Raw genomic sequence first — 55,574 nt, 5'->3', positions numbered from 1 at the left:
TCGGCAATGACGTCTGGCAAAGACCGGCGGCGGGTGGCCTGCTCGAAGTCGGCGTATTTGATCTTCACCGTCGCGGTGCGGCCGAAGGCCTGGGCCTTCTCGCACCAGGCGAACACCTTGTCGGCGAGGGCGGCGATCTCGGCTTCGATGCGCTCGGTATCGAGAAGATCGGTCTCGAAGGTGGTCTCCGAGCCGGACGATTTACGGGCTCGATCGGGATTAACCGGCCGCTCGTCGATCCCGCGGGCGATGCCGTAGAACCACGCGCCGCTGCTATGGAAGTGATGGACCAGGAATTCCAGGCTCTGGCGATACAGGTCCTCACCGGTCTCGATCCCCAGCGCTTTCATCTTGCGTTCGGTGACCTCGCCCACGCCGTAGAACCGGCCGATCGGCAAGGTGGCGACAAAGGCCTCACCCTGGCCCGGCGCCACCAGGAACTGGCCGTTGGGCTTGTTCTGGTCACTGGCCATCTTGGCCAGGAACTTGTTGTAGGAAATGCCCGCCGAAGCCGTCAGGCCGGTCTGCGACAAGATACGCGCGCGGATCTGGCGGGCCGTTTCCGTGGCGCTGCCGACGCTGGCCTTATCGGTGGTGACGTCGAGATAGGCCTCATCCAGCGACAGCGGCTCGATGAGGTCGGTGAAATCGGCGAAGATCTCGTGGATCTGCCGAGAGACCGCCCGATAGACCTCAAAGCGAGGCGGGACGAAGGTGAGCTGCGGGCACTTTCGCAACGCCGTCGTCGAGGGCATCGCTGAGCGGACGCCAAACTGGCGCGCCTCGTAGCTGGCGGCGGCGACGACTCCATGTCCCCAGCTATTTAGCAGTCTGTGAACAGAACGGGAACTCTACGCTTGCCGCGAACTCGGATCGGGCCGACAAAGCCCTGACTGCGGCGAGCCGCCGCAGGGGCGCGTGTGGCAAGTCGCGCCATGTTGGGCGCGAGCGGGAGGAAGTTCAGTGTCGCGTATCGAGGGTGAGTTTTTGACCCTGGCCCTGGAGGTGGGTCTCGCCGAGACCATCGCCCAAACGCTGCGCGAGATCGATCAGGCGATCGCCGAGCTTCCGCCGACCGAACCCGCAACGCGTTACCGCAAGCGCTTGGAGGATCAGCGCATCAGTCTGCGGAATCCGACCTTGCGAACAACCGCAGCGCTGGTGGTCGCGATGTGCGTGAAGGACCCGTCCCTAACGCCGAGAATTCGCAAGGCCTTCGCGCAGTTGGTCGAGCGTCATCACGACCTGATCTGGCTCTACCCCCAGCTTCCGTCCGATCCCAAGCCTGCCCAGCTTCGGCGCGCGAGCTAGCCCGGCCCGGCGTGGAGGCTCGTCGCCCGCCCAGCATGGCGCGCATGGAGGAGGGAGAGGGTTTCAGGCGCCGGTCAATCCGGCGCGACGCTTGAACGCCCGCCCGGACAGCGGCTGTTCCCAATCGGAATAGGTTATCGCAGTTGGCTGTTCTCGCCGCCGCGCCGGTTGGCGCCGCCGATGACGATGCGCTTGTCACGCCCGACCTGGCGCGCCAGGCCGATGCGAACGCCGGGAAGGGCCCGTCGCCGCGCCTCGGGAATAAGGCCCGCCGGGGCCGGGGCGCTGCCTGAGCCGCCTTGGTCCTGGACGCGAATGTGTGGCGGTGTTCACACCCCAAGCAGCGGAGACAGCAGCCGCATCGCGCCGCGCCACCGAGCGCCATGTTCAACGGCGATCAGGCACGCGCACGGGCCCTCGTCGGTGACGCGAAGGGCATGGTCGGCGCCCTTGTCGCCGCCGACGAAGTCGCCGGTTTGATGCAGGCTCCCGTCCACGACCGAGCCCATCAGCACTTGGAAATATTCCTGGCCAAGATGACGGTGGGCCGGGATCGCGGTCCCGGCCGGCGCCCGAAGGATATAGGCGCGCCAGGTGTCGCGGCGCGCGCGACGGACGGGCGCAACCCAGTAGTCGGCGCTGATAAAGCGACGGGCGTGCAGGCCCTGGCGGATAATCGCAGCGGGCAGGGGCGTGTCGCCGAGACTGGGTTTGCTGGGCGTGGGGGCGTCCAGCGCGGCGAGCGCCCGGTCCAGGGCTTCGGCGCGCAGGGGCGCGTCTGGAAGATCCGCCAACGCGCGGCCATGCACGGCCTCGAGCCGCGCTCCCTTGGCCGTGCAGGCAGGACAGCCTTCGATGTGGCTTTCGACGAGCAGGGCCGGCGCGAGAGGAAGTGTCCCTGCCGCGAAGCGCTCGATCAGTTCGGGGGAGGGATGACTCTGCAAAGCTTACTCACTGAGCGTCACCCTCAAGCGCGCCGCCGCTCGGCGCAGCCGCGACTTCACCGTCCCCAAGGGAAGATTCAGTCGCCGGGCAATCTCAGAATGGGGACTGTCGGCGTAATAGGCCAGCCTGACGACGGCAATTTGATCGTCAGGGAGCGCGTTCAGCGCGCCGTGCAGGCGTCGCGCGTCGTCGGCGCTAAGGATCTGCTCTTCAGGATCGACCGGCGGCGAGGACGGCTGGACCTCAAGGCCAGATTGCCGCGCGGCCTTGCGATACCGGTCGATCCGCAGGTTGCGGGCGATCGCGTATATCCAGCCCCAGGGCTCGCACTTGGCCGGATCGAACTGTTCGGCGCAGCGCCAGACCCGAAGGAGGGTTTCCTGGCTGAGGTCCTCGGCCTCACCGTCCTCGAAGCCATTGCGCAGGAAATAGCTCTTCAGCTTGGGCGCGAACCGTCGAAACAGCTTGGCGAAGGCCGAACGATCGCCGGTCTCGGCGATGCTGGCGATCCAGTGGCTCGGATCATCCGCGCAGGACGCGGTTGGGATGCGGTTTGGGAGCGGCATGGATCCGAGCGGCAAGGCGTCTTGGCGACGCACTGGATCATCAACCCATCACGGAGAACTCCGTTCGATTTGTGCGGAGAAATATCTTCATTTGATGTGATCCAAATTGAGTATTGCGGCGTACACAGCAAAGTATAAGTCTATTTTGGAGTGTCGAATTAACGACGTTAAGTTATTGCCGGTTAAAATAAATCAGTAGAATGATGACATATTACTGAATTGGCAGAAACCTTTATGAGGGCGCTGAGTTTGTTTGCTGTCGGCGCAAGTCGACCCCGCCCTATTCAATCCAGGAGAAATCTCAGTGCGTAATTACCTTCTGACCGGCGCGGCCGCGCTGACCTTGATCGCCGCGCCCGCCTTCGCTCAAATCAGCAGCGGCAATGGCTCGAACCTGCTGGGCCGCGGCGGCTCCAGCACCGCCCAGCAAAACAGCTCGACCAACAACTCGCAAAGCTCCAAGTCGAGCGACGCCTGGAAGAACAACGTCCAGAACCGCGAGACCAACAAGACCGGCGACAGCTGGCGCGACAGCAACACCAATCTCCGCGACACCACGCTCGGCGGCATTCACGCCGATCCGCAGATCGGCACGTACAAGGACACCTCGAGCACCAACGGATCGACCAGCAACAACGCCGGCGGCAACTCGGGCGCCAACTCGGCGTCGAACAACAGCTCCGACGCCTCGTCGAGCGGCCTGCACATCGGCGTGCCGATCAGCACCGACAGCACCACGATCGGCGGCGTCCAGCGCCAGAGCGCCAGCGGCGAAAGCCACAACAATTCGACCAAGTCGTCGAGCGACCGCAGCGCGGGCCGGTCTTCGATGACCAACCGCTCCAACAGCGGCAGCCAGCAAAACTCGTCGTCCTCGACGCCGCGTTAAGCCACGGCAGGGGCGCGGCCACGCCGCGCCCTTCCTTCCCGCAAGACCCTCTTATTTCTCTCCGCAGACTTCGACAGGCCGCTCGGAAACGAGCGGCTTTTCTTTTGCGGTGATCGGGGCGGCGCCGCCGGCATGAAAAAGCGCCCGGCCAGGGGCCAGGCGCTCGATCGCTGCGTCAGGGCCAGAGCCTACCAGACGGTCTTGAGCGACACCACGCCGCGCCAGGGACGACCATCGAGGAAGGCGATGTCGTTGGACAGCGCCTTGGCGGCCTCGACCTGAACGATGGCCTTGTCGCGCACCCGCACGCGCACGCCCGCGCCGGCCGAGCGCAGGTCGGCATGCGATCCGGCATAGCCCAAGCGGCCCTTGTACCAAACCTTGCCGCCATCGACGAACGTGTAGGCTTCAGAGCCGGCGAACCCCTTGGGCGGCTTGGCCGGGACGAAGGCCAGTTCGGCCGATCCCGCTACGCCCTTGTCGCCGGCGATTACCGACGCCTCATAACCGCGGCCAAACTCATCGCCGCCGATGGCGAACTGCTCGGTGCCGGGCAGGCGGTTTCCGGTGGTCTGGCCGGCTGCATTGAGGCGCAGGGCGCCTTGTTTGCCCAGGCTGAAGGCCGCGCCGCCCCGGACGTTGAGCTTACGGAAATCCAGCTTCGCCAGCAGCGGGTCGGTCTGCGCGCCAAGGCCGTCGATACCCTGGCTGACCGTGGCGCTGACGTACCAGAGACGCCGGTCAGTCTGGGCGCTGGTCGACAGCGCCAGACGCGCCGCGCGCGTCTTGTCGTTGGCGAAGGTGTAGCCCAGGAACGCGTTGTCGCTGTCGATCCCGTCCATGGAGATGTTGACGTAGGTGTCGCGCTCATAGCCGCGACGCAGGGGATAGGACAACTGGACGCCCCCGGACTTGGCGTGGCCCACGAGCCCGCCGACCTTGGGCCGCGTCTTCAGGTAGCCGGCGTTGACGCCCAGGGTCAGGCCATCGTCACCGAGCGGCGTGGTGTGTGAAAGCGAATAGGACTGGAAACGGTCGATGTCGGTCGGGACGGCCACCGAGAACCGTGTCTGGTCGCCAGACCGCACCAGGCTGTTGAGATAGAGGTCGGCCTGGACCTGGGTTCTGCCCAGGTAGGCCGTCCCCCGATTGTTGACCGACAGGGCCACTTGAACGGGCTTGGGCGTCAGCTTCAACTTCAACCGCACGCCGTCATCGCCGACGCCGTTCTCCAGCGCGATCTCGTTGCTCATCCCCGGCAGGTCGCGGATCAGCGAGATGTAGCGTTCGAGCGTGGCGCGGCGAAGCGGCCGATCGGCCTTGAGGCGGGCCAGGTAGCGGTCGGCCTGCGCGCGGCTCTTGGCGTTGGGCGCCTCGACCACCGTCTCGGCGATGTAGCCCTCCAGGGCGCGCAGGCGAAGGACGCCGTCCGTGAACACCTGGTCTGGCGCGACGACCGTGTAGATCGCATAGCCGCGCTGCTCGTAGGCGGCGGCCAGGGCGTTGGTGATCTTGACCAGGTCGCGCGTGTCGACGGTCTTGCCAACGAACGGCCGCCAGGCCGCTTCGATGACGGCGGGCGGCAAGGTCGAGGCCTCCAGCCGCACCTCACGCAGGACGAAGGGCGCCACGGGTGTCGAGCGGACGCGGCCGCGCGGGACCTTGGGCCCCGGCGTTGGCCGGGCGCGGGTCACGCGCGGGTTCTGGTCAGGCCGGTTTTGCGGGACCACGCGGGTCGTGCTGGTCTGGGCATGGACCGTCAGCGGCAGGGCGAGCATCGCCACCGTGGCCATCAGCAGGGAAGAGGCGCGCATGTCGTCTTTCTCAGTTGCCCAGGAGGCCCGGCAGAACCGGCGGCTTGGGGGCGGTGGGCAGCAGGGGCAGCAGGGTCTGCAGCGGCGTCGTGCCCGGCACGCCGAGCACCGGCGGCAGCAGGGGCGCGCCGCCGACCGGCGCTGTGATCGGGCCGTTTGGCGTGGTGGCCCCGACCGTGGCGTTGATCAGTGACTGGGTGGCGGCCGTGGCCGGATTCGCCACCGTGCCCACGCTCGCCGAAAGGTTTGGCGTAACGCCCAGGACATTTGGGCCGACGGCGCTCGCGCCGAGCAAGGCCGCGCGTGAACCATTCAAGGCCAGCAGCGGCCCGCCCAAGGCCGCGTTGACGTTGGCGGAGGCCAGGCCGGTCGTCAGCCCGACCGAGGTGTTCGCACCGTTCAAGAGGCCGACATTGATATCGACATCGGCGCTCGCCGCGCCGGTGCTCAACAGCGGCCGCGGGCCTGATCCGCCGGCGTTCAAGGTCGGCGGCGCCAGGTTGCGCCCGCCGGTCAGAAGCACATTGCCGCTGGCGGTCAGCAGACCCGGGGCGTCGCGCTCGAAAGCGGTGTCGGCGTAAAAGCCATCGTCTTCGGCTAAGGCTTCGCCATTGTCCGAAGCGCCTCCAGAACCGGCCACGAAACTGCCCTGGCCTGTGGCGCACGCGCCCAGGCAAAGCATGGACAGAAGGCACGCCGCCAGCGACGTGCGACGACTGACAAGAACGCCCATTTTCCAGCCTTGAACGGAGTTTATCGAGTAGGGGTAATGGCGGCTGCGATAGGCAGTTCCGCGCCCAAAAATCTTTGCGACAGGGGTGATCCAACCCCTCTAGACGATCGTATGCGCCCTCGCTCCAAGGCCTTGAGCGCACACGGCGGCCAGGCGGCGACGTCGGTCGGCGCGGCGATCCGGCGCTGGATGACCCCGCACCCGGCGAGCCCGCCTTAAGTCGCCCTTGCCCCGCGTCGCAGGTTTCGGCGCCGGGACGTGCAGACGATGGCGCGTGGAACGTCGTCGCGCGCTCATCGTTGAAGGGCCACCCCATTTGACGGAGACGCCGACCGATGGTCCGACCCACCCTGCTGGCCGCCGCCGCGCTTGCGGCCCTATCCCTCGCCGCCTGCCAGAAGAAAGACGCCGCGCCCGCGCCTGCTGATCCGGGAACGTCCAACGCCGCCGTCAACGCCGCCCAGGATGCGGCCTCGACGGCCGTCGGCTCTGCCGCGGCCGTGACCGGGCCTGCCTCGACTGACGCTTTTGTCGCCAACGCCGCCATCAGCGACATGTACGAGATCCAGGCCGGGCAGATCGCCCAGGTCAAGGGCCAGTCGGCGGCCGTCAAGGCGTTTGGCAAGCAGATGGTCACCGACCACACCGCGCTGTCCAACGCCATGAAGCCGCTGGTGATCGCCGCGGGCAAGACCGCGCCCAGCGGTCTCGACGAGCGTCGCAAGGGCCTGATCGACAACCTCAACGCCGCCGCTCCAGCCGACTTCGACAAGGTCTACGTCACCCAGCAGCAAGCCGCCCACAACGAGGCCCTGACCCTGATGCAGGGCTATGCCGACAACGGCGACGATGCAGGCCTGAAGGCTGGCGCGGCCAAGGCCCTGCCCAAGATCAAGGCCCACCTCGAACACGTCCAGGGCCTGGCTTCGGACGCTCACTAGTCTTCTTTAGAAAGGGAGCGCCCAATGGGTCTTTTCTCCAAGATCGTCGACAAGATCTTCCACCACGACAAGGCCGCGCCCGCGGCCCCAGCCCCGGTTGGCGCGGCGCCGTCCGCGCCGCAAGCGAGCGCTCCAGCGCCGCAGGCCGCCGCGCCGACCCCGGCCCCCGCGCCGGTCGACGTCGAAGCTGTCCTGGTCTCGATGGCCGAGATCGACGGTGGAGGCGGCAATTGGCGCACCTCGATCGTTGATCTCCTGAAACTCCTGAAACTCGACTCGAGCCTGGAGGCGCGCAAGGAGCTCGCCGATGAACTGGGCGTCCATGCCGGCGAGCCTGGCAGCGCCGAACAGAACATCGCCCTGCACCAGGCGGTAATGAAGAAACTGGCCGACAATGGCGGGCAGGTGCCCGACAGCCTTTACCGCTAGGTCGGCGGCGCGCTGGCCCAGGCCCTGGGCCAGCGCAGGCCGGGCTGCGGCAGGCGCAGCGCCGGGCCGGTTCGGCGACGGCAGGGGGGCGTCATGGCGGACACCATGGGCGCCGGGCCCGGACTATCTGAAACTGGAAAGGATCCCCGGCGCTTCGTCGGCGATCTCGCGCGCGAGAAAGCCCAGCGTGCCGATGGTGGCGGCCAGGCGAGCGCCGGCCTCGCCGTGGACGAAGACGCCCCAGGCCGCCGCCTCGAACGGCGCCACGCCGCGCGCCAGCAGCCCGGCGATCAATCCGCCCAGAACATCGCCCGATCCTGAGACACCGAGCCCCGGACCGCCGCCCGCATAGCGGCCGGCGCGGCCGTCGGGATGCAGGACGTGGGTGATCGCGCCCTTCATTACGACAACGGCCTGGAAGCGGCCCGCCGCCTGCCGGCCGGCCGCCAGCGGATCCTCATCGATCTTGTCCTTCTCCCAGCCCAGGAGCTTGGCCATCTCCCCGGCGTTGGGCGTGAGGATCCGGCCAGGGTGGGGAGGCGCCTGCGCGATTGCGTCGAGAGCGCCCGCGTCGACGACGACCGCCCGGCTGCTCGCGTTCTCCAGCAGCGTCTTCGCCATGCCCGCGCGGTCGTCCATCATGCCCGGACCGATCAGCAGGGCGTCGCAACGGGAGGCGTTCTTGATCACGACATCGACGGCTTCATTGCTTGCGTGTCCGGCCGCGTCCCTGGGCAAGGCCAGCACGCGCGCCTCCGGCAGCGCGACGCTCACCGCCGCGACGGCGAGCTCGGCGACGGCGACCTGCAGCTTTCCAGCGCCCGCCCGCAAGGCGGCGACGCCAGCCAGCATCGCGGCGCCAGCCAGTTCGGTCTCACCGCCGATCACCAGGACCTGCCCGCGCTCTGCCTTACCGCCATCACCCGGCCGGGGAAGGCCATGGGCGCGCATCCAGGCCGCATCGAGCGTTTCGGACGCGCTCATCGCGCCGCCACGTTGGCGTCGGGCTCGGCGGTCACAGGCGCGGCCTGCGCCTCGAGCGGCGCGGTGAAATTGTACTGCGTGAGCACAAGTTCGCCTTCAGGGCCCTTGGCAGGATCGAAGCGGTATTCGGTGACCCCGCAGTTGGCGATGTCGGCCTCTCGGTCGATGGCCAGGATCTGCGCTTCGGTCAGTCCCTCGAGCAGGTAGCGCAGGCAAAGCACGACGACCTGGTGGGCGACGATCAGGACCCGGTCTCCGCGGTGATGCAGGCTCAGCGTATCGACCACGCTGCGCAGGCGCAGGATGACGTCGCACCAGCTCTCGCCGCCTGGCGGGCGGTGATAGAACTTGCCCAGAAGGCGGCGAAATTCTGATTGTTCGGGAAACTGCGTTTCGATGCCCCGATGGGTCAGGCGGTCGAGGATGCCGAACTCCTTCTCGCGCAGCCGCTCGTCGATGCAGAACTTGCGGGTAGGCTCGGCTAGCCCCGCAGCGTCGCGGATGGCCTCGCTCGTCTGGATGGCGCGCAGGTAGGGCGAGCTCATCAGGACGCAGGGGCGCTCCTGGGCGGGCTGGCTGGCGAACCATCGCCCTAGGGCGGCGGCTTGCTCATGGCCCAAGTCGCTGAGCGCCACGTCCATGTCACGGTCGGCGATGTCGATGCGGCTCATCCCGGCCGCATCGGCCGCGTCGCGGGCGACATTGCCCGCGCTTTGGCCGTGACGGACGATCCACAATCGGCTTGGCCAGCGCTGTTCCATGCCTGGATCAACTCGCGATCGCCCCACTTAGTTCTGCGTCTTGCGTCCCGGCGGCTCGGAACCAACCCCAGACAGCATCCGCTTGATGGAGGTCCGCTGCGTAGCGTTCCGGCGGACGGGAGCCGGCCCGCCGCCGTCCTCTATCGAGCGCGGGCCGGCGACGTCTCGCGCCCGTTCAGGGACCACCATGGCCAAGAGATCGTCCCGCCCCCAGCCGGCGACGCCGAGCCTGTTCGACGATGATCCCGGGTTCGTGGCGAGCAGCGCCAGCCCGGACGACATCGCCGCCCGCCGCGAACGCTTCTGCCGCCACGCCGCCGCGGCCAGTCGCGTTGCCACCTACGAGTTTCATTTCCCGCCCGGCGCGTTGGCGCGCACGCTCAATGATCCGGCCGTCTTGCGCAGTGCGCGTGACCAGCTGCACGTCGTTGTCTCGATGACCGGCGGAGCGCTGGGTAAGTTCCCTAGCGGGCTCAGCGCCCGCGTGCCGACTGCCGCCGCCGTTCGCTTTGAGGCCCTGGCGCGGCTGGTGATCGAGGATTTCCTTGTCGGCTACGACAGAGGCGACGCCGCTAGCCCGCCCTCGGATAGATAGCGACTTCGGACGGCCCGGGCTGCCCGGTGAGCTCGGGCGAGTCCATCAATTGAAGGGCGCGTTGGTCCCGAAGTCTTCCCATGGAACCGCGCGGCGGGTTGGGTGGCTATGTCAGGCGAATGGAGCCGCCGATGCCCGACGACAAAACCGACCGTGGGCCCCCGGACCGCAGCCGCGTCAGCCTCAGCCAGGACGACGAGGTGCGCTTCTGGACCGCTGAACTCGGCGTAACGCGCGAAATCCTCGGGGAAGCGGTCGCCGCAGCGGGCCCCAGCATCGAGAAGGTTCGGCAGTATCTGGCGAGCGGAAGCTAGGGATGGCCCTGGCTCACCCCCGCTCGCGACGCCACCAAGGGCGCACAGGCGCGGGCGCGGGCCATGCCCTGCACGGGCCACTTGCCCAAACTGACAGCCGGTGACCGCGCCATTCGTATCGGGTGCGCACGACCACGCTCGTCGTCCTCGTCTCTAACGCCATCGGAATCCATCCATGCTCCGGACGACCCTTGCGCCCGACCGCCAAGCCAAGATGGAAGAGGAGGCCCAGCGACGTTCTTCGTCGCGCCTGGACCTATCTTCGGCGGCGACAGCACGCGATCACGGCCCAGCGCGACCCATATGGCCCTCTCACGGTCGGTGAGCTGATCCTGCAGCTTCCTCGCTTCGATCCCGACATGCGAGTCGTCATGCCTGGAGAAGTGCAGGTCTGGACGGAAGTCCATGAGGCCCACCTGGACATATTCGCGCCGGAAAGGACGAGTCCCCAGACCCTTGAGATCGCCGACGACGGCGACCCAGACGCCATCTTGATGGTCCGGCTATTTGGGTCTCCAGACCACGACTGATTTTGGCCGGGCCAGAGGCGAGCCTGCCGGCGCGATGGCCATTTGCGCGCTCGCCGGATCAAGGCGCGGCAAGGTGAGAGGCTTAACCGTCACGACGGCAAATCACGCAGACTGCGCGAGCGCTCGACTCGGCTTTGCCAATGTCGCGTTCCGGAGGTACGCCAACGCCAGCAATTGGCGCCATCCAGCCGACCACCAGACCTTGGAGTCGGCAGGGGGAGGGTGGTTGTCGGACCTTGGCGGCCTTTTCGGAGCAGTTATGCTGCCGGCCATGATGAAAGTCGCGCCAGCCTATCTCGACAGCATATTCGAAGCCGCAGACTACGATGGCCTTGCCTGGATCTCATCAATGATCTGTGCGGCAGACAGCTTCCAGCCCAGGCATGCGACCTATGGCATTTCGCAGCCTCTCTTTGTGCTTGTCGAAGGGCTCTTGTGGTTCGCTCAAGGCGCTCGCTCTGGCGTTTGCACATATTTTGAAGCGACGCCCGTGCAGCGTCGGCAAGCCATGTTGCACGCCCTTGACCATGAGGCGGCGCCGGATGGCTTTTTGGCCAACTACAGGTTCGGGGCAGAAGCGTGCGAGGATCCCGCGCAAGCGTCGAGCCTCAACAACTGGATCGACCGAAACGACGACGCCAACACCAAATATCTGTGGGGCCTGGCGCGGTTGCACCGGTCCGAGATTGAAGCTCTTGTCGCTGAGAGCTGACCTTCGAACTGTCCGTCTTGGGACGTGAACGGTCATGGCGCCGGCGCTGGAACAAGCCCGACCGACGTCGGCACTTCGGGCTGGCGCCAACGACCGTTCCCGGCCCTGTGCCGTCCTTGGGAGAGCCCACTATTCAGGCGACCCAGAGGCACACCAAGACAGCTACGGCGATGACTTCTGTGGGCATGCCACCGCCGTCAGCAGAGGTTCGCCAATCTGACTAGACTTGCTGAGCGTGACCCGGTCACGTTCGATGATCGCCTCCAGCCAGTCCAACGATGAGCCCCACGGCGCCAGGCCGCGAGCGTCGGCGGCGGCGCGGCCATAGGGCCGCGCCGCCGCATAGGCCGTGAGCTTCCAGTCGTCCTCAGTGAGATCGGGCGAGAGCGCTAGGCGGGTCATCCAGTCGCGGTCCAGGTCGTCGCCATACTGGGCGAACGTCGCCACGACTAGTTTGCGGCGTTCGGGACTCTGGCAGATCACCTTAGCCAGCAGGGCGTCGCGGACCTCACCGAAGCCCAGCACCGCGACCTGTACGGGCAGCGCAGCCGGATCGGTGTCGGTGTCCGGCTCGGCCTTGGCCCAGGCCGCGCGCTTGGCTTCATCGGTCAGCTCCCCCTTGGCCCAATCCATCACCGCCTGATCATGGTTCGCCGCCAGAATACGGGTGCGCTCGGGACTTACGCGGTAGTCGATCGAAGGAATCGCCGCGACTGCATTGCTGTAGGCGCCGCCGTAGCCGACATCGCCACGACCGCGCATGAATCGGATCAGGTCAAGCGCCAGAAGGGGCCAAGCGGCCGCGACATAGGGATCGGAGCGCCAACGGGCGGTGGAGTCGTCCTCGCTGTAATCGGGCCCCTGCTGGACCGCGCCGATGGTCGTCAGGAGCTCGCCAGCGTCCTCGGGCGTGGCGCGCGCCAGCGCCGCCAAGGCTCGAGTCTCAATCAGGCCGTAAGCTCGGCGGTATTGACCGTTGTTAGCCATGAACATGATGGCCGCCTCCAGATCGGCGATTGTGATCGACGGCCGCTGCAGCAACTCGTCGAACACCGGCGCGGCGGCGGCATGCTGTTCGCTGGCGAGCACTGTGAGCAGCAGGTCGCGATACTTCCGGGCCCGCTCCGCTCTAAACGGGGCCGGCGCGAGTAGGCTGGCGAAGGCGGCGTCGGGCGTCTTGAAGTCGCGCTCATCCATCACGTAGCGGGGCGTGCGGCCCGCTTCGACGGCGCGATAGGCCTCCACGAGGTCGGAAGTGGGTTTGGTCGGTGAGACCGCCACCAGATAGCGCATGGCATCGATGGCCTCAGCGTCGCGGACGGCGGAGCGAGGCTGGGCCATCAGGGTCTTCAGCCGCTGCATCATCGCCGCGGACCACCGCTCTGGTGGTCGGCTGGTCTGGATGGAGAGATAAGCGCGCACGGTCTTCATCCAGGCCGAGGCCTCGCCCGCATAGTCTTCGGCCACGGGTGTGAACGGCGGGTCCGCGACGCGATAGGCCCCGTCCGAGCCCCGATCCAGGAAGAGCACGTAGCGCGAGCCGGCGGTGAAGGTTTGACGGATGCATGCGCCCGTCATGCTATCGGGGTGCGGTTCGCCAACGGCTTTGGGGTCGCTGGGCGCGACTTTACCGATGACGCCCCAGGGTTCAATCCGGTGGGGCAGGGGTCCCTTGATCGAAAAATCCGCCTGGAACGTCGCGGCTCGGCCGCGACCATAATCCAGCGGCCCGCCAGAGCCGGCGCGGGCCACCACGACCGCGTCGGCGATCTGCAACAGTTCGAAGCTGGTCGGACGGATGTAGCCTGAGACCGGGGAACAGGCCCAGGCCGCGGCCGGCGCGCCAAGGACCATGACGAGGCAAGGCCGGCGAGCGGAGTGGAAAGCTTGGCGATGTTCATGAGCCAGATTGGGCGGATCCAGCGCGAGCGATCAAGCGCCCCCGTATAGCGAGAAAGAGCCTTCGAATTTCGGCAGACTCAAGAGCGAAGGGAGCTCAATTGGCAGCGGAGACCACCATCTTAAGCTCATGGTGGGAGCTATCCAGCTAAAGAACTCCAATTTCCAAACTACCTCTAGTTACGCAGATCAATCTTTAGTAGCAATTCAATATCGGTGTTGCCTGTTGAGTTGACGACAATGAGTTTGAGATGGGCGTCGAGCCTTCTTTCGCCCGCGCTTCGCCGGGTCGCGTCGGGGGCCTATCTTGATTTGTTGGGACTGCCTGATCGGGTCAGAAAACCGGACCGCTGGCAGGAGCCTTGGCAGATCGTCCACAATGTCGGCGGCGGGGACTTCTCGGCGGCTGGCCGTCAGAACCTCGAACTTTTGATCGAGCACGCGGGTCTGGCACCGTCCATGCGCGTTCTCGATATCGGCTGTGGCACGGGCCGAATGGCTATGCCGCTTCTGAATTTTCTCGACAAAGGATCTGGCTATGTCGGCTTTGACGTGTCGCTCGCGGCTATCAAAGCTTGCCAACGACGGGTCGGCGCCCGGCGATCCGACTTTCGCTTCGTCCACGTCGATGTTCGAAACACCGAATATCGGTCTTCCGGTGCTATTGAAGAAACCGAACTTGTCTTTCCTGCGACGGACAACGAAATCGACGTTGCCATGGCGATATCTGTTTTCAGCCATATGCGGCTCCCACCCATCCGCCACTACCTCAGGGAGACCTATCGGCTACTCAAGCCTGGCGGCCGGTTCATGTTCACTGCCTTCGCGCTGACGCCCGAACGCGTGGCCATGATCGACGAGGGCTGTTCGAACCTAGGTTTCAGACCTTGGCAACAGGGATCAATGGTGATGGACGTCCGATCGCCGGAGCGCGCGATCGCCCATCCGCTTGACGCGCTAGAGTCCGCAGTGCTGCAGGCTGGCTTCAGCCTGCCCAAGAGCGTTTTGTACGGATGTTGGCTGCCGCCTAGCCGATACGCGGGTGGCCAGGATCTTTTCGTGGCGGTCAAGCCGCCTACCGATTCCTCACCGAATTGAAGTCGCTTTTGCCATCGCCGTAGATGAAGCTATCGCGATAGCTTCATGACCAATCCCTTTGAGGCTCTTTTCCGCCGTCAATGACGTCAGCGACGTCCGCAACCGGGCAGTTCGTCAAATGTCCGGTTTCAGGGCGCGGGACTGATTTCCCATCCCGACCCTGCGCGGACGTCATGATGGTCAGTTCTGAAGTTCGAGCCCGGGCTTTAGGTGATTAAGCCGCTCCATCACAGCCTGCGTTCCGCCAATCAAGCCCAATCGCCCGATATCGATCGGCTTCCCGCTATTCAATTTGAGCAGAAGCATCCCGCCTTTCGCCTCAATACCTTTCAGCGCGGAGAACGGAACGTTTCGTGCCGGGAGAGCTGCTACGACAAGCCTGTCGCCTTTCAGCGCTATGCATACGAACCGGTGACGAGCCAGGATAACGAAATGGGTCAGCACACAGATGATCAATAGCGGGCTAGCGACGTAAGCCGCCACGATCCAGAGCCATAGGCGCTTGGCCATCCAAGGTCGTTCTGACGTATCGAACCCGTTGTGCACCGAGAACAGGATAAAGCCAGCAGCTAACGCGATCAGGCAAAACGATGCCGCACCAACTGCCCAAGGGGCCTTTCGCGCAATGACAACGGGATCGCTCATTGCGGCCAAGCTATCGCCAACGCTGAGGCTAGCCAATGGCTGCTTTCCACCCTCAACCGACATCGCCGTCGGCGGCTTCGCGCGCACGCCTTTCGGTCGACACGGATCGTCATCGATGGCGACGAGATTGCGCTTCAGATCGCCAGCGCCCACTCAGAGTTCTCACAGGCCTTACGTATCAGCGCACGCTTTTCTACGAAATTCTGCCCGGCGTTACCTGGGCGCGCTTGCCGGGTTTTCCCCGCAAGCGGCTTTGGCGTCATCGCGCTTGCGGGCCATGGCCGCCGAGACGCTATCGGCCGCTTTACGCACGCCTTCGTAGACGCGCTCGTCGAGTTCATTCATGCGGCGTGTGAAGGCCGAGTCCGGACCAATGCTATCATTGATCCGGCGGCCCAAGGCGCTCAGCTCGTCTTGCAGGCGCTGGCCGAAAGCGTCGAAATCGCCGTGAGCCTGGGCGCTCTCGCCAAGGCTCACGCGCACAGCCTTGGCGATGTAGCCCGAGCGGGTCATCCCGCCCGCCGAGGCGGCCGCGTCCAGGCGCTGCACGAGGCGCTCGCCCAGCGAGATGTTCACGCGGATGGGCGGATCGTCGACGGTGACGTCGATGGGGATGGGCATGACGCCCGGCTGCGGCGCGATCTGTTCGATCGGCGTGGGCGCGGGCCAGGCGTCGCCGGCCGCCTCCAAAGCCTCCAGTCGTCCCACCAGGCTTTGCCGGGCGGTGTTCAGAAGCTCGGCGAGCCCTGCGCCCGTGACGGTGCAATCGGGCAGGTCGTGGAAGTGCGCGGTGTAGCCATCGGCTTGGCCGCCGGAGACGAGTGCGACGTAAATCACCGTGGTCATGACCCCAATCCTTCAATGGATAGACCTTTTGAAGATTGTGTAGTTTTGCGCAATTTCAAGGCCTAGGGGGAACTCGCTGTGTGCGAGGGCTTTCTTCCTTGCCGCTGGGCAATGAAGGCGTTTTCCAATGTCTATTCTCGCATGGCTCGTCGTGGGCCTGATCGCCGGCTTTCTGGCCAAGGTCATCAACAAGGCCGGCTCGGGCCTGGTCATGGACATCGTCCTGGGGATCGTCGGCGCCTTGGTGGGCGGCTTCATCTTCAACGCCATCGGCCATTCGGCGCCCACCGGCATCAATCTCTACAGCATCTTCGTGGCGTTCATCGGCGCGGTCGTCGTGCTGCTGATCTTTCACCTGATCTTCCGCCGGCGCGCGATCTAGACGTCGTCTCGCTAGCGTCGCGTCTCGCTTAGAGACCAAAGCGGCCGCCGGGTTACCGGCGGCCGTACGCGTGTCACGGCCGGTAATGACACAGACGGCTCGGGCGGGGGAGCTTCTGGCGAGGCGTCAGCCGCGAACAGGGCCTTCGAGCCTACTCCAGGATCCCCACGAAAGACGTGATCACGCGTGATGAGGCGAATGTTGCGCCGCAGCATTATATTGCACTACGGCATTCAGCTGCCTCGATCGGATGATGTTATGACAGGCCTAGCTGAAACGACCGCGATGCTGGCGCGGCTGCGCAAGGGCTCGGCCTTCACGTCTGGAGCAGGGGGCGGAGCCTTGGCGCGGACGGAAGCGTTCGGCGCCAATCCCGGTCAGCTGACGATGCTCAGTTATCGTCCTGAACGGCTGGCGGCGGGCGCGCCGTTGGTTGTGGTTCTCCATGGTTGCACCCAGACCGCCGAGGCCTACGCCGTCAATGCCGGCTGGACGGACCTGGCCGATAGGTTCGGATTCATGGTCCTGGCGCCGGAGCAGACGGCGTCCAACAATCCCAATCGCTGCTTCAACTGGTTCTCGCCCGGTGATGTCCAGCACGGGGGAGGGGAGGCCGCATCGATCGCGGCGATGGTGAGCCACGCGGTGAAAACCCACGACCTGGACGCCGACCGCGTCTTTGTCACCGGTCTGTCGGCGGGCGGCGCAATGGCGGCGGTGATGTTGGCGGTCTATCCCGAGGTCTTCGCGGGCGGCGCGGTGATCGCTGGCATCCCCTACGGCGTCGCGACGAACGTCCAGCAAGCCTTGGGCGTAATGAGCCGCGCCGATGGCCGAGCTCAAGCGGCCCTCGGCGCTCTTGTGCCGCGGCGGGCGGACGGCGGCGGCTTTCCACCGCTGTCGATCTGGCATGGCGACGCCGACGCGGTTGTACGGCCCAGCAACGCCGACAGTCTGGCCCAGCAATGGGCCGCGCTGCACGGCTTGCCAGTCGCGCCGCATCGCGTCCAACCCATGGCGTATGGAACGCGCTCGACCTGGCGCTCGGCTAACGGCGAAGCCATGCTGGAGCTGAACCGCGTGCGAGGCCTCGGCCACGGGACGCCGCTGTCGACCAAGGCCCCAGGCGACGTCGGCAAGGTCGCGCCCTACATGCTGGAGGCGGGCGTCTCCTCGTCGCTGGAAATCGCCAGGTTCTGGAAGATCGACACCCCGCGCGCTACGCGGGCCGGCGTCCCGCCGCCCATGCCGCTGGAACCGTCGCGCACGCCGACGTCCGACGCCGTCGGACAGGCCAGCCTCGGACAAGGGGTCATGCAGGCGCTGGGTCAGGTCCCGACCGGTGTTCAGGACGTCATCGCCAAGGCGCTGCGCGCGGCCGGTCTGCTGAAATAGAGCCCGCCGTACGTCAGGCCGCCGTGTGCAGCTGGTCGGTTCTGACCACGAAGCTCTGCAGAAGGGCCGGGCCAAAGGAGGTGGTGATGGCCGCGTCGGTGGCGTCGCGGCCGCGCGCCATCAGGATGCGCGCGATGCGCGGGGTGTTGTGGCGGGCGTCGAAGGTGCGCCAGCCGCCGTCGAGATAGGCCTCGAACCAGGCGCTGAAGTCCATGGGCGCGTCGACCGGCGCGATGCCGATATCGCCCAGATAGCCGGTGCAGTACCGGGCCGGGATGTTCATGCAGCGGCACAGGGCGATGGCCAGGTGGGCAAAGTCACGGCAGACGCCGCGCTGCTCCTGGTTGGCCTGCCAGGCCGACTTGGTGGCCCGCGCGTGCGCGTAGCCAAATTCGATGCGTTGGTGCGTATAGTCGACAATCGCCTGAACGCGCGCCCAGCCCGGTGGGGTGTCGCCAAACAGCGACCAAGCCAGATCGCTGAGCGTATCGGTCTCGCAGTAGCGGCTGCCGAGCAGGAAGACGAGCGCTTCGGCCGGCAAATCTTCGACCCTGGAGGCTTGGGCGTCAGGCAGGACGGGGTCGGGCGCGCCGCTGTCGCGGATGATGAAGTCGGCCGAGAGCACCGATCTGCCCGCCGGCAGCACGACGCGGCTGCAGCGGTTACCAAAGCCATCGATATAGCCGGCGACCGGCGCGCCGGAGTCGATGCGGATGGTGTCGGGCGTCTCAAGGTCCGCCTCGCGCTCGGGCCGTACGTTGAGCATCAGCAGCATCGGCGTCGGCGCCGGGCACTCGTAGATGATCTCGAAGCCCGCCCGGATACGCATGAGATGTCCTGATTGCTAACTGGCCAGGGCAACGTCCGCCGGAAGGGGCGGTTGCCGTCCCTGCAGCATCGCGGCCGCGCTGGCGCGATCATGCTCGCTGAGCACCTCGACCTCGACGTCCATGCCTAGATAATCGCCAGCGTCCCCCGACCAGCCGCCCGACAATGGCCGGGCCTGGCGGGGATCGCGAGCGATCGCCACGCGGATCAAATCGGCGTTGCCGACGATGCCGTTGGTGGGGTCAAATTCCACCCAGCCGCAGACGGGCAGATAGACCCGAACCCAGGCGTGGGTATGGCCGCCGCCCAGCTTGATGGGCAGGCCAGCGGGCCGGGGCGGGCTGTAGAGATAGCCGGAGACGAATTGGGCGGCCAAGCCCAAGGCGCGGACCGCTTCCATCATCAGCACCGCAAAGTCTCGGCAGGCGCCCGTGCGCCACGCCAGCGTCTCGGCGGGGGTCTGGGCGCTGCCCTGCAGCCGGGTGGCGTAGCGAAAGTCGCTGTAGATGGCCTGGGTCATCTCGGCCAACAGCGCCTGGAGGCTGGTGCGCCCCTCGTGTTTTACGAAGCTACGCGCCCAGCGTTCCAAGGCGCCGTCTGGATCAGGATACTGCCGCTCCATCGAGCGCAGCAGGTCGGGCATGTCCTCGGGACTGTAGGCGAACGGCATCGAGCCGCCATAGGCCTCGATCTCGCCGTCGACGCCGGAGAAGGCGGGCAGGGGCCGGTGATCCAGGGTGACGCGGCTCTCGAACGACAGCTCGCGAGCCCGCTCGCCGAACCGGGCGATGGTCACGCAATTGCCGAACACGTCATGCACGTTGCGGATCTGGCTGGGCTCGGGCCCGATCACCAGCTCGGCGCTGATCAGGCGCTGGTCATAGCTTTCGAGGGGGCGGACCATCATCCGATGCTCGCCAAAGCCGACGGGCTTGCGATAGCGGTAGCGCGTCAGGTGACGGATCGAGAGGATCGACATTGAGCCAACGTGAGGTGAGCCGCGATGATCCGTCGATGAGACTGCTGGTCGCAGGCGACAATGATCCGGTGGCTGTCGATAATCCGGGCGGTTCCTCGCCGCTTCTGTTGCTGGGCGATCATGCCGGGCGCGCCATTCCGCGGCGGCTGGATCGGCTGGGTCTGAGCGATCACGATCTGGACCGCCACATCGCCTGGGATATCGGTGTCGAAGGGCTGGGGGTCAGACTGGCCAAGCATCTCGATGCGACCTTCGTGCGCCAGACCTATTCTCGGCTGGTCATCGACTGCAACCGCGCCCCGGGGTCGGAAGGCTCGATCCCGGGCATCAGCGACGGGACGGAGATCCCTGGCAATCAGGGCCTGGACGCGACGACACGCCACGCCCGCGAGGCGGCGATCTTCACGCCGTACCACGACCATATCGCCGCAACGCTCGAAGATCGTAGCGGCGCAACGCGCATTGTTTCACTGCACAGCTTCACGCCATCCTTAGCCGGCCACGCTAGGCCCTGGCGCTATGGCGTCCTACACCGAGGCGATTCAACCGTTTCGCGCGCGACGCTCGCAGCGCTCAGCGCGCGACTGGGAGAGGATCAGGTCGGCGACAATGCGCCTTATGCGATGGACGCAACCGACTTTACCATTCCGTATCACGCCGATCCGCGCGGACTGGACTACCTCGAACTGGAAGTGCGGCAAGACCTCATCGCCGATCAAAACGGGCAGGATGCTGCGGCCGACCTCCTCAGCGAAGTCTTGCGCGCGCTCAACGAGAGCCGTTCATAGCGGCCAGGTACAGTCCCAGCCCTACCGGATCGCTCGACGCGCTTGACCATCGATGCATCGGCGGACACGGCGCCCTTCTACCTTCTTTCAGACGCGAGGCCGTTTTCAGCACGCGCTGAAAGGCCGCCCTCCAGTGAAATGCGCAGATTGCCCCTCAGACGGGCGGCGGCGGCGTCCTGCCGACAAGCTCGCCCAGGAATTCGGTGAATGGGCCGATGTTCTGCAGGGCGCTGGCCTGTTCCAGCGCCTCCATATAGTCCTCGCGCCGCTGGACCGGGACGACGGTCCATGGAGAGCCGCCCGCCGCGAACATCAGGTTCATCAGGAAGCGGCCCATCCGCCCGTTTCCGTCCAGGTAGGGGTGGATGTAGACGAAGATGAAGTGGCCTAGGACGATGCGGACCGAAGCCTCCGTCTCGGCCTCCAGTTGCTCGAACAGGACGCTCATGGCGTCACGCACGGCGTCGGGGTTGAGCGGTACATGCCGCGATCCTCGGATATAGACGGGCCCGTTGCGATAGCCCGCCAGGCTGCCGGCCGGGACCAGGCCCGCCGCGACGCTGGGCCCGAAGAGCTGGCGATACCATTGGCGGTGATCCGCTTCGGCCGTCTGCCCGGGATTGGCGCCGGTCAGCACGCTGCGCACGCTGGCCTTCACGGCCTGGAAGGCGTCGTGGTAGCCGCGCGCGGCCAGGACGTCACGCTGGCGGCGATCGGCGTCGTTGGCCTCCGGGTTCCAGCCCCCGTCACGGACACGCTGGATCAGGGCCGCGTCGACCCGATAGCCTTCGATCGACAGCGAATGGTAGGCGTCGGTGACATAGATCTCCTCGACCTCCGCCAAGTAGCGCTCGACGCCGTGGCGGGGCTCCAGCAACGGCTGGAACCGCGCCATGACCTCGCCGCGCATGGCCTGCCACATCAGCCGGATGCGCTGGGCGTACGGAGACTCGTCGCGCCGATAGACGTAGCCGGGCAAGCGACCCTCGAAGGGGTCCTTCTCACGCACGTCGTAGCCGGCCGCCCGCATCGCCGGGAGAATCTCGTCGGCGCCGCGGTCGCGGCCGATGTTGCGGCACGCCCCGGCGATCCGGCCGGCGATCACCGAATGGCCGCCGTTGAGCAGGCGCTCCAGGAGCGGTCCCAGATCCCGCTGGCTGGCCAGGATGGTCCGCATTTCGGTGGGATGTGTCGTGTAGACCCCCGGACCGGCGGCGATCAGCGCCGCCTCGGGCGTATAGAGCCGCAACCCGTCCAGGACCTGGAGATCCGCGCCCTGCGCGCCAGAGACGCGCACGTCGAACAGGGTCGTGCCGTGAAGCAGGCGCGTGACGTTGCCGCCCGCATCGGGGGACCGGACCAGCAATTGCTCGGGCACCCGCCATTGGCCAGCATGGATCAGCAGGGACTGCTCGGGTGACAGCGACCAATTGTTCTCGAAACGTTCGGTCAGATAGGCCCGGACGAAGTCCCAGTACGAGGCGTACCAGGCCGTGGTCTCGCCCGCCGCGTCGGGGCGCGTGGGGATATACCAGCCCTTGATCACCGGCTCGATGAAGCCGTTCTTGGCCAGGCGCTCGCGCTGGAGCCGGGTCAGGTCCTCAGAGCGGATCACGCTCTTGCCGGCCTGCTGAAGGCCGTGCAGCGCTTCCAGGGCGTCGGCCAGTCGTTCTTGTGGGGTCGCCACGCGGGCCCTCCGGCGTCTCGCGCCTAAGTGTGGCGCACTATTTTTCGTATTTTATACGATACCATTTTTCGTTTTTAATGTTGTGCTATTTTTCGTCTTTAAAGTCGTACTGAATTTCGTTTTTAATGCCGACTAAAATTTACGTTTTTGCGGTCGCCATTTTCCGACTGAAAAACCCCGCCAAGCCGCCTTTCCGGACTACAGAATACGGCTCACCGCCCACGGCGACTGGCGAACTTGGGCCGAACCAACTGCAGGCACCTATGCAGACTGACCGGGTCAATGCAGACTTCGCGCGGGCGGCGGCCGCCTAACCGGGGGTCGGGGTTGCTGACGAAGGCCCTGGCCCAATCCTCGCCGTGCTCGGCGCAGGCCGCGTCCCACAACGTCGCGAGCGCCTCCTGAGCCGAGACCCGCTGGGCCTCCTCGCGGCGCTGCCGAGCCAGCCGCCGGTCCAGCGCTTCCAGCGCCGCCTCCAGGTGGGTCGAACTGGACCGCACCAGCGCCAGCCGGGTCGACACGTTCGCGGGCGGTGCCAGGCCCACTATCCAGGCCTCCGCATCGGTTCCGTAAGCGGCTAGGGCCGCGGCTCGAAGCCGCGCTTCGCGAGCGTCCGCCGCCGCCAGCGCCGCGGCCTCGGCCACTAGGCGCCGTTGTTCGGCCGCGTTCCTTCGCGCTTGTTCGGCGCGCTCCAACGCCGGCCGCAGCGGCAAGCCCACTAGGTCCACGGCGGCGTCGTAGGTCCAGAAGGCGTCGGCAATCCGCGCGAAGGCCGCCTTTAGTTCGCTCCAGCCGGGGCCGCCATAGGCCGCGACCGAGATGGGAGCGGGCCTGGCCCGCCCAGCGCGACCGAGCCAAGCCTCACAGTCGAAGCCGTTGCCCTCGGGCCCGGCACGTTTGAGGATTTCGCCCACGCGCGTCCGCAGGTCATCAATGCGATCCTGGCGCTCCCGCGCTTCTCTGGCCTGCTGGACGATCTGCTGGCGCACCTTCATCGCGCCCGCCAGAGGTCGTCCGCACACTCAACAAGCCCTACCTTTTGCAGCGCCCTAACATAGGCGCTGATCAGGCCGGTGGGAGTATTTAAGTCCGCCGCCAGCGCGCGTGCCGCGCCGATCAACTCGGCCCCGCGCGAAACCTTGAATAGGGGCGGCAGGAAATCCTGGCCCTCGAGTCGGTCACGCAAGGCCCCGATCGATAGACCAGGGCGTCCGAACCAGGGTTGCTGGTCGATCACCAGCGTCTTCAGGATTATGGCCTGCCAGGCCTTTGGCGAGACGGCAAGCGCCTTCTCGCCCCTGGCGACCGGTAGGCCGACGTGCGCTGAAAAGCTCAAGGCTTCGATCTGCACGAGCGCGTTACGGACAGCCGGCAGATCGGTTCCGTCCTTGGGAATGGGGAGGGCGGCCCAGTGGCCGACCAGGGTCTGGGCCTGCCGCAGGAGCTTCTGTCGAGCCACCTCGGCGCGTTCGGCCAGGACTTGGTCCACCTCAGCTTCGACCGCGTCCTGGGCGGGATTGAACAGCCATTTGCGTGGGCGCTGACGAGGACCGCCTCGGACACCGCTTCGGGATCGGCGCGGCGCGACAGCTTCGAAAGATCGATCTCGATGGCCGAGGTTTCCAGCCCGCGGATCCTGGCGACCTTCCCGGCATCGGAAGCATGGGTGACCAGGATCTCGACGATCAGCGCGCGCTGGCCCCGGCGCAGGACGACATCGGCGACGACGCCGGGAAAGGCCACTTCCGCCGCCGCGGATTCGAACGCCTGATGCTTGGCGCCGTGGCTTTGACGGCGCACGCCCTCTCGCTCTGCGGCTATGGCCGGCAAGGTCAAGCCTAGCGCATCGGTGAGGATCTGCTTTGCGAGCTTGTGGAGGGCGGTTTCCAAAGCGCCGACGCAGGCCCCGTCACGCGCATGGGCGAAATGGTCAGCCCGCGGACGCGGCCGCGTCCCGAACTTGCGGGCGATCAGAGGTTCTCCGCAGGCCGGACACACGCAACCGCAAGCTCGGCCGCTGACCACGTCGCGGATTGGGACAATGCGCCCCTCGGCCGTCTGACCGAACGCCAGGCGCACCGTTCCCTGCCGCCAACGGCCATGATCCCCGTCCCGCCCCGCCATGGTAGGACCTTGCGCTGCGCCGCACCCTCGCGCCAGCCGTTTGGACCAGTACTGCGACCCATTCTGTCGCAGCCACAACGCTTCTCGGCTAGCCAAGGCCAACGTCTCACTGAACTATGCGACCTTGACCCGGGGAGGGGCGGTTGAAGGCGATCGAGACAATCTGGAAAGGCTACCGGTTCCGCTCGCGCACCGAGGCGCGGTGGGCCGTGTTCCTCGAAGCGCTTGGCGTTTCGTTCGACTACGAGCCCGAGGGCTTGATCCTGCCGTCTGGTCCTTATCTCCCCGACTTTCGGCTGAAGGGTTTCGAACTTCCGGACTGGGTTGATCGACGTGACGTGTGGCTGGAAATCAAGGGTTCAGAGCCCACGGACGAGGAACGCAAGCGCTGCGCTGAACTCGCCATCGCCTCTGACTGCCAGGTTCTCCTCGCCGTTGGCTCGCCCGACTTCGCCGAGCAGCTTTATCTCTTTGATCCCTCGGTGGAAAACGGGCTCTGCGGACTCATGTCTCTCATGATCGGGCGCTTGGCGTTCATGGACGCCGGCGTTGAGGCGGACATCATGATCTGCGTGGGCCGTGGCCCCCGTGCGCAGATGGCGGAGGACCAGGAAGAGGAACCGGCTTTCCGAGACAGCTACAACCTGTTTAGCGGTCCGTTCTGTCGCGTTCTCGGGATGTTCGATGGCCGCATTCCTATGGAAGACGCCAAGGTTGGCGTCGGCAAACGGACTCGCGACGCCTACGATAAATCACGCTCGGCTCGCTTCGAGTTCGGCCAGGGCGAGCAACGATGGCAGAAGCCGAAATAGCTGCGCCGCCAGCGGGACTTGCAGGCGATCTGGTCGATGGCGTTGCGCGCGAATTCACAGTGTCTCCTCAAACAAAACCGACCGCAGGGGGGTCTCTTCCGCCCAGAGGCCGTTGCGGCGGGACAGGAAATGGCGACAGGTCGTGACCACCTTGGCGTGACCGGATAGACGCATGTAGTTGCGGTGAACCTCAGTGCGCGCGGTGATCGCGGCGGGGCCAACGCCGCCGGTGGAGATCAGCAGCGCCCCACGACGCCCTTCGCGCAGCGCGGTCTCCAGGCAGTAGCGCACCGCCTCGCCGCCGACCGATCGGCCGCGCCAATGCTTGAGCTCAATGTTGTACCAAGCCACGTCATCTCGAGTGATGTCGCACAGAACAAGGTCGCGCCCGCCGTCCTTGGCGCCGGGCGTCAGAATGCAGCGATAGCCCAGGGCCTGGAATACGGTCGCCAGCAGACGTTCCAGGTCGCGCCATTCGATCTGTTCCAGGTCGATATTCTGGCGGGCGACTTCGATGGCCAGCGCCTCCATGGCGTCCCGAATAAGCCGCGGATATAGCGCGCCCTCCCGCGCCTGCTGAGCTTCGAACCCTTCGCGGGCAAATGCCTTGAGCCCCTGGAAGTCCAAGGTGCTGACCCAATGGGCGCGCTGGGACTTGATCGCCTGCAGGGAGGGATCGTGGTCACGGTTCTGAATGACGAGCAAAGTTGGAAAGTCACGCTCGACCGAACCCTGGCCCCAATCGAGCGCGAAATACGGCAACACGCTCGTCTGGGCCTGGGTGTAGGCGAAATGGACGAGGGTGCGGCGACGCCCGCCCAGCACATCGATGCAATCGAACGGGAAGCGACGGCCCTCGAACTCCACGTCCCGCCGCACCTCGTAGGCGCGGTAGTAGAAGATCTTTTGCAGGACCGGGAAGAAATGGGTCTCCACGGTCTGGCCCAGCTGTCGCGGGTCCCGGGCGAGATGGTCGATATAGGCCTCGACCTGATTGATCTCGAATTGCGGATCCTTGACCACCCCTGTCGCGGCTCCTGGCTAGGCGGCGATGGCCCTGTCGGTCTCGAACGTGCGAAGATCCCACGCTGCGGTCGTGGCCCCGCTGGCGGTGCGGCCCAGCTCGATCGTGATCAGCCGATCGTCAAGGAAGGCGGGGCTCAGTTCCAGCGCCAGGTAGTCGAATAACGAGCGCTCGTGAACGGCGACGATCACCTGGCGGCCATGTTGTTTGGAAAGGGTCCGCAGCAAAGCGGCGAATTGAGCAATATGGACTTCGTCCATGCTCTGCACCGGATCATCGATGATCAGCCAGGGCAGGGTGGGTCGAACCGACAGGTGAAGCGCCAGGAACAGGGTCAGAGCCGCGGTATTGAGGTTGCCGGCGCTCAGCATGGTGCGCGGATTGCCGCCCAGACCACCGAGACGACAGTGGGTTTCCAACATGGCCTCGACCGCGCCGGTATCGTCCTTGGGAAGTGAGAAGGCCGGCACGAAAGGCTCGTCCGGCGCAAGACGAATGAAAAGGTCCTTCCAGACCGCGTTCAGCTCGTCGTTGAAGACACGCCGCACGAGGGCGGTTCGAGCCGATCGTGCTTCGGCCGCCAGCTTCTTGGCCACCTCGATCCGATGATCGGCCTCGGCCTTCTGGCGCCCTGACAGATCCAGTCGCGTCGCGACCTGCGCCCGCTCGGCCTGCAACCGCGCCAGCTGTGGCTCCAGCGCGCCTGATCCGCGCGCCGCCTCGGCGATCCGTTGTCGGCCCTGCTGTCGCGACGCGACCGCCTGCTCTCTGTTTTGCACCCCGACCAGGAGCGTTTGGAGCCGCTCCGACAGCGTCGCGTCAGGCGCCTCCGTCACCGACAACTGCGCGGCATACTCCGCCGCCAGGGTATGGAGGCTGCTCAGGGCGCCTTGTTGGGTCTGGCCATCGGTCAGGTCGCGGGCCGCTGCCGCCAGGGCGGCTTGCAGGGCCATGCCCTGCATCGCCTCGCTGGTCAGGCCTTGCAGCCGCAAGAGATGTTCAGACAGCGTCGCGCGATGCAGTTTACGCGTGTCCAGCTCGTCGGCCGGCAACCGTCGCGAGATCAATTGTTGGCGATCCCATTGGGCCTGACGGACGGAGGTCGTGGTCGCGGCCTTGTCGCGCGAAAGAGCCTGCAATCGGTCGGATGTCGCCACCAGATCGCGGATGCGCGCGGACAGGTGCGCCGCAAGCGTTGTCGGGGAGACCTCGCTGTAGTCTCGGCCACAAACCGGGCAGTCTTCGTCGTGGATATGCGGTGCGAGTTGGGCGAGCGCTTTCGCTAGGGCGTCGGTGTCGCCCGTGCTGGCCGATATTTCGACTTCGAGCGTATCCAGACGCGCCTGCCCCTGGGCGATGGCTTCGTCGAGCTCGGCCTGGCGGGCTGCAGTCTGCGCGTCCTGGGTCAGGGCCTGGTCGATGCGCGTCAACTCGTCGGCCACGACCTTCTCGGCCGCTGCGCGCGCTGCGACCGCGTTCGAACCGGGGGAGGGCAGGTTTGGAAACTGCGTCTGCAACGCTTCGACAGTGGCCTGGAGCTGAGCGCCGGGTCCCGCCGCCCAGGCTTCAAGCGCCGCCCGGGCCGCAGCTTCGGTCTGGACAAGATCATTGGCCTGGCCGGCTGCGCCTAGGGCGCGGCCGGCTTGCACTACAGCGGCGGCCAACTCCCGCCGCTGGAGCGCGAGTGTCGCCAGCGCCTGTTCGTCTGCGGCGATCGTCGGCGCCAAGCGCGCCATCAGGGCTTCGCTTCGCCCGCCTCATCCTCCCCAAGGCTCTCGCCGACCTCCGCCGCCAACTGACTCAATGACGCCAGGGACTGCCAGCGGGCGGCGGCCGTCGCTTCGATATCTTGATCCAGTTGGGCCAAGCGCTTTTGCAGCGCGGGAAGGTCTTCGCGGGCCGACCAATATTGAGGCGCGGGCGCGCGCAACCGCGTGACGTGGCCCGCCGAATGCAGACCCTCGATCAGCGCGTCCAGGGGATCCAGGCCCAGGATTTCCTTGACGAAACGCGTCAGCGCCGAGTCCGTCTTGCGTGCATCCTGGTGCTGGTAGATTTCAAGCAGCCGCCCCAGAGTCGACTGGCCAAGATAGCAGCGCTCGGTGAAGAACCGGGCCTCTGTCGGAGACAGAAGTGCGGAGCCCTCAATGGCCTGGGTGGAGATGGTCAGGTCCGAGCGCCGCTCTTCAGCGCCGTCAGTCATCGTCAGAGAAAGTCGTGCCTTGCCGTCAGGCGCATCCTTATGCGGCAGATAGGCGACATAGCCCGGGTCAACCCGCTCCAGGGTCGGGGCGCCGGCCATCAAGCTGGTCTCGATAGCCGACAAGAGGCTGGTCTTGCCCGCGCCATTGGGCCCGTGCACCAGCACCACGGGCGCATCGAGCGGCGCCTGGATCTTGCCGCGAATGCTCCGGAAATTCTCGACGGAGATGGCGTTCAGGCGCGGGGTCATGCGTTTTGATCCGTCTCTGTGTCGTCCTGCCCGGTCTCGGCGAATGCATCCTCCACCAAGGCGTGGAAATGGTCGCGCACCGCGCTCTCGCCGTCCCGCGCCACCGCAATGAGCGACGCCGAGAGGTCATCCTTCTGGAACGCCTCGTCGAGCGCGGTGTCGATGTCGATCAGGCCGTCCTTAACCTGCGGCAGCTTCAGCGGAAGGAGCACGGCCAGCCAATTGGCGATGCTGGCCTGATCGGCGACCTCGCCGACAGGCAGGACGCGGGCGAAACGCGCCATCGCGCCGAGCGCCGCGCTTTCGGGCCGCGGGCCGACGACGACGAGGGTCAAAGGACGGCGCGACTGCACCATGTCGAGCGCTCGCCCCACGCCCTCCACGGTCTGCTGCAGCTTCTTCTGGGTTTCGGTGGCGGTGTCGCCGATGATCACCAGATCCGAGGAGGTGCCCGTGCCGACGAAAGCCGAGGCCACGGGGATGGACAGACCCGCAATGGAAAGAGGCGTGGGCATGCGGGTGAAATTGGCAGCCGCCAAGGCGTCGGCGACCCGTTCGACCGGCGTGGTGGCTGTCACAGGCACATCTCCGCTTTCAAATCGTCCAACAGGTTGGGAACCGGCGCCGCTCCAGCCGTCAGGCCCGCGATGCTGATTTCCTGCAGCCCCAGTTTGCCGGTACGCCCCGGCGGCGCGGACGGCGAGCGCCGGCTCGCGGCCGGGATGGTGTGACTATGGATCAGGATCGCCCGATCGTCCTCGGCGACGTGGCCGTTGAGGACCAGCTGGGCGGCGGCTTCGGCGTTGGCCGCGAAGAACACCTGGGCGCTGCGGGCGGGGCTGGTGATTTCCACCATGCCGTCCTTGTCCCCCGTCGTCGGCGGAATTCCACACGTCCAAAGGCCTTGCTGCTCGCCAGCGCCCAAGAGGCCAAGGCCCATGGCCAGGCAGCCCATACCCGTGGATCCGAAATAGGGGTCGGCAAGGCTCGCGCCGCGGGCAGAGGGGGTCAGCGGGCTGTAGAACCCGGCGTCGGGCGGCCTGCCATTGCGCACCAGCCCCATGGCGCGCCCGAAGAGCGACAGAGCCTGGACCACATAGTCGGCGTGATGAGTCAGTTTCGCCGGCTCGGCAGCCTTGTCGCGCAGGGTCCGAAGGCCCTCTTGCAGGCGTTGACGATCGTCGTCCTGAAGGTGTGCGCCCGCCGCGTTGGCAAACGCGCAGAGCTTGCTCCAGATAACGTGCAGCCACAGAGCCGGCAAAAGGGCGCTGGCATAGGACCGCAACAGGGCGGAGTCCGCGATTGCCTGTCTGTTAGCCGCGTAATGCAGATTGTAGACGTTCTGAAGCAGACCCTTCTGGTCGGCTCCAAGATTGTTTTCCGAAAACACGTAAGCTGGCGGATGGCTGGGGAAATCCCAGGGCATCTGCTCCTTGGCGGCGACGAAGATGGCCTGGATATTGGTGTCCTGGGCTGAAAGGCCCAGCATGATGGTCGGCTTGGATCGCGCCAGGTCGATGAGCTTCTCGGCGATCACCTTGAACTCGTCCTTGTGGACCCAGCCATTGATCTGCGAGGCGCGCCCCACCAGGCGCGGGCGGTAAGCGCCTTCGTTCTGTCCGGCCAGCACGGCGCAGCCATGAAATTTGTAGAGCCGCGAACGGGCGGTGTTGATGCGGGTGTCCTCCGGGCGCACCCGTACCTGGAGGAGCGATTGATCGGCCGCGCCGGCCAGCCGCTCGACCGCCTTTTCAACCAGGCCGTCCCAGTTGGCGCTGGCGACGTCGGACGCCACGCCCTCGACGATCAGGGCCGCCATCGCTAGATGTTCGGCATCCGGCTCAATAGTCGGATCGCCGTATTGGCCCACGACATCAACCGCGTTCCAAACCAGATAGTCGGATTGTTCGCCGACGGGCGCCTGGTCGAGCATGCGAGCGTAGTTGTTGACCAGCCGCTCGCTGATCGCCTTCAGATCACTCCAGCCCGCGACCGGCTTGGCGTAATCAATACGAGCCCACTCGTCATCGCTCAGCCCGGCTAGCTTGAGGATGTCTTCCAGGCTCGTTCGATAAGGGCAGTCGGCCTGGGCCGGCGAGCACCGCTGCTGCAGATGATCGAGAACCTCAACGGCGACCTTTTTCAGGCCAGGCATCCGGGAAAGCGAAATTCCCGAACCCAGCCAGACGGCGTAATTGTCGTCAGCGACGCCTTGAGCCATCTCGAGAAACGGTCCGTCGAGGAGCGCCAGGGTTTGCTGGATCGTGATGGTCGAGGCGTGTGGAGCGGCGGTCATGTTCTAGCAGTATGGTCCCAGCGGTACGCCAGTTTTGGACGTCGCGTCGAAGCGCTCGCCCATGACGGTAGGCTGCGGGTCCAGGATCGCCAAGCTTTACTTTGGCGAGAGTCCAGCCGCCGGAGGGTGCTCGCGCGAGCCCGGTAAAAAGCCCGGCGGCTGCCCTTCAAAAGTCTAGCGCGCAGAGCTCCAGGAACTGGAATTCACGGAATTTCCTCCGCCCTGGCGCCATTTCAGCAAATGCTGAAAACGAGACTTTCACCGAAATCTCGCCCCCTGATCAACTATCACATCCTGGCGTTGAAGCTGCGCGTTGCCTCCGGTTAAGCTCGTGACATGACCGTCAACGACACTGCCACCGCGATCAGCAAGATGACCGATCAAGGAGTCTTCGAACTGCTCGCCACCGCGGTGTTGCGCGTCGACAATCCCATCTATGCCCGCTTGGCTCACACGGGGATCAACCCAAACGGCAAGACCCGCAAAGCTCCGCTTGATGGAATCACATTCGTGCCCGGGGCCGATCCGCCACATCTAGTGGCTGTGCACCACACGACCGATAGCACCGACCTCGAAAAGAAGTGGGCGCATGACCTCAGCAAGGTCAAGCCACGCAATATCAGCCGCGGCCCGACTGGAACCGATGGCGATCTGATCAAGACCGCCGCCATTGTCGCCGAGGAACGCCGACGCCGTCCCAACCTGGAGGCGACGCTCGTCCTAACCTGCAACAGCGACCCGGACGAGAAGATCGTGCGCAATGTCGAGGCCCTGGCGGCCCAGCACGACATCAAGCTCGACATCTGGTCGTTGCGGCGCCTGAGCCACGTCTTGGACACCAAAGCCGACGGTCAGTGGGTGCGGAGAGAATTTCTCGGTCAACCCCAAGCACGTCTCTCGGCCGAACTGCTGAGCGACCTCTGCACTGGCTCCTTGTTGCAAGGAAAACCCGCGGATCGCCCGGATGCGTGGGTGGAACGGAGCGCAGATGAGGCGCTATCCGCGGTCACGCGCAACATCACCTTGGTCTGCGGCCCATCGGGCGCCGGCAAGACCGTGGCCTGCTATCGCGCCTTGCAGGCGCATAGGACGCTTGGTGGTTTCAGCTTGGTGCTCAAGGACACTGCGGTGTTGGAATCCAGCACCGTAGAAGCCGCTATCGACCTAACCCTTCGCGAACTTCATTCCTCATTGGCGATGTCGCAATCGGTGTTCGAGTTTTGCACGCCCGACAGGCCCGCAATGTTGCTGGTAGAAGATGTGAACGCCAGCGCCGACCCAGTACGTTTGCTCAATCGCCTCGCCTCCTGGGCTGGCGCGGACAAGGACAAAGGCAGCGCCGAGCCTTGGCGCATTCTCTGTCCTGTTTGGCCGCAACTCTTCGCGCGCTTGACAGACCAAGTCAGGAAACAGTTGCAACCGCTGACCCTGGACCTGGGGGAGCTGACCCAAGGCGAGGCCGTCGCGGCCGTCGTCGCCCGAGGCGCGCTCGCCGGGCGCCAAGTGACCCCCATACAGGCAGAGAGTATCGCCAACGCACTTAGCCGCGATCCTCTTCTCATCGCGCTGCACGACTTCGAGACTGATCCAGTCGCCGAGCAGACGATCGATGCCTACATCGCATCAGCTGTACAGCGCGCCGCCCTGAGCGATGGTCAGCAAGGCTGGACCTACCAGCGGGCCCTAAACGCCCTGGGAAGATCCATGCTAGAGCATCGCCGGCTCGACCCACGATGGTCCGAACTGACCAAGTTGCGGCTCGACCAGGCCGATATCGCCGCGCTGGCCGCGCTTGAGCGGGCAGGGGAGGTCATCCGGCCGGCGCTCGGCGACGACCCGATGGTCGCGTTTCGCCACGATCGGGTGCGCGATCGCCTGCTGACCCAGGCGATCTTGAAAGCTGAGCAGAGCGATCCGCTGCCGGACGAGGTGTTCGCCGAGCCTTTCTTCGCCGAGCTGTTCGGGGCCGCGGCAGCCTTGGCGCCGTCGCCGAACCTGCTCTCACGGCTCTCAACCCTCAATCCCTTGGCGCTCTTTGTCGGGGTTCGCCTATCTCAGCCTGGTTCGGAGGCGCGCGCGGCGTTGGCTGATGCGGCCAAGGCTTGGGCAGTCGATCCGCAACGCGCGGCACCCGATCCGTGCTTCCTGCGTGGCCAAGCTCTGATGCAGCTCGCCAGTGCCGACGGGCCCGAGGCTCACGCGCTCGCGTTGACCTTGGACCCATGTGATTTCCTCACCAGCGTTACAGCTATCCGCAATGGCTCCGCCAGCGCGGCATTCGCCCTTCTAGCCTCCCTACCGCTGGGAATTGTGTGGGAGGATCTCGAGGCCGCGATTGAGGCTGCGCGGCGAGACCATCGCGTAGCGTTGATAGGCGCAGTCCATCGGGCCCTCGATACGGCGCAGAGTCAGCACCTTATGTCTGGCGCCCTGCGACTGGCCGGCTATCTCGCCGCCCCTGAGTTGACGGCGTCAATCGCGCGTCGATGGTCGGGAGGAGAACCTCTTGGCGAGATCGGCGACTATGTCTGGGCGATTTCTCGGTGCCTGGACGCTCCCAGTCCCCTGTTGGACGAGGTTCTCGACGCGTGGGCGGCTTCTGAACCCCAGCGCACCCAAGATTTCTCCGCTGCCCATGATCCGAGTTTTCTATTCGGCCGATACCCACCTCGCCCGATGCTGCCGTTCATGGTTGCCTATGCCAACCGGTCGAACCGGGCCGTGATCGCTCAGCTCCTGGGAAAGATCGATGATCCGCAAGTGCTCGTCCTTCAGGCGCGTCAGGCCGCAAACGGCAACATCAGGCACCACCTGACCACCCTCAGAGGGTGGGATCGGCAAGACGGGCGAGGCGGCCGGCTATCGTCGAGCAGCCGGATCGCCCTTGCTGAGATGTGGAACGCGACGGACGAACCTTCGCGCACGAGAGAGGCCGCCCTTGAGCTTTGGGCATCAGCAAGCGCGCCAGCTGGCCTTGATCGGCTGCAGGCCCTCGAGACCGACCCGATACTGGGCGCCAGGGCGATCAACCTGCGGCTCCGGCGTGGCGATCCCACGGCCTCGCACCACCTCATAGCGCGCCTTGCAGATTTGTCCGACGGACAAGCATGGCAATACGCGAACGCGTATCATGGACCGGCAATCTGGGATGCCGTTGAAGAAGCCGTGAAACATTTAGGGCAAGGCCAGTGCGACAACGACTGGCTCGGACCAATATTGCACAACGAACTGATGCGAATGCCGCACCAAAGGTCCGAGAATATTCTCGTGTCGCAGTGGCCCCAACTGCAAACCTTACCCGACATGGTACAGTCCGCCATATTGATCGGCGGCCCTAACTTGTCAGCGCTCGTCGCCGGAGCGGTAGGCGTCCATCAGACGCCATCTGTTTTGTTCAAACACATCGCTACTCGGGCGCTGGGTCTTTTTAACAATGCCGTCGGCGTAACCCGCACGACGCAGATTGAAGCGCTCGAGCCCTACTTGGACCTCTTAGATGAGCGCGAGATCGGCATACTAGCCATCCTGTGCAACCAGAAGGGTTGGTTCGCGCTCAGGGCGCGCCTTGTTGATCCACGACTGTCATCCAACGCCTATCGCTGGAATCCACAGCAGTTTCGCGCGAAGCTAGACGCACTTGCTGGCCAGGACTTTCGCCTGCAAGCCAAAACCCTGGTGGACAGCGCACTCACAGTGGGCGCGACCTGGCGGGATATTCTTAAGACGGCTGAGCAATGGGTCAGCGGCCGCGCTGGCGCACTCGAAGCGGTCGAGGTGTTGGCTAATCTGATCCTGGAAGGCGGCGGGCGCACCGATCTCGCGCTCCTGGAAACCTTCGCCAGCGCCTCGGAAGCTCATCGCATGCTGGTCGACGACTTTACGTTCGCAATCCAGCGAAGAACTCTCATCGACTAGCGACAATGCATCAGCGCTGTCCGCCACGCAAATATTTCCGATAAGATATGTTAGACGATAAACGGTGACGCGCGACGCGCGCCTTATCGGGGCTTCACCGCCGACGTCGGCTTGATCGGTTTGGCGGGACATGATGGCTGGACGAAGCCACCCGCGCCCGCCTCGACACATGCGCATCAGACCCTTCGCCGGCCGGTCCATGACTTCCACCTTGAGCGCGACGGTCGCGTCGGACCTGCACGGCGGGACGTCTGCACTTCGACGCCGTCTATCGCTGGGATCGGGCGTCCATTTCAACCGCGCGCGAGCCCTGGGCGCGGCGGTGACGGCTGCATCAAGCTCGACGCCATCAGCACACCGGCTCATGCGGCCTCTACGTTGCCGAGGACGCGTCCTGAGTCTCGATCAGATCAGCCACGCCATCAGCGAGGACGGGGTCGCCGCCACCACCTTGCGCAAGGACCTGGCGGCTCTCAAACCCCTGCCGCGATGCTGGCCGCCCTGCCCTGCCCCTGAGGCGCGTGCACGAATATAGGCCTTCAACGTCCAACGCGCGTTGATTGGGCATGAACCTGACCGACCCTCAACAGAACGCCCTCGAAAACTTGGAGCGCAAGCGCCAAGGCGAGGACGTGCCCTACATCAACATCTCCAGCGCGAGGACCTTGACCGACCTCGGCCTTGCCGAGCGGAATGCTCAGGGGTGGGATATTACGCCTGCGGGCTCGGCGCTTGTGCGCGCAGAATATGCTCGCATCGCCAATTAGACCTGAGGAATAAATACCAAAACGCAATTACCCATTTAGTTCCATTATAACTTCTATATTCACTTATTATATGCCTTTGAATATTTAACAAAACCTATGTATACAGCGCTCCTGGGAAGAGTAAGCCTCTTCCCTAGGAACCCCACACAATGCGAATTCAAACCTTGGTCGCCGGCGTCTGCGCCGCGGCCCTGATCCCTACCCTCGCGCTCGCACAACAGACCTGCGAACAACGGCAAGGTGCCCGAGTTGTCGCGACCGTCGCTGGCGCGGGTATCGGCGCGCTCGCCGGCAGCGCTCTCGCCGGTCATGGCAATCGCAATGAAGGCGCAGTCGTTGGCGGCGTCGCTGGCGCCCTGATCGGCAATCAGGCGACGAAGGGCAAGCAAGACTGCGCCCGCGCCTACGGCTTCTATGACAATCAGGGCGCCTGGCACGCCAACACCGTCGCCCGCGGCGACGCGGCCGGCTATTTCGACCGCGACGGCGCCTGGGTCGAAGGTGCGCCGCGCGGATATTATGGACGCGACGGACGCTGGGTGCAGGCCAACACCGACACCTCGACCAGCGGCTACTACGCCAACAATCTATGGGTTCCAGCGTCGGCTGACGGCTACTACGCCCAGGACGGACGTTGGGTCGCCGCCACCTCCGGCTATTATGACCAATCCGGGCGCTGGATAGCCGGCCCCGCGACCGGCCGTTACAATGCCGATGGTCGCTGGATGGCCGGTCAGGCCAGCGGGCGCCGTGACGCCAACGGCGCCTGGATCGCCGATCCTCAGCCAGGCTACTACGACAAGGGCCGCTGGATCCGGGGCGAGACGGTCGGTTACTACGACACGCGCGGCCAATGGATCGCCACCGACGGGCGGGTCCAGCCCGTCAACATGCCCCAACGCGGAGCGCGCGGGGGATCAGCCGCGCCCAGCGTCGACGAACGCCAGGCGCAGCTGGCGGAACGGATCAACCGCGGCGCGCAGAATGGTCGGTTGAGCCAGGCGGAGGTCGGTCAGGCTAGACGCACGCTTGTCGCGATCGAGCGCCAGGAGAAATCGTTGCGCACCCGCCAGGGCTATCTCGGTCCCAAGGGACAGGCGATCATCATGGCCAGGCTCGACGGATTGAGCAAAAGCCTCAGGGTCGATGTCCGCGACATCTACTGACCCTTGACGATCATGAGTGCGCGGCGAACGCTGCGCGCTCATGAGTCCAATGATCTACACCCTCAGTCACTGACCTGCCGTCGGCACGCAAAGGCGCGGCCGTCGCTGCGCCCTTGCTTGGCGCCTTTTTGGAAAACTTGATGATCTGGCTCTTCGAACTCTCGGCTGGCTTGCTTGTTGTGGCGGCCCTGATGGCCCCGCTCTGCAAGCTCTTCGCTCCCGCTTGGGCCGGAAACGAACCTCGTCGGACGACGACGCAGCGCTCACGGCCCAAGGGTCGATGAGCCGCGCGGCGCGCCGACATCGCTTGATTCTAAAGGTCCAGACCCAAGGCGTGACGGCGCACACCTGACTGCCGCGCGGCCTGTTCGATGATATCCACCTCGCCGCGCCGAAGCGCGTCGATGGGGCGATCACCGCCCACCATGTCGTGCGCATTGACCAGGAAGTTCAGGACCGACCAAACGCTGGCAGGCCGAGCGCGGCCTGAATCTCCTTGAGGCCCGCGACGACGGCGCCATCGTCCTGGAATTGAATGGCGGGGAACCGGCGACATTCAGCCCAATATCTGACCGTGCTCTCAAGCTTCCTGTGCCCAAGGAGAAGTTGGCATGCGCGCAAACCCCTACTGCCACATTGCCCGGAGGTGGTTCGCGCCTTCGATTAGCGAGTGAGACAGAAGCGCTAGTACACCGATGCTAAACGCGCCCACCAGACATCCAAGCAGGATGGCCAGTCCGTCGAACTCGATCAGGCCGAACCCGAACGCCACCAGCGCCAGAGCCGGCAACAGGTGGCCAAACGGAATGGGCAGAAAGCTGGCCAAGGCCAGAACGAACGCCGCGGTCCCGAGTAGGCGGTCGCCCAAGGGATTGAACAAGCCCTGGAACCGCGGCTTCACCACCAGTTCGATACGGCGCAGAGTCGGCAGGATCTGCAGGCTCATGGCAATGAACGTCGTTCGCGACACGCCGCGATCCATCATCGACCGGGGCAACCAGAGCCGGGGACTGCCGAACATGATTTGGAAGGTGATGAGCACGAGAGGCACACCGATCACCAGCGATACCCCTGGCGGCATCGGAAGGGCGTTTGGAATAGAGAAAATCAGTAGAAGCGCCCCAAAAGCCCGTTCGCCGAAGTGGTTCACAAGGTCTCTGACCGTCACGGTCTCGTTGGCCGTGGCCGCCAATTGCAGCATCAGGTTCGAGATCGATTGGCGCCGTGAGAATATGTTGAACGCTGCAGGCGGCAGGTCCGACGGTTCGATCGGAAATGTTTCGCTACTTTTCACCCGCCGCACCTAGACCTCTTCATCCGCAGGCCAATCGAACCACGGCGCCGCAGAACAGTTCCACCCCAACGGCTTATCGCCAGAATGCGCTTCGCAAATCACCGACGAAGCCCTGCCCCCAAGCGCCAGAGCGACAAAAGGTGCTCCGGACAGTTTGGACCAATTGCTCAGACCCACCGGCTCGCATCAGCACCCTGCGCTCGCCGGCGTCTACTTTGGTGCGCCATGAGCGCCCGTTGGCGCGCCTCCAGAAACGAGACGCTCGGCGCCAGGGTCGAGATGGTCGGCAGCGGCCCGTGGCTGACCGCGCAAAGGTCGGGTAGCCTCCAGTCGATGCAAGCGCCGACGGATTAGCCAATCATGGACGATGTAAACTGGCGGATCGATCACACCGGTGTTGGTGTCGCCGATATTCAGGCCTCCGTCCGGTTCTACGACGCTGTGCTGGAAACGCTGGGCCTTCGCCCTCTTATGAGGATCACCAGGCACTTCGGAGCGGCAACCGGGCCCGGCGACCCTGATCTTGCCGGTGTGGGCTACGGCGTGGACTATCCGATCTTTTGGATCGACGTCTTTCACCCATCGGGCGTCAAACAGCATACAGCTTTCCGCGCGAAATCCCGTGATGAGGTGAAAGCCTTTCACAGAGCGGGGCTTGAGGCCGGCGGACGTGATAACGGCCCGCCCGGTCCCCGAACAGGCGGCTATCCTTCGGGATACTTCGCCGCTTTCGTGATTGATCCAGACGGAAACAACATAGAGGTGGTGCTGCGCGAAGGCTAAGCACCTCCCCGCCGACACCAGCGTTTGCGCAGCGGCCGGGCGGCGCCAATGGCTGACCTTGTCGCCACGCCAGAACGCGGACATTCGGCCGCCATCCGCGACGCCACGGATCGCAAGGTGGAAGACCAATCAAGCATCGAGCTGAAGCCGAACCTTCCGGAGCAGACGCGCCAACTCTAGCCGTTCGGCAACATCGAGATTGGCGACGACCTGGTCAGCCTGCGCGAAGTGCGAGACGATCGCCGCCTCGATCAGGGCCAGGCCTTCGGGGGTCAGTATCGCCATCAGCAACCGGCGATCGCCACCATCGGGGCCGCGGCGTACTAATCCACGCTGCTCGAGGCGATTGAGGCACGCGGTCATCGCGCCGGACGTGAGCAGAACGGCCTTGCGGAGCGCGGTGGGGCTCAACCGATACGGCGCGCCCGAGCGCCGCAGCGTCGCCAGCACGTCAAGCTCGGTGTAGCTGATCCCGTGGGCTCGAAGTCGCTCGCCGGCTCGGGCTTCGAGCAGACCGCCGAGATGCAGAAGGCGGCCGACCACCGCCATCGCCGTAGCGTCCAGATCCGGCCGCTCACGCGCCCAGTCTTCAAGCAGCAGGTCGACAACGTCCGCACCGGGCTTGGAAGGCGATTGTTCAGGCGTGACCATCAATCTTCACATCAAGTATCTTGACATAAAGATATACATTGAGGAGCGTGCCGCCGCAATCCATCTGCCCAGGGGAATTTCCATGCGTTCGCTTCGAAGGCTGGTTTGCGCGCTCGCGGCGTTCACGGCACAGGTGTCGCCCGTCTCGGCCTGGGCCCAGCAGCCAGCGCCGAACCGGATCGTGATCGAGCAGGGAAACGTCAAGCTTCCGACCGGGGAGACCGTCCCCTACGAGATCGGTACGCTTTACGTGCCGGAAAACCGTGGCAAGCCCGATAGCCGCAGGATCGGCATCGGCTTCGCGCGGATCAAAGCGCCCCGCCCCACCGGCGCGCCGCCGATCTTCTGGCTGCCTGGCGGTCCGGGGCTGAGCGTACTTGGCGCCTTCACCGACCCAAGCGAAGCGGCGCGGAGCCGCCTGCGCTCCTGGCTGACCTTCGGCGCGGTCGGCGACCTCGTGGTGATCGAACAGCGCGGCTATACGAGCCGAGGCGAAATGCTCGTCGAGACCGCCGACGCGTCGCCGCTTGATAGGCCGGCTTCAGTCGAGGCCGATGCGCGCGCGATGCAAGCGCTGGCGCGGCGCGCCATCGCGCGCAATCCCGACAAGGATCTGTCCGGCTATACGATCGAGGCTTTCGCTGATGACGTCGATGATCTCCGGCAAGCCCTAGGCTATGAAAAGATTAGCCTGTTCGGCGGCAGCTTCGGCTCACAATGGTCTCTGGCGGTGATGCGCTTGCACCCCGAGATCGTGGCGCGCGCCGTGCTTTCCTCCGTCGAGCCGCTGAACAACGGTTTTGACATGCCCTCGCAGGTGTTCGCGGCCCTGCAGCGCATCGCCTTCGACGCCGATCGCGATTCCGGCCTGGCGCCCTGGCTGCCCAAGGGCGGGATGATGGAGGCGGTCCGCGTGCTGCACCGGCGCTTCGCCGCCGGACCCATCCGCGTCACGGTCCGTGGCGATGCCGGCGCGGCGCGGGCGATCGTACTCGGCGCCGAGGACCTGCAGCTCGCCCTGCTGGCGCACACCGACGAGGCCGAGCATTGGCCGGCCTTCATCCTCTCGCTCTACCACGGCCACTATGACGACTGGGCGCGTCAGACCCTGGAGGACCGGCGCGCAAGCCCCGCCAAGCTGATTGGCCCGCTCGTCGACAGCAGCCTGGCCGTTACCGCCGAGCGCGAACAGCTCATGCGCACGGATCCGGCCGCGGACTGGCTCGGCACGTGGAATTTCGAGGCGAACCTGGTGTCGGCGCCGGATTGGCCGACCCCGGACATGGGCGATGCGACTCGGCTCCCGCGCGCGACCACGACTCCGATCATCTTCGTTCACGGCGACTGGGACACCTCCACCCCAATCGAGAACACGCTTGGCCTGCTGCCGTATTTTCCCAACGGCCACGCGATCCTCGTCCACCGCGCCGGGCATGATGGGGCGTTCTACCAGCTGCGCGAAAGCCCCGCCGCCAAACAGGCCATCTACGATTTCCTGCGCACCGGCGAGACCCGCGGCCTTCCCACCGAAGTCACCCTGGCCGCGCCGAGGTTCGAGCCGCCGAGTTTTGCGCCGCCGGATCAGGCGGCGCGCTGATCTCGGCCCTCCACGCTTCAAGGCGTCACACCATCGGCGCAGCGCCAGAACTGCTGTTGGCGCCCCTCCAGGAAGGCGGCGTTCAGCCTCGCCGTCGACTGCCGATACGACCAATTGCTGACCCGGTTGGCCGACCTTGGGCTCGTTTCAAGAAAGGCGCAGTCGTTGACGTCAAATCCGGACGCCGAGCGCTTTCCCGTCCCCAAGTGCTGCGTTCGGCACCCGCCGACGAGACCGAAGCGCAAACGCAGGGGCGGCTTCGCGGGGCCCCGGCTGCAGGGTGCCGCGGCAGGCGTGGTCGTCTTGGGTCTGCAGAAACCGCCACGGTCGGACCGGAGTAGGCCTGTGGCGTCAAGCTTCAGAAACTGTGCGCGCCACCGCCGGACCCTAGACCCAAGCCAACCATAGGCAGCCGGCGCGATGAATGTTAGCTGGCAAGGCGGCGCGAGGCGTCGCTTCCGGCCCTCCACGACAGCGTGCGCGAGATTTCGGTAATGGTTGACGGTTCCGACTTCGACGGCGCGATCCGGCGCGAGCGAGAGCGCAATCAGGCGGTACTGCAACAGATGCCGGGCTTCGCGGCGGTGCTGAATGGGCCTGAGCATCGGTTCGACTACGTCAACGATGCCTATGTGGCCCTGGCGGGCGAACGCGACTTCCTGGGCCGTTCGGTGCGCGAGGTCTTCCCGGACCTTGAAGGGCAAGCGTTCGGCGACATCCTGGACCGCGTCTATCGTACGGGCGAGCCATTCACCGCCCGCGCCCTGCCGATCAACCTGGCCCAAGATCACGGCGACGCCCGGTATCTCGACTTCCTCTATCAGCCGATCCGCGGCAGCGACGGGCTCGTCACAGGCATCTTCGTCGGCGGCTATGATGTCACCGACTCGGTGCGCGCCCAATCACGGCTGGCCGCGCTGGCCGAACTGAGCGACGCGTTGCGCCACATCGAAGATCCTGAGGACCTTCCTCATGCGGCCGCCGAAATTCTCGGCCGCGCGTTGGGCGTCAGCCGCGTCGGCTACGGCACGATCGATGATGAAGCCGAGACCCTGCACGTTGACCGCGACTGGACCATACCCGGCGTTGGCTCGTTGGCCGGCGTCACGCATTTGCGAGACTACGGATCGTTCATCGATAGCCTCCGGCGCGATGAATTCATCGCGATTGGGGACGTGCGCCTGGATCCTAGAACGGCCCGGCGGCAAGCGCGCTCGAAGGCCGGAGCGCCCGGTCGTTCGTCAATGTCCCAGTCGTGGAACGCGGTCGGTTGGTGGCGGTGCTTTTCGTCAACCACGGCGCCGTGCGCACTTGGCGTCCCGATGAGTTGGCTCTGATCCGTGATATCGCCGAGCGCACGAGAGCGGCGATCGAGCGCCATCGCAACGAACTGGCCCTGCGCCGTAGCGAGGCGCGCTACCGCACGCTGTTCGAGGCCGTCGACGTGGGCTTCTGCGTCATCGCCATGAAGTTCGACGCGGCCGGATCGGCGATCGACTATCGCCTCGTTGAGGTCAATCCCGCTTTCGAGCGACAGACCGGACTTTTTGGTGCGGCCGGTCAGTGGGCCAGCGAGGTGGCGCCGAACCTTGAACGCCATTGGTTCGAGACCTACGGACGCGTCGCGATGACCGGCGAGGCGGTTCGCTTCGAGAACCATGCCGCCCCACTGGGGCGTTGGTTTGACGTCCATGCTTTCCGGACTGGTGAGCCCGAGGAACGCCGTGTGGCGGTCCTCTTTAACGACATTACCCAGCAGCGCGCCGCGGAACGTAGCTTGCGTGAGCTGAACGCGACGCTGGAAGCCCGCGTCGCCGAGCGCGTGGCCGAGCGGGACCAGCTCTGGAACCTGTCGCAGGACATGCTGGCCCGCGCCGACTACACCGGCATGATGTCGGCGGTCAGCCCCGCCTGGACCACCGTGCTGGGCTGGAGCGAGACCGAACTGCTATCGCGCGGCTATGCCACGTTCATGCATCCCGAGGACATGGGACCCACTCTGGCGGCGTTGGAGAAGATGGGGCAGACCGGCAGGCCGACCATCTTCCAGAATCGCATCGCCACCGCGGACGGCGGCTTCAAGTGGATTGAGTGGACGGTGACGCCCGAGCTCGACCAGCTCAACTTCATTGCCGTCGGCCGCGACATCAGCGTCAGCAAGGCCAAGGAAGTCGAGTTGGAGGCCGCTCAGCTCGCGCTGCGTCAATCGCAGAAGATGGAGGCCATGGGACAGCTGACCGGCGGGGTGGCCCACGACTTCAACAACTTGCTGACCCCCATCATCGGTTCGCTCGACATGTTGCAGCGTCGGCAGGTCGGGGGCGAGCGCGAGCAACGGCTCATCGATAGCGCGCTGCAGTCGGCCGATCGCGCCAAGACGCTCGTCCAGCGCCTGCTCGCCTTCGCCCGTCGACAACCGCTGCAACCGACCGCGGTTGATCTGAAGGGCTTGGTCAACGGCATGGCCGAACTTGTCGCCAGCACGTCGGGCCCGCACGTCCAGGTCATTGTCGATGTGCAAGACGACTTGCCCGCCGCCAAAGCCGATCCGAACCAACTCGAGATGGCCATTCTGAACCTGGCGGTGAACGCGCGCGACGCCATGCCCGAGGGTGGCGCCCTGACGATCCGCGTGGACAAAGGCAGGGATCCGCCCGCGGGCCTTACGCCGGGCCAGTACGTTCGGGTAAGCGTGGCCGATACGGGCGTGGGCATGGATGAGGCGGTGCTCAAGCGCGCGACCGAGCCGTTCTACTCGACCAAGGGCATAGGCAAGGGTACGGGCCTGGGCCTGTCGATGGTCCACGGGCTCGCCTCGCAACTGGGCGGGCCGATGGTCATCGCCAGCGCGCCGGGCGCCGGCACGACGGTCGATCTGTGGCTTCCGGTCAGCGACGACGCCATCCCAGAGCTTGTATCCATCTCGGAGCACGCGAACGGGCGCGTGATGCGCACGGGTGTCGTGCTGCTGGTCGACGACGAGGACGCCGTCCGCAACAGCACCGCCGAAATGTTGGCGGACCTCGACTACGCCGTGGTCGAGGCGTCCTCGGCCGCCGAGGCGTTGTTGAAGCTCGAAGCGGGGCAGCCCTTCGACCTATTGCTCACGGACCATCTGATGCCGGGTATGAATGGCACCGAACTCGCGCGCATCGTTCAGGCGCGCTGGCCTGGTCGACCGGTGCTGGTCATTTCCGGTTTTGCGGAGACCGAGGGCGTGCATCCAGATCTTCCTCGCCTCACCAAGCCCTTCAGACAAAGCGAATTGGTCGAGATCCTCCAGTCCATCACCCAAGCGCCCTAGCTTGGCGAACGGGCGAGGGTTCAGCGTCGCGGATCGTCTGCGCCGCCGGTTCGTTCTCGCCTCATGGCCAAGCCGAGCGTCGCCAGTCAGAAGAAGGTGACCGCCGAGAACCTCGCCAGCCTCGGCGTCGATCGCTTGGCGGAAATCCTGGTCGAGGTCGCCGAAACCCGGACGGACCTCAAGCGTCGGCTGCGGATGGAGCTCGCTGCGGGCCTGGGCGCGATCCATCTCGCGCCGGAGATCGACAAACGGCTCGGCGCCCTGGAAACCAGGCGGGGCCAAGTGACCTGGCGCCAGAAGCCGGCGTTCCTGCGCGATCTCGATGCCTTGCGAGGCCTGATCTCAGATCGGCTCGGGCGCGCCGAGCCCGACGCGGCTTTGGAACGGCTCTGGCGATTCCTGGCCACCTACGGCCAGACCTCGAGCCGCCTGCGGGAGCGCGACGAGGCGTTCGAGGCGGTCTACGCCCGGGCGGCGGATGAACTGGGCCGCCTGCTCGCCGGCCACGATCCGAACCTGGCCGCCCACGCCCTGGTTGACGCAGCGACCGCCGCGCCCCAGCCGTGGTCGCACTGGATGCCGCAAGCCCTGGCGGCTACGCCCCCCGCGACCGCACAGATCGCGCTGACCCTGGCCCAGGCCCGCGCCAAGGCCGCGCCTGGCTGGATCGTTGTCATCCGTCACCTGGCCGACGCCGCCGGCGATGTCGAGGCCCATGCCGCCACCTATGGCGCCCCGGCCCTGGAGACGCCGCCCGTGGCGGTCGCCCTGGCGCGGCGCTGGCTCGCCCTCGGCGAAATTGAGGCGGCGGGGCAAGCCCTGCGGCGCGCGGCGCCCAAGCCCAAAGGCTTTCGGGGGCGCTTGGCCGCGCCGGACTTCGACTGGGAAAGCGCCTGGATCGACTATCTCGAGGCGGCCGGCGACGCGGCCGGGGCCCAGGCGGTGCGCTGGGCCTCGTTCCAGCGGACCCTAGACACGAGCCGGGCCAAGGCCTTCGTTGGACGCCTCGATAGCTTCGACGATGTCGAGGCCGAGGGCGAGGTCTTCGCCTACGCCCGCGTACGACGATTTCCAGAAAGGCCTTGCGGTGCTGATGACTTGGCCCGCCCTGGCCGAGGCCAGCCGCATGATCCTGGATCGCGGCGACGAGGCCAGGATCGAGCCGGATGCGGCCGAAGCCTGGGCCGCGAAGCTGCGCGCCCGCTTCCCCGCCGCCGCCCATCGCCTGCTGCGCAAGGCCGCCGCCACCGCCTTCAAGCGCCGGGAGCTGAAGCTGTCACAGCGCCTGACCGAGGAAGCCGACAGCATCGCCGTCTGATCGCCGCGACATTCTGACCCGCCCCGCTCGCGCCCCGGCGCCCTGGAGAACGGGCCCGAAATTCCTATCTAAGATCCTGACAAATCAAAGGAGTTGCGAGCCCGATGGCAGGCGGATGGACCCATGACGGGGGCGTTCTTGATCAAATCGAAGACACCGTCACCGACGGGGTTCTCAGCGCGCGCGCCCGCCTGCCGGCCGGCGAGAGCCTGCTCTTCTGCGTAAGTTGCGGTGAAGACATTCCCGAAGCACGGCGACGCGCGCTGCAGGGTTGCCGCACCTGCATCGAATGCCAGACCGGGCGCGACAAGGAGATCGTGTTCAGCAGCATCAATCGGCGCGGCAGCAAGGACAGCCAGTTGCGCTGACCGTGACCGTCTCGCCGCCGCCAGGTCGCTGATCGCCATCGATGTGGTCGGAGAACCGAACTACCTGCAAGCCCTCCCCGCGACCATGCATCTGGGCGTCGGGAAGGGCGGCCGCGTCCTCGTCTGGCTCGACGGCGCGCGCCCAGTCCGCTTCGCGAGGTAGCGATAGCCAATATCGCCGCACTCGGGGCCATCCGGCAGGCTGTGGCTGATGTTGGCAATCCTGCGCTGGCGTCACGGGCCGAGGTCAATCAAGTCCGCGCCAGACCGCTGATCCCCTGGCCGCACCGCTTAGCCTTGGGCGACCGGCGTTTTGGACCAAGCCTCGCCGGCTGGGCCGCGAGGCGGCGGCGCCGGAGCCTTTGACGGCTCACCTCGTTAGGCCTTCTCAACAGCGGGGCCACACGATGAACCTGACCGATCCGCAAGCGCGGCGTTTTTCGCGGTGGAACACGCCGTCAACGCGCATCCTCCTCGGTCTGCTGATCGGCTTGGCCGCGGGCGCCGCGGCGAGCGGACAGCCGCCAGCGCGGCTGGATCCGCTGCTGGCGATCACGGCGCCGATTGGAGCGCTGTGGCTCGATGCCCTGACCATGACCGTTGTGCCCCTCGTGTTCGGCCTGTTGGTGACCGGCGTTGGATCGGCCACCTCCAGCGCGGCGGCCGGCGGGGTGGCGATGCGGGCTATGATATGGTTCGCCGTCCTGCTCGTAGCGGCCTGCGCCTTGAGCGCAGTGCTGACGAGCGCGCTGCTGCTGTGGTCCCCGGTTCCGTCGGCGGGACAAGCCCTACGCGGCGGCCAGCCCCCTAGTCTCGGCGCGGCGGGAGCTTGGTTCAGCGGGATCATTCCCGCCAATCCGATCAAGGCCGCCGCCGAGACGCAGATGGCCCCACTCGTGGTGTTCGCCCTGTTCTTCGGGTTCGCGGCCAGCCGCATCGAGACCCGCCTTCGCGCCGTCGTGACGACCTTCCTCGAGGCCCTTGTGGCCACCATGCTGGTCATCGTCCGATGGGTGCTGTTGGCAGGACCGCTGGGCGTCCTGGCGTTAGGCTTCGGCGTCGGAGCGCGACTGGGACTGGGGGCGGCGGGAACCCTGCTACACTACATCCTGATGGTCGTCGCCGCATGCCTGGCGGTGACCCTAGCAGCCTATGGCCTGGCCGTGGCGGCCGGCCGGTTGTCGCCCATCACCTTCGCCCGCGCTGCCTTGCCGGTGCAAGTCGTGGCGCTGGGCACGCAATCGTCCCTGGCCTGTCTGCCGGCGATGATCACGGCCACGTCCGGTCTGCGGACCGTCCCGGGTTCGGCCGAGGTCGTCCTGCCGCTGTCAGTGTCGATCTTCCGCGCGGCCAGTGCGGCGGCCAACATGGCGGTGGCGATCTATCTGTCGCACCTGCACGGCGTAACGCTGTCGCCCGCCACCCTCCTCGTCGGCGTGCTGGTGGCGTCCGCCGTCAGCCTCGCCGCGGTCGGTCTCCCGGCTCAGGTGTCGTTCTTTGCGACCATCGGGCCGGTCTGCCTGGCCATAGGCGTGCCGCTGAATCTCTTGCCTGTCCTCCTCGCGGTCGAGTCCATCCCAGACATCTTCCGGACCTTGGGCAACGTGACCACAGACCTGGCGCTGGCTCGCATCGTCGGTCGCCCAAAGGACGAGGCGGCCCTTGGCGGCGAACCGATCATCCGATGGGCCAACGGAACAGGCCCTGGCGCCAACGGTTAGGGGCCTGCGCAAAGCGCGTGGCCTTGAAAGTTCGGCATGCCCCTCATTGTCTTAGCGCGGATCGCGCTCTCGTTGCTGTCCTTGGCGGTCCTGGCGGCGGGCGGATATCTGCTGTGGACCTGGTACGACGGGGAGTGGCTCAGCGACGCGGCGGGCCGCGCCTATCACCTCCGTGAGGATTGGTGCCTGTGGACCGGCCTGGGGCTGCTGATCTGGTCGTCCATGGGCCGCCTCGTGCTTGTGCCCCTCATCGCGCGCGGCGACACCGATCCCAGCCGCGCGGAGCGCGGCGAGACGTCCACGATCATTGAAAGCCCGACCGGATCGCGTCTGTATGTCGAAGTCCACGGCCCAGCCGATGGTGAGACGGTCATCTTGACTCATGGCTGGGGACTGGACGGCACGATCTGGTTCTACCTGCGCCGAGCGCTCACCAGCCGTTATCGGGTCATCGTGTGGGACCTCGCAGGACTGGGCCGCTCGAAGGCCGCCGCCGGCGCGATCGACCTTTCGAACTTTGCCCGTGACCTGGAAGCGGTCATGGACTTCGCGGCCGCGCCCGCAATCCTGATTGGTCACAGCATCGGCGGCATGACCATTCAGACGCTGGTGCGCGACCACCCGAGCGCACAACAACGTATGGTCGGCGTGGTCCTCGTCAACACCACCTACACCAACCCACTGCGGACCATGATCCTCAGCCCGCTGGCCCAGGCCCTACGCTGGCCCGTGCTCGAGCCCGCCCTTTGGCTGGCGATTCCGCTCCAGCCGATCGCCTGGCTTTCGGCTTGGCAAAGCTACTTTAGCGGCGCGGCGCATCTGGCCAACCGCCTGGGGTTCGCCGGGCGCGTGACACGAAGCCAGCTCGAGCACACCACCCTGCTGGCCACCCGCAACCCGCCCGCCGCTTTGGCGCGCGGCAATCTGGCAATGTTTCGATGGGACGCCGACGGAGCCCTACAGGCGACGAGCATCCCCACCCTCGTGCTCGCCGGCGAGGCCGATATCGTGACGCTGAAGGCGGCGAGCGAAGTTCTCTCACGCGCGGCGCGGGATGGCCGTTTGGTGACGGTGGATCAAGCCAACCACATGGGTTTCCTGGAGCGCTCGGACGTCTACTGCGCCGAGATTGAGGCGTTCTGCGATGCGATCTCCCTAAGATCGACGTCGCTCGCTCCTTCAATCAAGGCTGCATGGCCCCCCCAGAGCATTTGAAACCGGGCGCCTCGAGACAATTACGATGACCCCATGGGCCGGCAGACGCCGCCGGACCGACGTTCCGATCCCGGTCGCCGGCGCCGCCAGGACCTTCGGCGGCCTCCTCCTGGGCGGCGTTCGGCATCGAGTCCGAGATAGGGCGGCAGGCTTCGAAGCCCGCCTCACAGTCGAATTCCCGCCACGATGCCTTACCGGCTGATCCAGAGCCATGGCTGGCGCGGAGCCTGCGAGTTCTCCACTGGATGGCGCTGGATGCGAAAGTTCGCCATCAGAGACCTCGCGCCTGTTCGCGAACCACCCAGAGTCGCCCTTGGCGAGCGGCCAGTCGCGGCTGGCCGAGCGCGCAGCTCGCGAGTTGGTGGCTGGCCGTCCGGTCCATACTAACAAGTTGGTCGTCTCGCTAGGCGACGTCATGCGGGAGCCAGGCGGCCATCACGGTTCCGCCGCCACCGACGATGATCCGAACCCTCAATCGTGACCACTACTTGGCCGAGATGACCTGGACGTGGCCTTGCACGCCCCCTGTCTTGCCGGCTAGGCCCGGCACTTCGTCCAGTTGCCGAAGGCTGGTGAACCGGCCCCGCTCCTCACGGTATCGCACGATCTCGAAGCCGTGACCCTTCAGGCCTGCGATGGCGTCAAAGTCCTCGGCCGTGGCGGTGTTGAGATCGATCATGCGGGGAGCCTGGAAGTGTGGAATGGGCCAAGGTTCAACCCAACGCCTGCCCGAAGGTTCACTGGCGGGCGCTTGTCCAAGCCGATTCCGCCGCAAGCCTGGTGGTGATCACGCGCCGGGTGGGGTGGTCGGCCGCGTCCGGTGGCCGCCCGGCGCCCCAAGAGCCTGAGGTGCTCGAGAGGCTGCTCCCCAGCACCAGCCGAGATCCGCCGCGCGCTCCCCCGCGGTCAGCGATGGGCGCCTGAACAGAGAAGGCTGGCCAACTCGGAGGCCAGATCTCCCCTTTTGGATGAGTTCCGCCGCCGTCGCCTCAGGTCCGTATACACCGATCCCAAAGAGGCCGCGCCGTCAGCACGCCTCCCGTTTCGATAGGCTCGGCCGAGCAATGCGCCTACGGGCGACCCTCGGCGAACGCCTCGATCATCTTGGCGCAGAAGGCCGGGAGGTCATCGGGCTTGCGCGAGGTGACGAGGCCATCGTCGACCACCACGTCCTGGTCGACCCAGTCGGCGCCGGCGTTCTTCAGGTCGGCCTCCAGCGACGGCCAAGACGTCATCGCCTTGCCTTCGACGGCGCCGGCGTTGATCAACGTCCAAGGTCCGTGACAGATGGCGGCGATCGGCTTCTTCGTCGTCACGAAGTGCTTGATGAAGTCGATGGCCTTGGGCTCCAGCCGCAGGGCGTCGGGATTCATCACCCCGCCCGGCAGGACGATGGAGTCATAGTCCTCAGGCTTGGCGGCCGACAGTTCGCGATCGACAGGCACCGTGCGGCCCTTGTCGTGATGCTCCCAGCCCTGGATCTGCCCGCCCTTGGGCGACACGACCTCGACCTGCGCGCCGGCGGCCTTGAGGGCCTCAACCGGCTTTTCCAATTCCGACTGCTCAAAGCCGTCGGTGGCGAGCACGGCGACCTTGCGGCCGGCCAGGGTTTGATCGGGCATTGGGATAGCTCCTCGGTAAGCGGCAGGGATCAAGTCTTGGCGGAAACCGGTCTGGCGAGCGTCGGTTCCGTTCGGCGTCGGCGGTGGAAAAGCCCGAAGCCTTTTCCGGGATTTTGGCGCGGAAAGTCGCCCTACCGCCCTTAGGGATGGCCGTGCTCGGCGTTGCGTTTGCGCGTCGCGGCCGCTTTCTTGGCCGAGGCCGAGCGGTCGGCAGCGCTGCGATGGGCCGACGCTTCGCCACCCGCCTTACCGCCCTTGTGGGCCGCGGGATGACCCGTGGCCTTGCCGCGGCCAGAGCCGCCCTCCTTCTTGCCGCCGCCGTCATCCTTGTTGACGGTGGCCCAGGCCCGGCGTTCGGCTTCCGTCTCCGAAACGCCCTTGGCCTCATAGCCTCGCGCAATATGGTCGGCTTTGCGTTCCTGCTTATCGGTGTACTTGGATTTGTCGCCTTGGGGCATGTGACGTCTCCTTATGAAATGGCTTTGGCCAACATCCACGAAAATCCCTGCCGCCACCGCTCCGTTCCCACAGCAAAGTCAGTCACTTAGCGTTGACTCCCCCGAGACCGCTCCCATTCAGGGATGGCGAGGCCATCACGCGCGCTACACCCGCTGAGATGATGCTCTGGCGGGCCAAGCCGAACGCATCGCCGCGCTCGGCGGCCCGGCCTAGGTCCGAGGAGGATCCTTTTCGGCGGCAAAGGCCGAGGCTTGCTCGGGCGCGACGCGGGCGTCGGATGATGACGCGTTCGCAAGCGGCTCGGTGTGCACGACCTTGCCGATCTGGTCGGGGTCGCTTTCCATATGGCTGTCGCTAGCGGGGACAGGGCCCGGGGCGGCCGGCGCGGGGGCGGCGGTCGCCGGATAATCGGGGACCGGGGCGCGAGGCTGGGTGACATTGTGGACGCCGCCCAGGCCGTCGGCGGTTTGCGGATCCTTGCCCGTGGTCATGGTCTGTCTCCAAACTGTCTCTGGAGAGCAAACGCCAGCCCGGGCCATCCGTTCGCGGGCCATCAAACGCAGGGTGGGCTCCCTCGACAGCCTCGTCCAGCGCGAGCGAGACGAGGTCGGCGGCGGCCAGCGGTCCGGCCGGGGCTTCGAACTTGGCGCAAGGACCTTGGGGGCGCATGGCGAGGCCGGCGGCGCCAGGCCCAGAGGACGCAGTCACCCGCATGGCCGGATCAAGGCCGCGCAGCGGTTCGACCAGCGCGCCGACGGTGAGCGGCCCCAAGACCTCGGGCGGCGGAGGGCGGACCAGACTCGCCAGAGCCTGCCCCACCTCCCCTGCTCGGGCGGGTCACACGTAGAGGCTGGAGCATCGGCCGGCGAGGCCGTTCATCGACTTGAACAGATCGGCAGTCCCGCGCCCGGCCGCGTCCCACCCCCAAGCGCAGATACCGGGGCGGCGTTGAGCGCCAAGAGCAGGACCGCCCATCTCACACTCCGCAAGCGCGCGGCGCGAGCGGACCCGATCCGCGGGCGCGGCCAAGCCATGTCAGGGCGCGCCGCGCTGCAAGTAGGCCCGCACGGCCTCGGCGCTGTTGCCGACCTTGACGACCGCCTTGGCCAAGTCGTCGCGGCTGACGCCGAGCGCCTGGGTCCAGTATGCGACCTCATAGGCCTCGCTGAGGCTGATGCGCGAAGCGTCCTGCGGCCCGCGCTGATCCTTGTCGTCCGACATCAAGCGCTCCCGGTGAGAAACCAATGATCAAATGATGGCGTGGCCTAACGGTCGCGCACATAGACCACGCGGGTGCTGCGCCCGCGCAGGAGCAGTCCCAGGACGACGCCGACGGCCGCCGCGACACCCAGCGCTCGGACCGGCTTGAGCTGCACCCAAGCCTGAAGGTCGCCGTAACGGTGCTGGACCGTCTCGGCGCTCTCGCTTGCCAGGGTCAAAATGCTGTCGCGCGCCTCGCCGATCGCGGTTTCGGCGACCGTCCTGACGCGCGCGGCGGCCGCCTTGGCCGAGGTCTTGGCCCCCTTGAAGCTCGGGGGGCCTTCGCGCGGCGGCAGGTCACCGCCCAGTTCCCCGATGAAGCCCTCGCCGTCGATGCGATAGTCGCTCATGTCCGTTCCTGCTGTGGAAATCCTTGGCCGCCCGAGCGCGTCCGGGAGCAGAAAACCTGGACCTGCGTATCGTTCCTACGCTCGGGTTTACGGAACAAGAAGGGGCGGCCGCGGCAGGCTAATTCGCTTTCCGCAGCAAGCGATGCGCCCGGTGGCCGGAACGCCACGGGGTCCGCGACGTTGCCGCCCCATGGCCGCGGCTCCGAAGACCAATAGTTCGCACAAGGTGGTGTTTGCGGCTCTGGCCGGAAACCTCGCCATCGCCGCCACCAAGTTCGCGGCCGCGCTGATGACGGGATCGTCGGCCATGCTGACAGAGGCGATCCATTCCACCGTCGACACGGGTAACCAGGGGCTATTGCTCCTCGGCCTGGCCAGGGCCGGCCGGCCGCCAAGCCGCACACATCCGTTCGGCTACGGCATGGAGCTTTACTTCTGGTCGTTCGTCGTGGCGCTGATGATATTCGCCCTGGGCGGCGCGGTGTCGGTCTATCAGGGCGTTCACAAAATCCTCGAGCCCGAGCCGATCAACCGGGTGTGGATCAACTTCCTGGTGATCGGACTGGCGATGCTGTTCGAAGGCGGTTCGTTCCTGGTCGCCTGGCGGGCGTTTGGCAGGGTTCGCGGTGAGGTCCCGTTCTTCCCCGCCCTTAAGAACAGCAAGGACCCATCGATCTTCGCCGTCCTTTTGGAAGACGGCGCGGCGTTGCTGGGCCTGGCGCTTGCCGCCTGTGGCGTCGCCGGTTCGGCGCTTGGCCTTGCTTGGGCCGATGGTGCGGCCTCGGTGGCCATCGGAGTGCTGCTGGTGGTGGTCGCCGTGTTCCTGGCCAACGAGACCCGCAGCCTGCTGACCGGCGAGGCCGCCGCGCCGCGTGTGGTCGAAGCCGTGCGCGACGTCCTGGCCCGCGACCCCCGCATCGAAAGCGTCACCGAAGTGCTGAGTATGCATCTGGGCCCGAGCGAGATCTTGCTCGGCGTGACCCTCGATTTTTGCGACACCCTGACGGCTCGGGACATTGAAGGCGCCGCCGACGATTTCGCCGCGCTGATCCAGGGCGTGGACGCGCGGATAACCAGGGTGTTTGTCCGATCGGGCCGGGCCCGCGCCGCCTACGCGCGCGGGATCGACCCGTCGCCGGCGACAGCTGAACACTAGCCCTTGGCATGGCGGCCACGGCTCGTCGCCCTGCGCCAAGCTCAAGGTCAGCTCCCGCCGCTTTGCGGCCGGTCGACCGGTTCGCAAGGCGATGCAGATAGATCGGCACGCTCTTTACGATGGCCGCGACGTCCCGCCCGTCGTGCGAGTTGTCATCCTCGCAGGGTGCTTCGAAGGCGCTCACCATCGCCAGGCCAACGCCCGCACACCGGGGTCAGCACCAAGCCCGTCAAAGGCCCTGGCGTCCCCCTGGGGCGATCGGGCCGGTGCGCGGACGCCCGGGGCGCTCAAGGCCTGCCCCTAGCGAAAACTCCTGGGCGACGTCGAGATCGCCGATCAGCAGGGCGATCGGAAATCCCGACAGCCGCACCACGCCGGCCTCGGTGGCCGGGCCGCCGGCGAACCGACCGGCGGCGATCGCCGCCACATCGCTTACCGGCTCGCAGGCTTGGCCCATCGATGGATCGGCCGGGATCAGCACCACCGCCTGGGGATGGCAGTCCTGCAGGAGCCTTATCAGGTCAGCGACGATCATCGCTCCTCCGCCCGTCTCAAGGGCGCCGCCGAGGCCTTCGGCCGTGGGGGGCTAGCGCGGGGCGTGGCGCGTCGCGGCGCCGGTGTTGCTGACCCGCTCGGCTCATAGGCGGCGAAACTTCTTGGCTCGATCGGCGCGCCCGGATCGCCCATCGCCGATGTTGTGGCGGTCGCGTCATTGGCCGCCGCTCGAACCGCCTGGGCCGCCAGGCGGACGAATAGCGCGGCATATTCGGCCGCCGACACGCGCCAGGAGCTGTCGGACGCCATGGCGTTGAGTTGGACGCGGCGCCAGGCGATGGGGTCCCGGTAAAGGGCGCAGGTGCGCCGAATGGCGTCTTCGAGCATGTCCTGAGTGGCGGGCGCGAACTGCACGCCGGTGGCGGCTGAACGCGCCATTCCGGCGGTGTTGGCGTCGATGATGGTGTCGGAAAGACCACCCGTGCGCGAGACCACCGGAACAGCGCCGTAGCGCATGGCGCACAGCTGCGTCAGGCCGCAGGGCTCGAAACGTGACGGGGCCAGGATGGCGTCGGCGCCGCCTTGGATCAAATGCGCCAGGTCCTCACGGTAGCCGAGGAAGCGGCCCATGGCGCCGGGGTAGCGCTCGGCCGCTTGGGCGAAGGCCCGCTCGTAACGCGGCTCGCCCTGGCCGCAAACGATTAATTGCGCGCCCTCGGCGAACAGCACCGGCAGCGCGCCCAAAAGGAGGTCGACGCCCTTCTGGTCGGTCAGACGGCTGAGAATGCCAAACAGTGGCGCGTCGGCGTCAGGACGCAGCCCGAACTTGGCCTGCAGCGCCAGCTTGTTGATGGCTCGGCCTTTTTCAAGGCTCTGGGCCGAGTAGCGGGCGCTGATATCGGGATCGGTCTCGGGGTTCCAGACCTCGGCGTCGATACCGTTGAGAATGCCGACCAGGGACTTGGCGCGCGCCTTGAGCAGGCCGCCCAGCCCCATACCGCCCTCTTCGGTGGTGATCTCGGCCGCGTAGCTGGGTGAAACGGTGGTGACTTGGTCAGCGAACTGAATGCCGGCCTTCAGGAAGCCGATGTCGCCCCAATATTCGACGCCATCAATGCCCATCGCCTCGGGCGGCAAGTCGAGCTTGGCCAGCAGCGTCGCGGGGAACAAGCCTTGGAAGGCCAGATTGTGGATGGAGAGCACCACGGGCGGAGTCTGAACCCGTGGGGTCTTCTTGCGGGCGTAGTGAAGATAGGCCGGGGTCAGGCCTGCGTGCCAGTCGTGAGCCTGGATGACGTCGGGCCGATAGTCGGCCAGCAGGCCAAGTCCGATCTCGGCGGCGACCTTGGCCAGG

55 protein-coding genes (2 of these 55 cut by a window edge) are annotated in these 55,574 nt (G+C 66.0%); 25 read left to right on the top strand and 30 right to left on the bottom strand.

The genetic code is table 11. The features are described 5' to 3' along the window. On the bottom strand, positions 1 to 830 hold the 5' portion of the coding sequence (gene dinB, locus AC1RR5_RS20625) for a DNA polymerase IV (protein ID WP_492924773.1). It extends 139 nt beyond the left edge of the window; 830 of the gene's 969 nt are visible here — the first part of the coding sequence; the start codon lies at positions 828 to 830; the stop codon falls past the left edge of the window. Positions 831 to 963: 133 nt separating this feature from the next. Here dinB and AC1RR5_RS20620 point away from each other — a divergent pair, with 133 nt between their 5' ends. Beyond that, the gene (locus AC1RR5_RS20620) at positions 964 to 1,311 is read left to right on the top strand and encodes a hypothetical protein (RefSeq protein WP_492924528.1); all 348 of its coding nucleotides are present in this window, start codon (positions 964 to 966) and stop codon (positions 1,309 to 1,311) included. A gap of 329 nt (positions 1,312 to 1,640) precedes the next feature. On the opposite strand, the gene AC1RR5_RS20615 is transcribed toward AC1RR5_RS20620, so the two are convergent. Both AC1RR5_RS20615 and AC1RR5_RS20610 read right to left on the bottom strand, forming a co-directional pair. Continuing rightward, positions 1,641 to 2,255 (bottom strand): cupin domain-containing protein, encoded by a 615-nt coding sequence (locus AC1RR5_RS20615; protein ID WP_492924526.1) that lies wholly within the window; start codon positions 2,253 to 2,255, stop codon positions 1,641 to 1,643. Positions 2,256 to 2,258: 3 nt separating this feature from the next. Then, on the bottom strand, positions 2,259 to 2,855 hold the full coding sequence (locus tag AC1RR5_RS20610; protein WP_492924524.1) for a sigma-70 family RNA polymerase sigma factor: 597 nt from the start codon (positions 2,853 to 2,855) through the stop codon (positions 2,259 to 2,261). 271 nt (positions 2,856 to 3,126) lie between these two features. Here AC1RR5_RS20610 and AC1RR5_RS20605 point away from each other — a divergent pair, with 271 nt between their 5' ends. Next, positions 3,127 to 3,711: a hypothetical protein gene (locus AC1RR5_RS20605; RefSeq protein WP_492924522.1), complete on the top strand. Its 585-nt coding sequence runs from the start codon at positions 3,127 to 3,129 to the stop codon at positions 3,709 to 3,711. A 188-nt stretch (positions 3,712 to 3,899) separates the two neighbouring features. On the opposite strand, the gene AC1RR5_RS20600 is transcribed toward AC1RR5_RS20605, so the two are convergent. After that, positions 3,900 to 5,525, bottom strand: coding sequence for a ShlB/FhaC/HecB family hemolysin secretion/activation protein (locus AC1RR5_RS20600; RefSeq protein ID WP_492924520.1), 1,626 nt, complete (start codon positions 5,523 to 5,525; stop codon positions 3,900 to 3,902). A gap of 10 nt (positions 5,526 to 5,535) precedes the next feature. Beyond that, positions 5,536 to 6,165: a hypothetical protein gene (locus AC1RR5_RS20595; RefSeq protein ID WP_492924518.1), complete on the bottom strand. Its 630-nt coding sequence runs from the start codon at positions 6,163 to 6,165 to the stop codon at positions 5,536 to 5,538. A 428-nt stretch (positions 6,166 to 6,593) separates the two neighbouring features. Between AC1RR5_RS20595 and AC1RR5_RS20590 the strand changes: the two genes are divergently transcribed. Both AC1RR5_RS20590 and AC1RR5_RS20585 read left to right on the top strand, forming a co-directional pair. Next, positions 6,594 to 7,199, top strand: coding sequence for a DUF4142 domain-containing protein (locus AC1RR5_RS20590; RefSeq protein WP_492924516.1), 606 nt, complete (start codon positions 6,594 to 6,596; stop codon positions 7,197 to 7,199). 24 nt (positions 7,200 to 7,223) lie between these two features. Continuing rightward, positions 7,224 to 7,628: a DUF3597 domain-containing protein gene (locus AC1RR5_RS20585; RefSeq protein WP_492924514.1), complete on the top strand. Its 405-nt coding sequence runs from the start codon at positions 7,224 to 7,226 to the stop codon at positions 7,626 to 7,628. Between the two features lie 123 nt (positions 7,629 to 7,751). On the opposite strand, the gene AC1RR5_RS20580 is transcribed toward AC1RR5_RS20585, so the two are convergent. After that, the gene (locus AC1RR5_RS20580; RefSeq protein WP_492924512.1) at positions 7,752 to 8,612 is read right to left on the bottom strand and encodes an NAD(P)H-hydrate dehydratase; all 861 of its coding nucleotides are present in this window, start codon (positions 8,610 to 8,612) and stop codon (positions 7,752 to 7,754) included. Next, positions 8,609 to 9,373, bottom strand: coding sequence for a histidine phosphatase family protein (locus AC1RR5_RS20575; RefSeq protein WP_492924510.1), 765 nt, complete (start codon positions 9,371 to 9,373; stop codon positions 8,609 to 8,611). Before AC1RR5_RS20575 ends, AC1RR5_RS20580 begins: the two co-directional genes overlap by 4 nt. Before the next feature lie 187 nt (positions 9,374 to 9,560). Between AC1RR5_RS20575 and AC1RR5_RS20570 the strand changes: the two genes are divergently transcribed. The 3 genes from AC1RR5_RS20570 to AC1RR5_RS20560 all read left to right on the top strand — a co-directional run bounded on the left by AC1RR5_RS20570 (position 9,561) and on the right by AC1RR5_RS20560 (position 11,524). Beyond that, complete coding sequence (locus tag AC1RR5_RS20570; protein WP_492924508.1) at positions 9,561 to 9,968, top strand: hypothetical protein; 408 nt, start codon at positions 9,561 to 9,563, stop codon at positions 9,966 to 9,968. Between the two features lie 131 nt (positions 9,969 to 10,099). After that, positions 10,100 to 10,282 carry a DUF3606 domain-containing protein gene (locus AC1RR5_RS20565; RefSeq protein WP_492924506.1) on the top strand — a complete coding sequence of 61 codons (183 nt, stop codon included), beginning with the start codon at positions 10,100 to 10,102 and terminating at the stop codon, positions 10,280 to 10,282. 789 nt (positions 10,283 to 11,071) lie between these two features. Further along, positions 11,072 to 11,524, top strand: coding sequence for a hypothetical protein (locus AC1RR5_RS20560; RefSeq protein WP_492924504.1), 453 nt, complete (start codon positions 11,072 to 11,074; stop codon positions 11,522 to 11,524). Positions 11,525 to 11,686: 162 nt separating this feature from the next. Here AC1RR5_RS20560 and AC1RR5_RS20555 read toward each other — a convergent pair whose 3' ends face one another. Continuing rightward, complete coding sequence (locus AC1RR5_RS20555) at positions 11,687 to 13,300, bottom strand: hypothetical protein (protein ID WP_492924502.1); 1,614 nt, start codon at positions 13,298 to 13,300, stop codon at positions 11,687 to 11,689. Positions 13,301 to 13,663: 363 nt separating this feature from the next. On the opposite strand from AC1RR5_RS20555, the gene AC1RR5_RS20550 reads away from it, so the two are divergent. Next, entirely contained in the window at positions 13,664 to 14,521 is an 858-nt protein-coding gene (locus AC1RR5_RS20550; protein WP_492924500.1) for a class I SAM-dependent methyltransferase, read from the top strand. Between the two features lie 180 nt (positions 14,522 to 14,701). On the opposite strand, the gene AC1RR5_RS20545 is transcribed toward AC1RR5_RS20550, so the two are convergent. Both AC1RR5_RS20545 and AC1RR5_RS20540 read right to left on the bottom strand, forming a co-directional pair. Beyond that, positions 14,702 to 15,319, bottom strand: coding sequence for a hypothetical protein (locus tag AC1RR5_RS20545; protein WP_492924498.1), 618 nt, complete (start codon positions 15,317 to 15,319; stop codon positions 14,702 to 14,704). Between the two features lie 60 nt (positions 15,320 to 15,379). Beyond that, positions 15,380 to 16,012, bottom strand: a complete 633-nt coding sequence (locus AC1RR5_RS20540) for a type II toxin-antitoxin system HicB family antitoxin (protein WP_492924496.1) — start codon at positions 16,010 to 16,012, stop codon at positions 15,380 to 15,382. A 127-nt stretch (positions 16,013 to 16,139) separates the two neighbouring features. Here AC1RR5_RS20540 and AC1RR5_RS20535 point away from each other — a divergent pair, with 127 nt between their 5' ends. Next, entirely contained in the window at positions 16,140 to 16,394 is a 255-nt protein-coding gene (locus AC1RR5_RS20535; RefSeq protein ID WP_492924494.1) for a GlsB/YeaQ/YmgE family stress response membrane protein, read from the top strand. 258 nt (positions 16,395 to 16,652) lie between these two features. Further along, entirely contained in the window at positions 16,653 to 17,789 is a 1,137-nt protein-coding gene (locus AC1RR5_RS20530; protein WP_492924492.1) for an extracellular catalytic domain type 1 short-chain-length polyhydroxyalkanoate depolymerase, read from the top strand. Positions 17,790 to 17,802: 13 nt separating this feature from the next. Here the strand turns inward: AC1RR5_RS20530 and AC1RR5_RS20525 are convergent, their stop codons facing one another. Together AC1RR5_RS20525 and AC1RR5_RS20520 are read right to left on the bottom strand one after the other, a co-directional pair. After that, the gene (locus AC1RR5_RS20525; RefSeq protein WP_492924490.1) at positions 17,803 to 18,618 is read right to left on the bottom strand and encodes a transglutaminase-like domain-containing protein; all 816 of its coding nucleotides are present in this window, start codon (positions 18,616 to 18,618) and stop codon (positions 17,803 to 17,805) included. A 15-nt stretch (positions 18,619 to 18,633) separates the two neighbouring features. Next, entirely contained in the window at positions 18,634 to 19,596 is a 963-nt protein-coding gene (locus AC1RR5_RS20520) for a transglutaminase family protein (RefSeq protein WP_492924488.1), read from the bottom strand. 35 nt (positions 19,597 to 19,631) lie between these two features. Between AC1RR5_RS20520 and AC1RR5_RS20515 the strand changes: the two genes are divergently transcribed. Next, positions 19,632 to 20,384 (top strand): N-formylglutamate amidohydrolase, encoded by a 753-nt coding sequence (locus AC1RR5_RS20515; RefSeq protein WP_492924486.1) that lies wholly within the window; start codon positions 19,632 to 19,634, stop codon positions 20,382 to 20,384. A 154-nt stretch (positions 20,385 to 20,538) separates the two neighbouring features. Here AC1RR5_RS20515 and AC1RR5_RS20510 read toward each other — a convergent pair whose 3' ends face one another. The 3 genes from AC1RR5_RS20510 to AC1RR5_RS20500 all read right to left on the bottom strand — a co-directional run bounded on the left by AC1RR5_RS20510 (position 20,539) and on the right by AC1RR5_RS20500 (position 23,560). Next, a complete protein-coding gene (locus tag AC1RR5_RS20510; protein WP_492924484.1) occupies positions 20,539 to 22,071 on the bottom strand; it encodes a Fic family protein in 1,533 nt (510 codons plus the stop codon). 212 nt (positions 22,072 to 22,283) lie between these two features. Next, on the bottom strand, positions 22,284 to 23,066 hold the full coding sequence (locus AC1RR5_RS20505; RefSeq protein ID WP_492924482.1) for a hypothetical protein: 783 nt from the start codon (positions 23,064 to 23,066) through the stop codon (positions 22,284 to 22,286). Next, a complete protein-coding gene (locus AC1RR5_RS20500) occupies positions 23,063 to 23,560 on the bottom strand; it encodes a hypothetical protein (RefSeq protein WP_492924480.1) in 498 nt (165 codons plus the stop codon). Before AC1RR5_RS20500 ends, AC1RR5_RS20505 begins: the two co-directional genes overlap by 4 nt. Before the next feature lie 44 nt (positions 23,561 to 23,604). On the opposite strand from AC1RR5_RS20500, the gene AC1RR5_RS20495 reads away from it, so the two are divergent. Together AC1RR5_RS20495 and AC1RR5_RS20490 are read left to right on the top strand one after the other, a co-directional pair. After that, a complete protein-coding gene (locus AC1RR5_RS20495) occupies positions 23,605 to 23,913 on the top strand; it encodes a hypothetical protein (RefSeq protein WP_492924478.1) in 309 nt (102 codons plus the stop codon). A 425-nt stretch (positions 23,914 to 24,338) separates the two neighbouring features. Next, the gene (locus AC1RR5_RS20490; RefSeq protein ID WP_492924476.1) at positions 24,339 to 25,007 is read left to right on the top strand and encodes a PDDEXK family nuclease; all 669 of its coding nucleotides are present in this window, start codon (positions 24,339 to 24,341) and stop codon (positions 25,005 to 25,007) included. A gap of 54 nt (positions 25,008 to 25,061) precedes the next feature. Here the strand turns inward: AC1RR5_RS20490 and AC1RR5_RS20485 are convergent, their stop codons facing one another. Genes AC1RR5_RS20485 through AC1RR5_RS20465 form a run of 5 tightly spaced genes read right to left on the bottom strand, consistent with a single transcriptional unit; the run spans position 25,062 to position 30,779 of the window. After that, complete coding sequence (locus tag AC1RR5_RS20485) at positions 25,062 to 26,030, bottom strand: restriction endonuclease (protein WP_492924474.1); 969 nt, start codon at positions 26,028 to 26,030, stop codon at positions 25,062 to 25,064. An 18-nt stretch (positions 26,031 to 26,048) separates the two neighbouring features. Further along, a complete protein-coding gene (locus AC1RR5_RS20480; RefSeq protein ID WP_492924472.1) occupies positions 26,049 to 27,767 on the bottom strand; it encodes a hypothetical protein in 1,719 nt (572 codons plus the stop codon). Next, the gene (locus tag AC1RR5_RS20475) at positions 27,767 to 28,483 is read right to left on the bottom strand and encodes an AAA family ATPase (RefSeq protein ID WP_492924470.1); all 717 of its coding nucleotides are present in this window, start codon (positions 28,481 to 28,483) and stop codon (positions 27,767 to 27,769) included. Before AC1RR5_RS20475 ends, AC1RR5_RS20480 begins: the two co-directional genes overlap by 1 nt. Next, positions 28,480 to 29,061: a hypothetical protein gene (locus tag AC1RR5_RS20470; protein ID WP_492924468.1), complete on the bottom strand. Its 582-nt coding sequence runs from the start codon at positions 29,059 to 29,061 to the stop codon at positions 28,480 to 28,482. Before AC1RR5_RS20470 ends, AC1RR5_RS20475 begins: the two co-directional genes overlap by 4 nt. Next, entirely contained in the window at positions 29,058 to 30,779 is a 1,722-nt protein-coding gene (locus AC1RR5_RS20465) for an SIR2 family protein (protein ID WP_492924466.1), read from the bottom strand. The genes AC1RR5_RS20470 and AC1RR5_RS20465 overlap by 4 nt, the downstream gene beginning before the upstream one ends. 336 nt (positions 30,780 to 31,115) lie before the next feature. Here AC1RR5_RS20465 and AC1RR5_RS20460 point away from each other — a divergent pair, with 336 nt between their 5' ends. The 3 genes from AC1RR5_RS20460 (at position 31,116) to AC1RR5_RS20450 (ending at position 36,627) form a co-directional block, all read left to right on the top strand. Then, positions 31,116 to 34,694, top strand: a complete 3,579-nt coding sequence (locus tag AC1RR5_RS20460; RefSeq protein WP_492924465.1) for a hypothetical protein — start codon at positions 31,116 to 31,118, stop codon at positions 34,692 to 34,694. Positions 34,695 to 35,260: 566 nt separating this feature from the next. Beyond that, on the top strand, positions 35,261 to 35,461 hold the full coding sequence (locus tag AC1RR5_RS20455; protein WP_492924463.1) for a hypothetical protein: 201 nt from the start codon (positions 35,261 to 35,263) through the stop codon (positions 35,459 to 35,461). Between the two features lie 149 nt (positions 35,462 to 35,610). Next, complete coding sequence (locus tag AC1RR5_RS20450) at positions 35,611 to 36,627, top strand: glycine zipper 2TM domain-containing protein (protein WP_492924461.1); 1,017 nt, start codon at positions 35,611 to 35,613, stop codon at positions 36,625 to 36,627. A gap of 625 nt (positions 36,628 to 37,252) precedes the next feature. Here the strand turns inward: AC1RR5_RS20450 and AC1RR5_RS20445 are convergent. Then, positions 37,253 to 37,930 (bottom strand): exopolysaccharide biosynthesis protein, encoded by a 678-nt coding sequence (locus tag AC1RR5_RS20445; RefSeq protein ID WP_492924460.1) that lies wholly within the window; start codon positions 37,928 to 37,930, stop codon positions 37,253 to 37,255. Positions 37,931 to 38,281: 351 nt separating this feature from the next. Between AC1RR5_RS20445 and AC1RR5_RS20440 the strand changes: the two genes are divergently transcribed. Beyond that, entirely contained in the window at positions 38,282 to 38,704 is a 423-nt protein-coding gene (locus AC1RR5_RS20440) for a VOC family protein (protein ID WP_492924458.1), read from the top strand. Positions 38,705 to 38,833: 129 nt separating this feature from the next. Here AC1RR5_RS20440 and AC1RR5_RS20435 read toward each other — a convergent pair whose 3' ends face one another. Beyond that, positions 38,834 to 39,355 (bottom strand): MarR family winged helix-turn-helix transcriptional regulator, encoded by a 522-nt coding sequence (locus tag AC1RR5_RS20435; protein WP_492924456.1) that lies wholly within the window; start codon positions 39,353 to 39,355, stop codon positions 38,834 to 38,836. Between AC1RR5_RS20435 and AC1RR5_RS20430 the strand changes: the two genes are divergently transcribed. From AC1RR5_RS20430 to AC1RR5_RS20400, 7 genes are all read left to right on the top strand, one after another. After that, entirely contained in the window at positions 39,348 to 40,952 is a 1,605-nt protein-coding gene (locus tag AC1RR5_RS20430; protein WP_492924455.1) for an alpha/beta hydrolase, read from the top strand. The genes AC1RR5_RS20435 and AC1RR5_RS20430 overlap by 8 nt on opposite strands. A 494-nt stretch (positions 40,953 to 41,446) precedes the next feature. After that, positions 41,447 to 42,289, top strand: coding sequence for a PAS domain-containing protein (locus AC1RR5_RS20425; RefSeq protein ID WP_492924453.1), 843 nt, complete (start codon positions 41,447 to 41,449; stop codon positions 42,287 to 42,289). Further along, complete coding sequence (locus tag AC1RR5_RS20420) at positions 42,226 to 44,256, top strand: ATP-binding protein (RefSeq protein ID WP_492924451.1); 2,031 nt, start codon at positions 42,226 to 42,228, stop codon at positions 44,254 to 44,256. Before AC1RR5_RS20425 ends, AC1RR5_RS20420 begins: the two co-directional genes overlap by 64 nt. Positions 44,257 to 44,319: 63 nt before the next feature. Continuing rightward, entirely contained in the window at positions 44,320 to 45,591 is a 1,272-nt protein-coding gene (locus tag AC1RR5_RS20415) for a DUF6880 family protein (protein WP_492924449.1), read from the top strand. Between the two features lie 87 nt (positions 45,592 to 45,678). Further along, positions 45,679 to 45,942: a DksA/TraR family C4-type zinc finger protein gene (locus tag AC1RR5_RS20410; protein WP_492924447.1), complete on the top strand. Its 264-nt coding sequence runs from the start codon at positions 45,679 to 45,681 to the stop codon at positions 45,940 to 45,942. Between the two features lie 407 nt (positions 45,943 to 46,349). After that, positions 46,350 to 47,663 (top strand): dicarboxylate/amino acid:cation symporter, encoded by a 1,314-nt coding sequence (locus AC1RR5_RS20405; protein WP_492924445.1) that lies wholly within the window; start codon positions 46,350 to 46,352, stop codon positions 47,661 to 47,663. Positions 47,664 to 47,699: 36 nt separating this feature from the next. Then, entirely contained in the window at positions 47,700 to 48,878 is a 1,179-nt protein-coding gene (locus AC1RR5_RS20400) for an alpha/beta fold hydrolase (protein ID WP_492924443.1), read from the top strand. A 484-nt stretch (positions 48,879 to 49,362) separates the two neighbouring features. Here the strand turns inward: AC1RR5_RS20400 and AC1RR5_RS20395 are convergent, their stop codons facing one another. From AC1RR5_RS20395 to AC1RR5_RS20370, 6 genes are all read right to left on the bottom strand, one after another. Continuing rightward, positions 49,363 to 49,557: a helix-hairpin-helix domain-containing protein gene (locus tag AC1RR5_RS20395; RefSeq protein ID WP_492924441.1), complete on the bottom strand. Its 195-nt coding sequence runs from the start codon at positions 49,555 to 49,557 to the stop codon at positions 49,363 to 49,365. Between the two features lie 391 nt (positions 49,558 to 49,948). Beyond that, on the bottom strand, positions 49,949 to 50,500 hold the full coding sequence (locus tag AC1RR5_RS20390) for a type 1 glutamine amidotransferase domain-containing protein (protein WP_492924440.1): 552 nt from the start codon (positions 50,498 to 50,500) through the stop codon (positions 49,949 to 49,951). Between the two features lie 140 nt (positions 50,501 to 50,640). Further along, positions 50,641 to 50,958, bottom strand: coding sequence for a plasmid stabilization protein (locus AC1RR5_RS20385; protein ID WP_492924438.1), 318 nt, complete (start codon positions 50,956 to 50,958; stop codon positions 50,641 to 50,643). Between the two features lie 210 nt (positions 50,959 to 51,168). Then, the gene (locus tag AC1RR5_RS20380; protein WP_492924436.1) at positions 51,169 to 51,450 is read right to left on the bottom strand and encodes a hypothetical protein; all 282 of its coding nucleotides are present in this window, start codon (positions 51,448 to 51,450) and stop codon (positions 51,169 to 51,171) included. Positions 51,451 to 51,994: 544 nt separating this feature from the next. Next, positions 51,995 to 52,180, bottom strand: a complete 186-nt coding sequence (locus tag AC1RR5_RS20375; protein ID WP_492924434.1) for a DUF3606 domain-containing protein — start codon at positions 52,178 to 52,180, stop codon at positions 51,995 to 51,997. A gap of 44 nt (positions 52,181 to 52,224) precedes the next feature. After that, complete coding sequence (locus tag AC1RR5_RS20370; RefSeq protein ID WP_492924432.1) at positions 52,225 to 52,569, bottom strand: hypothetical protein; 345 nt, start codon at positions 52,567 to 52,569, stop codon at positions 52,225 to 52,227. Between the two features lie 190 nt (positions 52,570 to 52,759). Here AC1RR5_RS20370 and AC1RR5_RS20365 point away from each other — a divergent pair, with 190 nt between their 5' ends. Next, complete coding sequence (locus AC1RR5_RS20365) at positions 52,760 to 53,725, top strand: cation diffusion facilitator family transporter (RefSeq protein WP_492924430.1); 966 nt, start codon at positions 52,760 to 52,762, stop codon at positions 53,723 to 53,725. Positions 53,726 to 53,954: 229 nt separating this feature from the next. Here AC1RR5_RS20365 and AC1RR5_RS20360 read toward each other — a convergent pair whose 3' ends face one another. Continuing rightward, positions 53,955 to 54,260, bottom strand: a complete 306-nt coding sequence (locus tag AC1RR5_RS20360) for a hypothetical protein (RefSeq protein ID WP_492924428.1) — start codon at positions 54,258 to 54,260, stop codon at positions 53,955 to 53,957. Beyond that, on the bottom strand, positions 54,257 to 55,574 hold the 3' portion of the coding sequence (gene glgA, locus AC1RR5_RS20355) for a glycogen synthase GlgA (protein WP_492924426.1). Its footprint extends 347 nt past the window's final position; the window shows 1,318 of its 1,665 coding nt (coding positions 348-1,665); its start codon lies beyond the right edge, outside the window; its stop codon occupies positions 54,257 to 54,259. The genes AC1RR5_RS20360 and glgA overlap by 4 nt, the downstream gene beginning before the upstream one ends.

The organism is Caulobacter sp. GW821-FHT11E11, from assembly GCF_058808315.1.
The sequence above is the reverse complement of the archived record's forward strand: the minus strand, read 5'-3'. Positions and strand labels throughout refer to the sequence as shown.

Coding starts and splice junctions, on each gene's coding strand:
- AC1RR5_RS20475 (WP_492924470.1), bottom strand. CDS start 28,483: ATGACCCCGCGCCTGAACGCCATCTCCGTCGAGAATTTCCGGAGCATT.
- AC1RR5_RS20535 (WP_492924494.1), top strand. CDS start 16,140: ATGTCTATTCTCGCATGGCTCGTCGTGGGCCTGATCGCCGGCTTTCTG.
- AC1RR5_RS20505 (WP_492924482.1), bottom strand. CDS start 23,066: ATGAAGGTGCGCCAGCAGATCGTCCAGCAGGCCAGAGAAGCGCGGGAG.
- AC1RR5_RS20360 (WP_492924428.1), bottom strand. CDS start 54,260: ATGATCGTCGCTGACCTGATAAGGCTCCTGCAGGACTGCCATCCCCAG.
- AC1RR5_RS20540 (WP_492924496.1), bottom strand. CDS start 16,012: ATGACCACGGTGATTTACGTCGCACTCGTCTCCGGCGGCCAAGCCGAT.
- AC1RR5_RS20435 (WP_492924456.1), bottom strand. CDS start 39,355: ATGGTCACGCCTGAACAATCGCCTTCCAAGCCCGGTGCGGACGTTGTC.
- AC1RR5_RS20400 (WP_492924443.1), top strand. CDS start 47,700: ATGCCCCTCATTGTCTTAGCGCGGATCGCGCTCTCGTTGCTGTCCTTG.
- AC1RR5_RS20465 (WP_492924466.1), bottom strand. CDS start 30,779: ATGACCGCCGCTCCACACGCCTCGACCATCACGATCCAGCAAACCCTG.
- AC1RR5_RS20550 (WP_492924500.1), top strand. CDS start 13,664: ATGAGTTTGAGATGGGCGTCGAGCCTTCTTTCGCCCGCGCTTCGCCGG.
- AC1RR5_RS20565 (WP_492924506.1), top strand. CDS start 10,100: ATGCCCGACGACAAAACCGACCGTGGGCCCCCGGACCGCAGCCGCGTC.
- AC1RR5_RS20455 (WP_492924463.1), top strand. CDS start 35,261: ATGAACCTGACCGACCCTCAACAGAACGCCCTCGAAAACTTGGAGCGC.
- AC1RR5_RS20415 (WP_492924449.1), top strand. CDS start 44,320: ATGGCCAAGCCGAGCGTCGCCAGTCAGAAGAAGGTGACCGCCGAGAAC.
- AC1RR5_RS20580 (WP_492924512.1), bottom strand. CDS start 8,612: ATGAGCGCGTCCGAAACGCTCGATGCGGCCTGGATGCGCGCCCATGGC.
- AC1RR5_RS20440 (WP_492924458.1), top strand. CDS start 38,282: ATGGACGATGTAAACTGGCGGATCGATCACACCGGTGTTGGTGTCGCC.
- AC1RR5_RS20385 (WP_492924438.1), bottom strand. CDS start 50,958: ATGCCCCAAGGCGACAAATCCAAGTACACCGATAAGCAGGAACGCAAA.
- AC1RR5_RS20525 (WP_492924490.1), bottom strand. CDS start 18,618: ATGCGTATCCGGGCGGGCTTCGAGATCATCTACGAGTGCCCGGCGCCG.
- AC1RR5_RS20375 (WP_492924434.1), bottom strand. CDS start 52,180: ATGTCGGACGACAAGGATCAGCGCGGGCCGCAGGACGCTTCGCGCATC.
- AC1RR5_RS20370 (WP_492924432.1), bottom strand. CDS start 52,569: ATGAGCGACTATCGCATCGACGGCGAGGGCTTCATCGGGGAACTGGGC.
- AC1RR5_RS20450 (WP_492924461.1), top strand. CDS start 35,611: ATGCGAATTCAAACCTTGGTCGCCGGCGTCTGCGCCGCGGCCCTGATC.
- AC1RR5_RS20570 (WP_492924508.1), top strand. CDS start 9,561: ATGGCCAAGAGATCGTCCCGCCCCCAGCCGGCGACGCCGAGCCTGTTC.
- AC1RR5_RS20560 (WP_492924504.1), top strand. CDS start 11,072: ATGCTGCCGGCCATGATGAAAGTCGCGCCAGCCTATCTCGACAGCATA.
- AC1RR5_RS20460 (WP_492924465.1), top strand. CDS start 31,116: ATGACCGTCAACGACACTGCCACCGCGATCAGCAAGATGACCGATCAA.
- AC1RR5_RS20520 (WP_492924488.1), bottom strand. CDS start 19,596: ATGTCGATCCTCTCGATCCGTCACCTGACGCGCTACCGCTATCGCAAG.
- AC1RR5_RS20590 (WP_492924516.1), top strand. CDS start 6,594: ATGGTCCGACCCACCCTGCTGGCCGCCGCCGCGCTTGCGGCCCTATCC.
- AC1RR5_RS20390 (WP_492924440.1), bottom strand. CDS start 50,500: ATGCCCGATCAAACCCTGGCCGGCCGCAAGGTCGCCGTGCTCGCCACC.
- AC1RR5_RS20480 (WP_492924472.1), bottom strand. CDS start 27,767: ATGGCGCGCTTGGCGCCGACGATCGCCGCAGACGAACAGGCGCTGGCG.
- AC1RR5_RS20380 (WP_492924436.1), bottom strand. CDS start 51,450: ATGACCACGGGCAAGGATCCGCAAACCGCCGACGGCCTGGGCGGCGTC.
- AC1RR5_RS20365 (WP_492924430.1), top strand. CDS start 52,760: ATGGCCGCGGCTCCGAAGACCAATAGTTCGCACAAGGTGGTGTTTGCG.
- AC1RR5_RS20405 (WP_492924445.1), top strand. CDS start 46,350: ATGAACCTGACCGATCCGCAAGCGCGGCGTTTTTCGCGGTGGAACACG.
- AC1RR5_RS20585 (WP_492924514.1), top strand. CDS start 7,224: ATGGGTCTTTTCTCCAAGATCGTCGACAAGATCTTCCACCACGACAAG.
- AC1RR5_RS20395 (WP_492924441.1), bottom strand. CDS start 49,557: ATGATCGATCTCAACACCGCCACGGCCGAGGACTTTGACGCCATCGCA.
- AC1RR5_RS20425 (WP_492924453.1), top strand. CDS start 41,447: ATGGTTGACGGTTCCGACTTCGACGGCGCGATCCGGCGCGAGCGAGAG.
- AC1RR5_RS20575 (WP_492924510.1), bottom strand. CDS start 9,373: ATGGAACAGCGCTGGCCAAGCCGATTGTGGATCGTCCGTCACGGCCAA.
- AC1RR5_RS20530 (WP_492924492.1), top strand. CDS start 16,653: ATGACAGGCCTAGCTGAAACGACCGCGATGCTGGCGCGGCTGCGCAAG.
- AC1RR5_RS20515 (WP_492924486.1), top strand. CDS start 19,632: ATGAGACTGCTGGTCGCAGGCGACAATGATCCGGTGGCTGTCGATAAT.
- AC1RR5_RS20600 (WP_492924520.1), bottom strand. CDS start 5,525: ATGCGCGCCTCTTCCCTGCTGATGGCCACGGTGGCGATGCTCGCCCTG.
- AC1RR5_RS20410 (WP_492924447.1), top strand. CDS start 45,679: ATGGCAGGCGGATGGACCCATGACGGGGGCGTTCTTGATCAAATCGAA.